This is a genomic window from Verrucomicrobiota bacterium (assembly GCA_027622555.1).
In the GTDB taxonomy this organism is placed as follows: domain Bacteria; phylum Verrucomicrobiota; class Verrucomicrobiia; order Opitutales; family UBA2995; genus UBA2995.
In genome coordinates this window covers 1-52001 of the sequence record JAQBYJ010000031.1, presented here as the reverse complement: position 1 = coordinate 52001, position 52001 = coordinate 1, and the positions used below count along the sequence as shown (strand labels likewise).

Below are 52001 nucleotides of genomic sequence, written 5' to 3'. Positions count from 1 at the left end.
AATCCCAGCATGATCCAGGCATCCCGTTCCAAATGATCGTCAATCACCGGGCCAAATAAAAATACCGTGTTCAAATGGTGCTTGAAGTCAGAAAAAGCTGGCTATGATCTCCGACTCCTTTATTTCGGAAGGTTCAATTTTTTAAACCAATCAGCACAATGCTTAAAAAAACCATCTATTTTTCAGTTAGCTTACTCTTGGCTATAACCTTGAATCTTTCCTCAACCTTGTTTGGCCAAGAAAAGGAAGCTGCCCCGAAAATCTCAATTTCATTTGGTGACGAAGAAGAAAAAGTACCGACAACACAAGCTACTCCAGCTTCAGCTCCTACAGCAACGACCGGCACGAACCAGGCTAGCCCGGAAGCAGATGCAGCAAAAGAGGCTCCAACGAAATTTGCTGAGATAGAGGAGCTTTTTGCCATATATGGATGGTTAATGGTGAGAAACAACCAAGTCCATTTGCTCGAGCTATCCGAAAGAGAAAAACTGGCTTTTCGAACGGGTATTCACGCTTCAATTAACAATCGAATCATCGAAGGTTGGGAGGAGAAACGACCAGCGGTTGCAAAACTTATAGACGAACGTTGGGCTCCCGTACAAGAGCGTATGGATCGAGAAAGAAAGGAACAGACTATTGAGTTTTTTGCGGAATTGGCGAAAAAAGAAAACGTTACAAAAACCAGCACAGGTCTGTTCTATGAGCTCATCAGTGAAGGAACTGGAAAGTTTCCACCCAATGGCGATTCCGTCGTAAGTGCTGAATACACTGCCTACCTAATTGATGGGACTATTATTGATTCCACAGCAAATAAAGGAGACGGAGGCCCTGTCCCCGTAATCTTGCCCAATATGGTACCGGGTGTTCGTGAAGGTCTCCAATACGTGCGCGAAGGTGGAATCATTCACCTTTGGGTCCCTGCTTCCCTCGGCTTCAGCAGCGAGTCTGGAAACGGAATACCGCCTGATTCAGCCTTGATGTTCGAGTTTACGGTCCACGAAATTCTGGCAACCGAAACAACTCTGACCACCGACCAACCTTAGTTCAGCCCCTAAAGATTTCTAAAAGCCGTCCAAAAGGGCGGCTTTTTTTGTATATTGCTTCAATCCAAAATCTTTTAAACCCTTTGTCCATGTGTGGCCGATTTAGCCTGACCGTTCCAGAAAGGTTCTTTTCAAGGGCTTTTGTCTTTAAAGACATTCCCGAAATGCAACCCAATTTTAACATTCCACCTGGGGTCGACATCTGGGCGGTGCGAAATTCGGACGCTTCAAACAACAAGGAGATTGTTAAGTTAAGATGGGGGCTGGTCCCTTTTTGGGCAAAAGACCCCACCATTGGAAACCGATTGATCAACGCCAGATCTGAAACCTTAACGGAGAAGCCAGCCTTTAGATCAGCCTTTAAGAGCCGCCGTTGTCTGATCCCTGCGGACGGGTTTTTTGAATGGAAACGAGATGGCAAAAATAGGATCCCTTACTTTATTCAAAGAAAAGAACGCGAACCTTTCGCCATGGCTGGGCTTTGGGAGAAATGGGAAAGCTCGACTGGAGATCGCTTAGAGTCCTGCACAATACTGACAACAGCCCCCAACGAACTTATGAAGGGCTTGCACGACAGGATGCCAGTCATGCTGGACCATGATAAAATGGATATCTGGCTAAACCTGGATAGCACAATAGACCATCTACTGTGGCTTACTACACCCTACCCGGCGGAGGATATGGAGGCTTTCCCTGTTTCAAATTTGGTGAATAGTCCAAAGAATAAGAGTCCTGAGTGCTTGAAAAGACAGGAAATTCTACAGCAAGAAGAGCTTTTCTGACCTTAAGGCTCCAGGTTATTCTAGGAGGCTAAAGTACAAAAATTGATAAAAAAGGGCCGAAAAAGTAAATCGTGAGATCCGGCTTGCAATCCATAATGTTGCTTTTATAGTGACATTTGTTCTTTTAAATAGAGCCATGCGCTCACATATTCTTCTGTTCGTTGCCCCGAAAATAATTTTTCCAAAACGAACAATGAAAACAAAAATAATGGCCCTGGCCTTCAGCTTGGCTTTCCTCACCGGAAATGCCGTTTATAGTGAGCAGGAGAAAGACTCAAAAGGTCCCATCCACACGCTTGAAACCTATAAAGTATATCCGAATACGGTAAAGCTGCTGAATGATCAGATCCTGGAACCCGTCGATTTCGAAGAGATTATCCGCAAAGATGTTGCGGATATCACCGAAGAATCCCGACAGTTCCATATTAAAACCATAATCGCCTTCTATTTGAAGGAGATTACAGATGTCCCACTTGTTACTGCTGCCGAATAGTTATTGCAGAACAAAAGACATCATTAAGAAAGTGAAATAAGAAAATGACCCGGGGTGGAGAGCCTAGCTCTCCGCCCTTTTTTTTATGTACGAAATGCCAGGAAAAAAGGAACATTTCATCTTGGACCTCATCCACTTGCAGATCAGAATAAAAAAATGGGCACACTTTATAAAAAAATAATTCTTTCCAGCTTAGTGGCATTCGTGCCCTTGGTGTCAGAAGCCCAGGTCAAGACACAGGCACAGATCATCTTGGAGAATCTGCAAGTTAGGCAAAACCGTCTATTTGAGGCTTACGCGAAGGAGCAAAACCCCATAGACAAAAGTACAATGGAATCACGACTATACGCCATCCGTGACGAATATCAGTCTCTGTTTTCAAAAAATGAAGACAACATCGCTGTCCTGGTTACATATGGCCTTTTCCTTGCCCAGATCGATCAAAGAGAAAACTCACTAAAATTACTACTAAAGGCCGATTCCTTGGACCCGACAAATCCCCAGGTAAAGAACCAATTGGGAAACTTCATGACCGAAGAAGCGAGTTATGCCTTAGGCTTACCCTACTATCTCGGGGCAATCAAACTAGCTCCAAAAGAACCACTTTACCATTATCAACTCGGAAACCTGTTATTCTATTTTCGGAAACAATTTGTTAAGGACGGAATTTTAACAGAAACTCATCTCAACAAGCAGATGTTCGATGCATTTAAAAACGCAGCCGAACTCGGGTCAGACAATCTAGCTTACCGATACCGCTACGCAGAAGCGTTTTACGACCTGCCTGATGCCGATATGGAAGAAGCGTTAAAGGAGTGGAATGATATCGAAAATTCCACTTATTCCGAAGGCGATAAACAAATTATCCGGCTTCATCAGGCCAATGTGAATCTAATTCTTGGTCACAAGGAAATGGTCCCTTTCTTACTGGATCAAATTACAGATCCAAAGTATGAAGAGAATAAGCAAAAACTTCTGAAAGAGCTTCGTGAAGAATCAGACTAACGGTTTCTTAGAACTACCATTTTCTTCTTCATCGTCATCGTCATCATCATCATCAATATCTGAAAAATCGGGTTTCGAAGGATAAGTCTCTTCTAAAAAACTGTCATCCGACTCGTTCGCCAACGCTGGAGGAACTAACGTGGACGATCCATGGGATGCGTGTTCGGTGAATATCGAGGGACGTCCATCACTTGCCAATACGGATTGCTCGCTATCCAAAACAGAGTGCCCCTTGGGAACATGCTTGCGCGAAACCGCCCATTGCCCCCCGCCAACCAACATCAAGTAAAAGAAAAGGAGCCCATAGATTGCTTCGATGTGAAAATTGAGCTGACTCGCCTGAGGTGACCAACAATAGGCGCCGATACCCATTAAAAGTAACAGCACCAATGCAATGAATCGTGTCCAAAACCCAATCACCAGCATCGCGCCAAAAAAGAGTATCATGCAACCGGCAAAAACTTTTACGATATCGGGCACACTAATGGCGAAAAACTTCAAGGTCTCCAGAATAATATCCGAGCGGCCGGCCATTTCGCGGGCAGCAAAAAAACTTACCAAACTACCGGTCACTAGCCGGAGGATAAACAATCCTAAATTGTGAAGAAAATTAGCCACAGTTTTTTAATGTATGTAATCCTTTAAGATTTTGAAAGACCAAATCACTTACTCCTCGGCGGCTTCTAATATGGAGTCCGCCATGTCAAAGTTGGCATAGACATTCTGCACATCTTCGAGCTCCTCCAATAGGTCGATAACACGTAAAATACGTTTCGCATCCTCAACTTCTGTCACAGGAACAAGACTTTCGGGGATATAGGCTAATTCCGATGAATCCGGTTCAATCCCCGCTTCTTCCAGTGCGCGGCTCACTTTCTCATATTCGGTAATCGGGCACCGAACTTCAAAATGATCGGCTTCACTCAGAATATCTTCCGCACCAGCCTCAAGAGCACATTCCATAAGTGTCTCTTCATCTGTCTTTTCGGCAGCAATTACAAACTGCCCCATCCTGGAAAAATTATAGGCAACAGCTCCACTTCCACCAAGGTTCCCCCCATTTTTTGTGAGTGTACTCCGCACTTCACCCACGCTCCGGTTGGTATTGTCAGTCGCGACTTCAATCATCAAAGCAACACCACCAGGTCCATAACCTTCATAGAGGACCTCCTCAATGGTAACTCCCGGTAATTCGCCTGTGCCCTTTTGAATAGCGCGTTGCACATTGTCATTGGGCATATTGGCGGCCTTTGCTTTTTGAAGGACTGTGCGAAGCCGCGGATTCATATCCGCGTCCCCTCCGCCAGCACGCGCGGCCATTATCAGCTCTTTACTTAAAACACTAAAAATCTTCCCCCGCTTCGCATCGATGGCTGCTTTATGACGTTTGGTGGTTGCCCATTTACTATGTCCTGACATGAGAAATATTACTGGTTCTTCAGTTTACGTTTGGGTTTCTTGCGGATGAGTGGATTTTCCAGTTTCTTGTTGGGGTCATTTGAGTCCAGTTCGGCCGCAATTTCTTCCTTGTCTTTGCGTTTGTTCGTAATCGTTTGCTGCAATATGGTCATCAAATTCTGAATCGTCCAGTAAAGACATAATCCGGAGCCAAAATTGTACAACATCACCACCATCATGATCGGCATGAATTTGAAAATCGCCTGTTGCTCCGCTGAGGCAGCAGTCGGAGTCATCCGCATCTGATAAAACATGGTTAGCCCCATCGTAAAGGGAAGCAGATTGAAATATTGACCCAAAATAGGAAGGTTAACCCCCCAAGAGAAAATCTTCTCTGGCTGAGACAAATCGGAGATCCACAAGAATTCTGCAAAACGCAGCTCCGAAGAGGTTCGCAGCATGTAGAAAAAGCCGATGAAAATAGGGATCTGAACGATCATCGGTAAGCATCCTCCAACCGGGTTTACCTTATGCTTGCGGTAGAGCTTCATCATCTCCTCGTTTTTCCGCTTCGGATCTTCCTTATACTTCTCGGTGAGCTCCTTCATCGGGCCCTGGATCTTCTGCATCTTTTTAGCCGAACGAGCAGAGATCTGAGTCAGAGGCCAGAAGACCAACTTAAGGATGATGGTAATAATGATAATCGCGATTCCCCAGTTGGGGATAACAGCGTGAATTTGCTTCATCCCCAGCAAAAGGACCTTGCTAACTGCGCCAAACCAACCGAATTCCATAACCGCTTCCTGATTACGATCCATGGCTTGCAGACGAAAGATCTCCTTGGGGCCCACATAAAAATCCATATTCGCAATCACCTTTTCGCTGGCACCGAGACCGGATAATTCGAACTGAGCATTGCTGCTGAGAGCTACCATCGGATCGCCCTTATCGTTCACGCGATCTAAAGGCTGAGGCCGAACGGTGATTCCCTTGCCAGGTAAGTCTGGAGTCAGGATGGAAACAAAAAACTGGTTTTTGAGACTAGCCCAACTAAATCGACTGGATTCTGTGATGTAGGGTGGTGGATTTTTATTCGCACCAATTCCAAGAAACCCGTTGGAAGCAATAAATTTACTCGAGGTGATAAACTCTTCATCACCGTCTTCGTAGTAGCCCGCATTCAAATAGCCTCCCAATAAGGCTCCCCCCCCCATCAATGCTGGCTCGATCGTTCCCAAATGGAGACTATAATCTTTAAGAAGTAGATTTTCGGCCCCCGTATTTACGAACTCTATGTTGTGACGTATAGAGTAAGGTTCTCCTTCACTTTCGTTCCGGTGGATCCAGAAATTTTTTCGAATCAACAAGCCATTGGCTTCCTGACGTTCAAACCGAATCTCACCGCCATCCTGAAAAGTTTTGGTAAATGGTTTGTCGAATGCACCATCACCCACCGAAACGCCAAGCATCGGGGCATAGCCAAAATGATTAAAAAGATACGGATCTTCAGAGTTTTTCACCGCCTCATACTCCTTCATCGCGACCTTTTTGATCGCCCCACCCTGGTTGGTAAAAATAACTTCTATCAAATCGTTTTCCAAATAGGAAAGCTCTTCAATTGCTGCTTCAGTTACCTCAATAGTCTCAGCGATTGCTGCCGCGGTTGCATTCGCTTGTTTGGCAATTGGCTCTGGTGATGGTGAGTTCGCCCTGGCGGATGGACTAGTCTCTGAGCCCGGGGAATCGGTGACGGAACGCGGTTCGGGTTGAGGTGCATTGTTCGCATTTTTATTCATCAGCGCCATTACGGCGAAGGCTGCGAGCAAAAATAAGACTCCTAAAAGTGTGTTCTTTTTATCCATTTAAATGTTTAAGTTTTACTTCGGAGATCCAGAAGAGATTCCGGTTGAGGCAATGGTTGAAAACGGGATGTCACTGGTTTGACCGGGTCATAGCCACCTCCGTGAAAGGGCTGACACTTACTCAGTCGGATGATAGAAAAATATAAGCCTTTTATTGTCCCATGAGCTTTTACACTCTCGAGAGTGTACTCAGAACAAGTAGGATGAAATCGACAACAACCTCCCGGACCTAACAACGCATTCTTGATCGGGCTCAGAACGTGTTGATAGATGAAAACCAATCCGACGACTATATACCGTGGAAAACGGAGGATCGAATGGAAGTTGATGGGGTTCATTGCGCGGGTCGATTCGGAGGGGTCAAATATTGATAGGCCTGAACAAACTTTTTCTCCAAATCTTCGAAAGTAAAGTTGGTAAACTTTTTTCGTACGAGGAAAACACAATCACAGTGGGCAGGGAGCGAGTGTTGGTGTATGCGAAAGAGTTCACGACAGATCCGTTTGCATCGGTTGCGAACCACCGCGTTACCCACGCGCCTTGATGCGATAACACCCATTCTACAAACAGGGACACTACCTTCTTCCAACTCAGGACTATAAAGGGTAAAGAGAAAGGGCGCACTCTGAAAGGCCCGGCCATGTCGGCGTACTGTTTCAAAATCTCGGGCATTTCGCAGGCGCTGCCGGGCCGTCAGTCTAAATCGCATGCGGCACGGGAGCAGTTAACGACTAGGCTGACAAACGTTGTCTACCTTTACGACGACGCGCAGTTATTACCTTACGGCCACCTTTGGTGGACATACGTTTGCGAAACCCGAATTTACGGGCTCTACGAAGTTTGGATGGTCGAAATGTCGGTTGCATTGTATTGTAAAAAAAGGAGTCATACGCTAGGTCTGATGTCCTCCTTGTCAAGTATCCAAAGTGCCTACTCGCAGCCGGGGAGACTTTTTTCAAAAAAATGCTTGATCCAACCCTTAAAAACGCCAGTTTTCCGAATTCCTTAGTTAGACGTCCCGTTCGTCTAGCCCGGTCAGGACACAGGGTTTTCATCCCTGCAACAGGGGTTCGAATCCCCTACGGGACGCCATTTTAAAAACCATCGATGCAAATCGGTGGTTTTTTATTTATGGGGGTCTGGATGAGATTTGAACTCCTGTTGCCCTATAAATCCTATTGGGGGTTTGACGAAAGGAGCAAAGCGACTGGAGATGGGACAACGCTTGTCGTTGGTCGCGAAGCGATTCGGCTCTGCCGAACCAATCCCCTACGGGACGCTATTTTAGGTTCCGCTTTGCTAAATCAATCCAACACATGCGGACTTACAAGCCGAGTAATGTTATACGCTGCCATAGAAATCCGGAGTCCTGCGTGACAATGATTCGATCAAAAGAAGATATACTATTGGCCACCCACTCAAAACCCCAGCGAGGTTTCCGATCTGAAAAAGAATCCACACGAAATCACTAACCTATGAGATTCGCTCGAGTAACAACGTGAGTAATGCGACCTCTTATTCACCATGAGCCAGCGCAATGCAGCGTCTATTGACTCGATGCAAAATCCCATTGCTCTCCGGCAGCCTGTAATCTTCGCCTACAAAACCGTGGAGTGAATTTTCGTTTCCTCACTATAAAGACTCAGCTTTAGCAAAGTCAGGTCAAAATCTGACCATTAAAGGACCATATATGCTGAGACCGCTGGAAAGAAATAGCGGATATCCAACTTCGATTTCGCCGAAGATGCAGAATGCAGCGTTGAAATAGATCCCAGGGTATTAACCAAACAAAAGGTGGAGGCATTTCGTCGACTGGGTGTTAACCGGGCCTCGATCGGGGTGCAGGATGTAAACCCAAAGGTACAGATTGCCATTCACCGCATCCAACCGTCCGAAACCAACATACAAGCTATCAAGTGGTTGAGAGATGTTGGAATCACGAATCTGAACGTGGACCTGATTTATGGCCTGCCCATGCAGACCGTAGAAAGCTTTTCCCGGACCTTGGAAGAAGTCTTGCAATACGATGCCGATCGATTCGCCGTTTTCAGCTATGCCCACGTCCCCTGGAGTAAACCTGCCCAGAAGATTCTCGAAAACTCAGGGATCCCCACCGCCGATGAGAAAATGGATATGCTGAAAACGTCCCTGAATCAGTTTGTTGAAGCAGGCTATTCCCATATCGGCATGGACCATTTCACGAAGCCGACCGATACGCTCGCTAGAGCCCAAAAATCAAAAACGCTGCAACGCAACTTCCAGGGATATAGTTTACACAAGGACGCGCAGATCTGCGGATTTGGAATATCGGCCATCAGCCAATCCAGAAAACGCTATCGGCAAAATTTTAAAGACCTGGAGACCTACTACGAATTCCTCGACGCTGGAAAGTGTCCAGTTGAACGCGGTTACCTCATGTCCAAAGAGGACAGAACACGAAGAACGGTCATCATGCGCCTCATGTGCGACATGGGCCTCGACTTCGAACAACTCAGTCAAGAACTCGGTTTCGATTTTAAAAAGCATTTCCATAAAGAACTTCAAAAACTTCAACCCCTGGAAAAAGACGGTCTCGTTTCACTTACAGAAACGACACTCAAAGTATCAACTCTGGGCAGGTTGCTGATCCGCAATATCGCCACCGTTTTCGACGCCTATTTTGACAAAACAGGTGGTGGATTCTCGAAGGCGGTTTGAAGTGACGCAGTTAAGTAAACCTAAACATTTCCCATTCAATCAGGTAATTTTGGGTTAAGGACCACCTTCCGCATCGACACCTGCATTGCCCGCCTGTTTTCATCAGGTTGTGAAGATGTTTATCTGGTTCCTTGTTTTTCTGCTACCGCTCATTGGGTTTGCGGAGGGTCCGCGGGACGAGCGATACTGGGCTCAATGGCGGGGTCCACTCGATACTGGAGTGGCAACAAAAGCCGAACCTCCGGTGGAATGGAGTGAGACCAAGAATATCAAGTGGAAGATCCCTTTGTTTGGAGAAGCAACCTCATCGCCTGTAGTTTGGGACGACCGCATTTTCCTGACTACAGCTGTTTCCCATGGCGAAGAGATTGACCCGAGTGCAGGTATCCGTCCGGGAGCGCACGACAACACCTTCAAAGTGCAAAAAACGGAGTTCATTGTTTTCGCTGTTAACAGGGAGAATGGAAATATTCTTTGGCAAACCACAGTACTCGACGATGTTCCACATGAAAGCAGACACGATACGGGAAGTTACGCATCGGCTTCTCCTATCACCGACGGAGAACATATCTACGCCTTCTTCGGCTCGAATGGCTTGTATTGTCTCGATTGGGATGGAAAAGTGATTTGGGAAAAAGATCTGGGAGACATGCACACCAAGCACGGTCACGGTGAGGGTAGCTCCCCTACCCTTTATGAAGAAACGCTGGTCGTCAACTGGGACCATGAAGGCCCGTCTTTTGTGGTGGCCCTGGACAAGTTTACCGGGAAGGAACTTTGGAGAAATGAACGCGACGAACCGACGTCCTGGTCAACACCGCACGTAGTAGTGCACAATGACAACCCGCAGGTTGTGATCTCCGCCGCAAATCGCATCCGTAGTTACGATTTCGGTACCGGAAGACTGATTTGGGAATGCGGAGGTCTCTCCCATAACGTCGTGGCCGGCCCCGTCTCGGAGGACGGTTTCGTTGTTTGCGGTTCAAGCTATGAGAAACAGGCCATCCTGGGCATCTCACTCGAAGGTGCCGTAGGCGACATAACTGATACGGACAATGTTACCTGGTTCAAACGCCACGACACACCCTACGTGCCTTCTCTCCTTCTTTACCAGGGGCACGTCTACTATCTGCGTCACTATCAGGGGATCCTAACGTGCCTATATGCAAAGACGGGAGAAGAAGTTTATTCCCGCGCACGACTGCCCGGAATCGGAAGTGTCTACGCTTCACCCGTTGCGGCAGATGGCCGCATCTATCTCACCTCTCTGGAAGGAAATACCATCGTCTTCACTTCCGGTCCGAATCCGGAAGTCCTTTCCGTCAACACCCTGGACGACAGTTTCAGTGCTTCCGCCGCGCTGGTGGGAAAAGAACTGTTTCTGCGGGGCGACAATTTTCTCTACTGTATAGGGGAGGAGTAAGCTGGCTCGCAATCCAAAGGGAAATCCAAATGGATATTGGAGGGTAGAAGTAGCTGCGAAAATCCTGGGAACGCCAAGCCCCAGCTTGGCATTTTTTCAATCGATTCGCAGCTACAGCAGCTCCTTCATTTTGCAAGGTCGGTTCGAAAGTAACACGCGATACACCCTTGGCTCTAGCAGACTTCGGAGCCGGATCTAGAAACTTTCGGGAAAGCCAACTCCTGCCGCTCGGCAAACGTGAAATCGTAAATCAATCGGATACTCGAAGAAAAATCGCTGACTTATCCTCATAGTTTCAAAAAATCTAGATGTGATGAAGAACAAGACGCAGTTTGCAAGTAAGCACGGGAGCGTAGTACTCTACGTAACCAAGCGGGTTGCGAGCTGGTTCCGAGGCGAAAGCCGACAAGACCGGATCCGAAGGAGACCGGAACATCGCAGTTCTTCGTGCATGTTGATTTTAGGCTTCGATAGGGCAATTTTGTAATGTAACTTGTTGTGAGGCTATAAAGTTTAATACTAATATCCATAACACACTGATTTTAAATGAGATAAAGCCTGCTCTATCGAAGGCGTTTGAAACATTAGGGTTATCATCCGGTGGACTGATTAAATAGACACATCATGAGCAAAAGTATAACGGGCGAAAGATCGGGAGAGACAGTGAAGCGCTTTCCCCAAGCTGTTGGATCCGACTTGCCATTGGCCCTGACGGCGTTGCTCTTGATTTACCCGGTGCTCACATTCCCTCTGATTCATTTTGGTATTCACGGAAAAACGCACGCCTTCATCTTGTGGGCGGGCGCAGGCACCCAAGATCTGGGATGGATGGCCCTACTCGTTTGGTGCGCCGTCGGCGCGACCTTGTTCATGAGCGTTTGTCTGGCTGGCAGGGCACTCCTTCCACCCCAGCAAAATGCGATCCACCCGACGCGTCCTCAATTACTCCGCTTTGTATCCATGTGGGAAGCCCCCACAGTCCCGCTCCTGGCTGTGGCAGTGGGAGCATTAAGCCTGACTGATCTCGGGACGGCCAGGCTTGGATCCGGTTTCTACTCATTACTGGGGCTTAGCCTAGTTATCGCAATTAGCAGAAAATCCAAACTGACCAAATCCACTCCAGGGATTGCCAATCAGGAGATTATCCCCAATCAAACCGCCCACTATCAAAACCTGTCGGTGGTGTGGGTTTTGATTTTAACCAGTCTGCTTCTTTACCTTCCCGCCATGCTTTGCCCCATCGCCACTTTTACTTTCTATGGTGGTTCTGAAACACGGACAATTCTGGGTGGCGTGGCGAGTTTGTTCGAAGAAGGCAAACCGCTGCTGGCGATGATTGTTTTTATCGCCAGCGTAGCCATCCCGCTTCTGAAACTGGCGGGGCTCGCTTCACTGCTTCTAATCGTTCGTTATAATTGGAAAAGCCGGCAACAAACACGAATCAGGATCTACCGCATTTTAGAAAAAGCCGGCCGTTGGGCCTGGCTCGACTTATTTGTTCTGGCCATTTTAATAAGCGTTGTTGATTTCGGATCCCTCGCTTCGGTAAAAGCTGAGCCAGCCGGCGTCTACTCGTTCTGCGGAATGGTGATAGCATCCCTCTTGGCCGTAGAGTATTTTAATCACAAGTTGCTTCTAAACCCAGCCAAGGAACCACAATGAGCCATTCCGCAAACCAAGCCTCAAAGAAAAATCTTTGGATTTCATTCGGCATCTGGCTGTTGCCAGCAGCAGCTCTGGCGCTCGTCTTGTGGATGGCTTACCAATCCACAACAGGTAATGGAGAGACCATTGAAATCACCTTTGAAAACGGCCAGGGAATTATAGACGGGAGAACCGAGCTTCAGTACCGAGGCGTAAAAATCGGGCAGGTAGTCGAGGCACATCTCAACGAAGACCTTTCCCAAGTAGTCGTAGCGGTTCAATTGAATAAGGCCGCCAATCCAATCGCGGTCGAAGGGAGTAAGTTCTGGATTGCCAGGCCTGAGATCGACCTAACAGGTATTCGGGGCCTTGATACCATTCTTTCGGGAGTTTACATTCAAGTTCTACCCGGGGATGGGCCATCCTCCAGAACATTCAATGGCTTGGCAAAGCCACCAGTAATTCCCGGGGCCGAAGAGTTGTCGATTGTGTTAAAGGCCAAGCGGGCCTACTCCATACAACCCGGATCTCCGGTTTTTTTCCGCGATGTGCAGGTAGGTCAAATCAACGCCGTAGCAATTTCAGAAGACGGTGACCTGGTACAAATTGAGGCAGGGATCCAAGCGCACCACTCCCACCTGGTAAGGAGTAACTCCAGGTTCTGGAATGCGGGAGGCATTGATGTGAAAGGGAATCTACTCGGCCTGAAGATTCAAGCCGACTCACTCGAAACCATCGTTCGCGGAGGAGTGGCCTTTGCCGCACCCGAATCTGACAAAGCAGGTCCCATAGCCGAACCCGCATCTAACTTTATACTGCACGAACGAGCTGAAAAATCCTGGTTAGAATGGGGTGGTGACTTGTCACTGGAGGAAAATTAGAATGTTTCTCCACACCTTCCTCAATCTTTTGAAATTTATAACAGAAGCTTACCAGTCCTCACCCTTGGTAGCAGGTTCAAGAAACTCAGCGTCACCAAAACGCCAGGGTTCGACCGTGACCTTCATTGGATCAGTTTGACTAACTAACCAGTCATCCAACTCGGCGCGAAGTTGGAGAAGCTTGTCGGCCATTTGCGGTAACGCGGCCAGGTTGTTCAGTTCCCAAGGATCGCTGTCGAGGTCGTAGAGTTCTTCTTCGGGGCGGGTGTGATACTTGGCCACAATAGCCCCAGCGACCGGATCTTTCTCGGCGGCCCGGTCCCAGCTCCACCAATAGGCACCGGCGTCGTCTTTGCGAAAGCGGTAGGAATGGGTGCTGTGAATCCAGGTGGGCTGGAGGTTGCGGATGTATTTCCAGCGGTCTGTGCGGACGGAGCGGATAGGATATACGTTGGCGCGACCGTCGTTGTCGTGGATGGTGAAGATACGGTCGCGATGTGAGGCTTCTGGATTGCTCAAAACCTTGGCGAAGGAACGGCCGTCGATTCCGGGATCGGTTTTGCCACCAGCAATATCAATAAGGGTGGGAAGAATATCGATCCAGGAGACCATGGCATCCGTTTGCGTTCCCGCCTTGATGTGTCCCGGCCAGGATACAAGAAACGGCACCTGGATTCCCGCATCATAAAGATTCCATTTAGCAAACGGCCATTGCGATCCGTGATCGGATGACATAATGGTAAGCAGGTTTTTGTTGAGGTACTTCGCCGCGAGCTCTCTTACATAACCATACTCTGTATCCGAAATCTCGATATCGGTGTAGTATCGAGCCCTAAACTCTCTGGTCTGGGGAGTATCGATGTGGTTGGGTGGTAGGCGGAGTTTATCCGGATCGTAACCGTCATTCGCCGGCCAAGGAACATGAGGCGACCGTGATCCAAAGAAGAGGCAAAGCGGTTTGCTTGAATCCCGCTGCTTCAGCCAGGTCTCTATTGTCTCCCGATCATATTTGGCATTGATGTAATCAAATCCGTGACGGTCGGAATCCTTACCGTGAGCGACCTTTCCGAAAGCAGCAATTTCATACCCCAATGCGTGCAGCAGGGGAGGCAGCGATGGGATGTTCTCTCTTTTGTAAGTGTGGTTTGCCATAGCGCCATTCCGTGCTGGCATCAGTCCGGTAAGCATCGCTGCCCGACTTGGTGCACACGCTGGAGACGCAGTAAAGGCACGATTAAACCGCATCCCCTCATCAGCCAGTTTTTGAAAGTTGGGAGTCCGGACATCTTCCGCGCCGTAAGGGGTGATGTCGAACTGGCTCAAGTCATCGTCAGTGAAAATAAGAAAATCGGGCTGGTCCGCTAATAACGACCAAGAAAACAAACCAAGAGCTATTACCGGGATCTTGAAATATAACATCGTATGAAAAGAATAATTTAATTCAGAACTACGAAAAGCGCGAAAGGCCGCGAAACACGTAAACGAACCAGAATCCGCTACAACAACCTTTTCGCGTACTTTCGCGCTTTTCGTAGTTTAATTTCTACTTATAGCAATCCGCCTTTATCTATCGATCTTTTTAAGCTTCAATTTTATCAGGCAATGTTTAGAACTATAAATCTTTCCCAAGATACCCTATGATAGATAATACCCTAAATCGTCGTCAGTTTTTGCGGGCAGTAGGCGTTTCACTCGCCCTACCTTCCCTCGCTTCATTGCCTAAGCTGTCTGCGGCGAGTGGCATCGCCAACCAAGCAGCCAAGGCCAAGCGCCTGGTTTGCATTGGGGCAAACCTAGGACTACATGCCCCCGCTTTATTCCCCAAAGAAACCGGGAGCGAGTATACGGTTACTCCGCTGCTCAAGGATCTCGTTCGCCATAAAGATAAGCTCTCGATTTTTTCAGGTCTCGATCACCGTGCACCCAATGGGCACAAGAACTGGGACAACTATTTGAGCGGACGAAACGCGGGAGATGTGACTCTCGATCAGATTGCCGCCAAAAAGATAGGTGCTCACACCCGTTTCGAATCGCTCCAAATAAGTGCTGGAAGAGGGAGTAATCAGCAAAAGATGGTCTTTAATGAGCAGGGCATCCCTTTGCCCATGATGGAACGACCCAGTGTTGTTTATCAAACGCTGTTCGGACTTCCAGCAGATGTGGACCGCACCGAATACTTGTTGAAGACTGGAAACAGCTCGCTCGATAAAGTGACCAGTGAAGCAAAGCAGTTGCAGAATCGAGTAAGTAACGAAGACAAAAGTAAACTGGAGGAGTACTTTTCCTCTGTACGCGATCTTGAAAAACGGATGGCTCGTCAGCTCAAGGGATTACACGAACCGAGACCCGAAGTTGATTACCAACTACCTGCCTTCGACCCGATAGCTCCCACCCTGATGCTGGAAAACCAGGCGCTCATGTATGATCTGATAGCGCTCGCTCTGGAGACAGATTCGACACGTGTCATTACCATGATGCTGCCAGGCTTGGGACAGGTTTTCACCATCAATGGAGAAATGTTGTCCGCTGGCTATCACGCGCTTTCCCACCACAGAAATGACTCCAACATGATCAAGGACCTGATTAAGATTGAGGAACAGCATATGAAGCTGCTGGCCGGTTTCATTGGTCAACTGAAGACCAAGACGGATACTGAAGGAAATCCCCTCATCGATTCCACGCTTGTTATTTGGGGCGCAGGCATGGGTGATGCGAGCCGCCACTCTAACGCCAACCTGCCTATCCTCCTGGCCGGCGGCGGCCTCAAGCATGGAAGTCATCATGCCTTTGACAGGGATGCTCCCAACGCTCCCTTGCTCGGCGATCTTTACATTACTATGTTGCAGCAGCTTGGCCTTGAAACGGACCGTTTCTCGAATGCCAAACACAACATGAACCAGTACTTGGTCTAGCCTGCAATTCTCACCGGATTGGCTCAAACAAAGTTAAAACAAGGGAAAAAGGATTTATGGGAAATGTATGCAAATTGAAGTCTGTTGATATGTTTCAGTCTCCTTCGCATCTGACCTTGTCATCGATTCTTTTTTCGGAACGAATTGAGCCCATCCTTGGACCGACATGCCGGTTGTTTCTTCTTCCTGGCTCGGTTACGCACCGATGTGCGCGCCCTCACCAATCAGTCGTCAAGCCCGACATCTCAATTCCATGAGAAATGCAGGCAAAGAGACAAAGACATGGCGTCATTAAAAATGAGAAGTGTCGCATTTTGTACGACTGGATGCTTTCTGATCTTTGGGCCGTTAGTGGCAAAGACAGAGCCCATCCCCGAACGCCCGTTTCAGATCCTGGATAATTACTGTCTCGGTTGCCACGATGAGGTAGAGTTTAAGGGAGAAATTAATCTGGATACTCAAACCATCGATTGGAACGATTCAGAAGAGATCCACCTCTGGGAGCGCGTCATCAAAATGGTCGAGAAGGGTGAAATGCCGCCCAAGAAAAAGAAACAGCCCACACAGGCTGAACGCAATGATCTGGCGGCATGGTTGGATACAAACCTGTCCCAGCATCAACCCATAGGCGGCTCCGAGATTCGCCGTCTGAATCGACGAGAATACCAACACACCATCAGCCAATTGTTTGGAATCCATTTTGAACTCCCGAATGGCTTTCCTCAGGATAACGAGGCCCATGGATTCGATAATCAGGCAGAAGCCCTAACCCTGTCAGGGGCATTGATGGAAAGTTACTCAACGGTTGCCACCGACTTGGCTGAAAAGCTGTTCCCGCCTTTGAAAAAAGAAGTCCCCGCCAACACCTTTGATATCCCGGCTCAAGATTTTACTTACGCTTACTCCTCAGGCCTGCTGGTCGATGGAGCCATGCGCTTGGTCAGCAGCACCGAAACTTTGGGCCACGGCTCGACATGGCCCACTCATTACGAAGCTCCAGCAACAGGGACATACAAAATAACACTGAACCTATCCTCCCTGAACCCTTGGGACGGAGTTCCGGTAGTGGCCGATATCTATGCGGTAGTCGCAACTGAGGCATCTCAAGAAAACATCAACCAACTCCGGAAACTTGCGAGCTACGAAATAACTGAGAGTAGCGGACAGGCTTTTGAAACGGAAGTGGTTCTCGAAAAAGGAGAGACCATCGCGTTCCACTATCCGACGGCGGTGATCAAGGAGGATTCTGAAAAATTAAAGTCGTTTCTCTACCCTCTTTTTGAACGAGAGCCAGCCTTAGCGGCGGCCTATAGAAAAGTGGGTGGTCCAGTGTCGCGCGGTCGGTCAGGCCTGGATCATTTGTACGAGCTGATAAAGTTAGGCGAGTTGCCAACACCTCCCGAAGGAGAGGAACTGGACGCGTTGATAGAGAAAATTGTTAAAGACCAACGCATGATCGCTGAAACCTTCTCCTATAAATTGTTTGAGGAAGGCCCGGCACTGGAGATCAGGCATGCGACCATTACCGGTCCATTGACTTTAACCGACACCGAGGAGGAATTGTACTGGCAAGAGCGAGCGGCTCATTTAATGGGCAATGCATTCGTGAAAGACGAGGAATCTGATATCCGCGCATTCCTGAAACAATTTCTCACCGCAGCCTTTCGCCGCCCTGCAAGTAATCAAATCGTGGAGGAATACCTGAGCCTGGTGCTTAATGAAAAGAATACGAGCGGACGCATGGAAGATGGCTATCACCTCGCAATCCGAACTGCGCTAACCTCCCCTTACTTCCTCTACCGAGGTTTCGATGACGGGCAATTGGATGGGTTCGATCTGGCTACACGGTTGTCCTACTTCCTCACTTCTCGACCGCCGGACAAAGCATTGATTAAAGCAGCCGAGGATGGTTCGTTGTCGGAGACAGATGTGCTTACGGAGCAGACCAGGCGACTTATGGCTTCCTCCCAATCCAATACGTTTGTTGATAGCTTTCTCGGCCAATGGCTGGATTTGGACGAATTGGAAAACCTGGTGCCCGATGCCAACCTTTTCGAAAGCCCCAAAGACTTCAAATACACCGACACCGAAAAGGAAGCTTACATTCAGGAAGCTCATATGGTCTTTAAAGAGATTCTGGAAGAGAACCGACCTCTCGAGGATTTTATTGATCCGGATTTCACCTACACCACAGGAGCCGTTGCTCGCTATATTTATGGACTTCCGGAATTCAATAAAAGTAAGAAGAACGACAATAAGAAGATGGTGCGTGTCGCTCTGGAGCAAGGAGGACGATTTGGCGGACTTCTCGGAATGGCTGGCGTAATGACCGCAACAGCCAATGGCGTTGATACTCAGCCTGTACTTCGCGGTGTATGGGTATTGGAAAATATCCTGGGCGACCCGCCCCCTCCACCCCCTAATGCTGTTCCGGCTCTGACCCCGGGCAGCGGCGATGCAGTTTCACCTCGCGACATATTAGCGGCTCATATGGCTGAAGAATCTTGCGCAGGTTGCCATAAGAAGATCGATCCCGTAGGTTTTGTTTTGGAATCATTCGACCCTGTTGGCCGATGGCGAACGGAATACCCTTCCCAAAGAACATCCAATAAAAAGGAGAAGGCAATCGGACTACCCGTTGAAACAGACGGCAGGTTAACCGACGGAACCGTCCTAAACGATATCACCGATCTGAAGGCCTATCTGAGGAATGACATCACTCCCTTCGCGGAATGTATCTCGGAGAAACTGCTGACCTATGCCACGGGCCGAGAAATGAATTACAGCGACCGGAAACTGATTCGCGAATTGGTTAGGGAGAACCTGGATAGACAAGGTGGCTTTCAGGATCTGTTTGTGGCCCTGGTGAATTCCGAAAGTTTTAGGACCAAGTAGGTTCGTTTTTTTCGATCTATTTTAAATTTTGTAGGAGCGGGTTTATCCCGCGATCACTTTGTAGCTCTTCGAACAATCGGGGCGTAAAGCCCCTCCTACAGCTAGAAGCCTGCTATACCGGTTTATCGGTTCCCTCGATCTCCTGCTTCAATTGAAGGACGGAAATCCCCTTTTCTGAGGCAACCTTTTGCAGGTCATCGTACTCCACTTTTGTACGAGTCTTTCCAGATGGAGTCGTTGCTTGCTTGGCCTTGATTGTTCCATATTTGGTTTCTAAAGACACCGCCTCTCGATCGAGTTCTTTCCGTTCAACCGAGTAGAAGCGAACTCCGATGGTTGTCGTGTTCTCCAGAATGAAATCACAAACCGACTCACGGTTCTCGTCCGAAGTCAAAGCGGAGAGTTTGAGCCCCGGACGGCCTTTTTTCATGGTCACGGGGGAAAGCGTAAAGTCTACAGCTCCGGCTTTCAATAAACCGGTTTGGAAAAAATCGCCCAGCAATTCGGGTGAACAGTCATCCAAATTGGTCTCCACTACGCAGAGCGTCTTTTTCGATTGAGTCACCTCGGACACTAAAGACACACGAACCACGTTGGGACCGATAAAGTTTTTCTGACCCGGTCCATAGGCGATTTTGGAAACATTGAGGGTCGGAGTTGAAAATTCGGGTTTCAAGTAGCGGAGGATGGCGGCACCGGTTGGCGTCACGCGCTCGCCTTCTTCGGTGCCTTTGTAAGTTGGCATACCTGCTAGAAGCAAGGCCGTGGCCGGGGCCGGAACTGGAAGCAGGCCATGTTGCGTCTTCACCATTCCGAATCCCACGCAAATCGGATCGGCGAATGTTTTTTCAACACCGAGCTTATCGAGAAGCACCGCGCAACCGACAATGTCGATAATCGAGTCAACGCCACTGATCTCGTGAAAGTGAATTTTTTCGATCGGAATATCGTGCACACTCGACTCAGCCTCGCCGATCAGTTGGAAAATGCCTTTGGCTATCTCTTTCGCTCCATCGGAAATGTGTCCGTGGTCAATCAGGTGCAGAATATCACTCAAGTGTCGGCCATGGCTGTGATTGTGAGAGTGTCCGTGATCATGGTCGTGCGAGTGGTCGTGACTATGCCCATGGTCGTGATCGTGAGAATGATCATGCCCGTGACTGTGCTCGTCGTCGTGCGAATGGTGGTGTGTTTCCTTCCCCTCATTCAAGTCGATTACTTTGACATGCTTGCAAACGATTCCATTCTTCTCGACTTCGTTGATCTCGATCTTGCCATCGTGCAAATGGAGCTTATCGGGCAAAGCCTTGATTTCGTCATACCCGTCGGTCAATCCACACAGGGCACCGAGTAACATGTCGCCAGCCAAGCCGGAAAATGGTTCTACATAAAGAGTACTCATGAACGGGAACGTAACAGTTGAATGATGCGGTAGGCCGCCATGGCTGCACCATAACCGTTGTCGATGTTGGTGACTGTGATTCCATTCGCGCAACTGGAAAGCATCGCATGTAGCGCAGAATGCCCTCCTTGGGCCACACCATAACCGATACTCGTTGGAACGGCGATAATGGGCTGTTTCAACAAACCTCCCACCACACTAGGTAACGCTCCCTCAAATCCAGCAACCACAATAAGGACTTTGAATTTTTTGAGATCATCCAGGCGATTGAGCAGGCGGTGAAGACCCGCCACACCGACGTCGTTGATACAGACCGCAGACTCCTCCAGAAGATTTAGCGTATAGAGCGCTTCATTCACCGCATAGAGATCAGAGCTGCCTGCACAAAGAATTCCTACCTTGGCGTTGGCTTCGTCGAGCTGGTTTTTCTTCAAAAGAAAGGAGCCGGAAAGCGGATCGAAGAAAGCGTTGGGAAATGTTTTTAGAAGCGCTATGCCCTTCTCCGGTTGCAAACGAGAAGCCAGAGCATTTTTGCCCGCCTGCTCGTAGTCCCCCAAAATCTTCGTCAGCAGCTCAACCGATTTGGTTTGACCGTAAACGACTTCCGGGAAACCGAGGCGGCTTTCCCGGTCCATATCCAGATTGTATTCATCCATGAGTTGCGATCGCGCGATTCAATTTTCCACTAACCAATCCTTCGGTATCGATGGTCGCGGTTTCAAAGCCAATTTCATTGAAGGCTTGTTGAATCTGAGTTTTGAAAGGAAGCAGTTGATTGAGAAGATCGGAAGGCACTTCGATACGTGCCTCTGACCCAAAGTGTCGGACGCGGACTTCGTCGAAACCCAATTGATTGAGCATCGTCTCAGCGGCTTCGATCTGGCGAAGTTTTTCTTCCGTTACTTCCTGTCCATAAGGGATACGGGAGCTGAGGCAGGGACTGGCAGGTTTGTCCCACACAGGAAGCTCAAAGTACTTGGCCAGGAGCCGGACGTCTTTCTTGGTGATTCCACAATCGGACAAGGGAGAATAGACACCGTGATTGTTAGCGGCCTGCAACCCGGGACGGTAGTCGCCATGGTCATCTAAATTGGTGCCGTTTAGCACATAGTACTCCGGATATTCCGGACGTATATCCTCCAAGGTCCGATACAGGGTATCTTTGCAAAAGAAACAACGGTTGCTGGGATTGCTCGCGTAGTTGGGATTATTCAACTCGCCGGTGTTTATAATCCGGAGCTGGATACCAAACTGGTCGCAAAAATCGGTGGCCACTTTCAGGTCTCTTCGCTTCAGGCTGGGAGAATCTGCAATGACGCCGATTCCCTTTTCACCAAGAAACTTGTGGGAGAGAAACAGGACCAATGCGGAGTCGACGCCTCCGGAAAAGGCGGTAAGTGTTCCTTCAACTGGGTTAAACCAGGCTTTTAACCTGCCCAGCAACTCCTCAATGTGGGGCATAAAACTATTTCAGGCAAATACGCTGAATCAGGTATCGTCCGCCAAAGGCCAAACCAATTGCGGCGGCTATCATCCAAGTAGTCAGAAAGCCGTTTTCACCATGCGGATGCATGTGAACTATGTTAGCGGAATGACCCATTGCAGTATGAGCGAGGGAAAGAAAAAGGAAGATGCCGGTGCTGATAGTTTTTTTCATAAAAATAGGTGGAAATGAATGAACTGGGGATAAAGTCGATTTCTAGCCAAAGAGCCTAAAGAAAGCTTGGAAAAGATTTGAACCATAGGAGCTTCACTTGGCAACGATAGATTAATCGGTAAATTAATCAAAATCGTCACGATGCGAGATTGTAGAACGTAATCTAAGCTGTTAGGTCATCAGGCTTATTTAATCATCAGTTCTATGAAAAAATCTACCCTTCTCTTTTTTGCTCTTTGGTCACTGGCGGGTGTCGCCTCTCAAATCATAGCTCAGAACCGTCCGAATTTTGTGTTTTTCATCACGGATGATATCTCGGCAGAAGATATTGGTGCCTACGGAAACACTTTCGTCAAGACACCGAATCTCGACCGCATCGCTTCCGAAGGCCTGGTATTTGATAACGCTTACCTGACAACAAGCAGCTGTAGTCCGAGCCGTTGCAGCATCATTACGGGACGCTACCCCCACAACACCGGCGCGCCGGAACTTCACCTCGTCTTGCCGGAAGATCAGGTAACAGTGGCACAAAAATTGAGAGACGCTGGTTACTACACTTTGATTTCCGGGAAAAACCACATGAATGACCCCGAGAAAATTGGGTTCGTCAAGGACAGCGATGGCGGACACCCGTCTGGAAGCGAAGACTGGGTCCAGCTGCTCAGCGAACGCCCCAAGGATAAACCGTTTTTTGCCTGGTTCGGCTCTCACGACGCGCACCGGGATTGGCAATTGGATGAATTTTCGCCCGCCTACGATCCGGATGACATCGTGGTACCTCCCTATCTGTATGACGGTCCGGAAACCCGAAAGGATCTGGCCGAGTATTTCAGTGAAGTCAGCCGGTCCGATTATTATGCAGGTAAGCTGGTCGAGGAGTTGAAACGTCAGGGGGTAGCGGACAACACTTACTTCGTCTATACCGCAGACAACGGCAGGCCATTTCCTCGCTGCAAAACACGCCTGTATGACAGCGGTGTTAAAACGCCTCTCATTATCTGGAGTCCGGGTAACATCAACCCGGGTCGCACAGAAGCGCTGGTAAGCTCCATTGATTTTTCCTCTACCTTCATGGATCTGGCCGGCGTAAAGGCAGGTCCGACTTTTCTGGGCGTGAGCCTTGCCCCCATCCTGAAGAACCCCAAAACCAAGGTGCGAGATTATGTGTTTTCCGAGCACAACTGGCATGTCTACGCCGCCCACGAAAGGGCCGTGCGTTTCGGTGATTGGCTCTACATTCGCAATGCTTTCAATAACAAAGCCGCTCTGAGCACAGAGAGTGACGACTCCAAATTCCCAGCCGCTCTTGAACTCTGGGAAAAATACCGGGCCGGAGAAACCTTACCCTGGCAAGAGGACGTGCCATTGGCGCCGCGTCCGCAAGTTGAACTCTACAACGTGAAAGCGGATAAGCACCAAATGATCAATTTGGCAGGAAACCGGGAATTCAAAGCCATTGAAAGAAAGCTGGCAGAAGCGCTGAGCCAATGGTCCCGGGAAACCGGCGACACCATTCCGGAAAACCCGTCACCCGACCGCGGTCCAAAACGCCCCCAAGGCGGTGACAAGCGCGGAGAACTTCCCGGCGAAGCTACCGGGGCTGCCAAGATCAATAACCCCGGACCGGTTCTGGATGATTTTTCCAATAAGCCGCAGGGGTAAAAACGCTGCTTGTAATCCGATCTATTTCGAAGGTTAAGTCAGACGGACCGCTCGGCGATCGGTCTCTACCCTGATTCAGCCACCAGGGTTGCAATACAACTTGTGCAGCAGCCCAATGATTTCCAGGACGTCTTCCTTGGCGATACGGTAATAAACGTTCAAGCCATCCTTCCGACTTTCGACGTAACCTTGGTCCTTTAGCTTTTTCAAATGTTGGGACAAGGCGGACTGACTCAGGTCCAGTTGCTCATTCAATTGGCCTACTGACATTTCTTCTTCTTGAGAAAGCATGCAAAGGATGAATAGGCGTTGCTCGTTAGCTAAGGCACTAAGTGTCTGAAGCGCTTTCCCCATGTCTTCAGGATTTGGCAGCGTGCCGGTTTGATTGGCGGAACTTTCGGGCATAAATATATTAGATAACTCTAATTTAGCGTTGACTATATTAGAGTTATCTAATTTGTTTACTCCAAAATCAACCCAAAAATATTATGAATATAGATCGCGCTGTTTTAGTATGGGCCGGATTTGTGGTCCTGGTTAGTTTAGCTCTTGGAATCTGGGTCCATCCCTACTGGCATTTCCTGACTGCATTTGCCGGGTTTAATATGATCCAATCGGCATTCACAGGTTTCTGTCCCGCCGCAATGGCCTTCCGGGCGATGGGCTTCAAAGGCGGATGTGCCTTTGAGAACAAAAAGGGAGAGTAATCATGGCCTCAATCGCTGAAACAGGATTAAAACATCCACGAATGGTTGTATGGCTGAGCGCCGGCCTAACGGTGCTCATGCTCCTGCTTGCAGCATTGCCCACCATCTGGCCGGAAGTATTTGCCCCGTTACCAGGTGTAAAAGTCGATACGGATCCGGAAAACATGCTGGCCTCCGATAATCCCCATCGAATGCTCCATCGGGAGAAAAAGGCGGAATTCGCTCTCTATGACCAAATCGTCCTGGGAGTCGTCAACGAACAACATGAAGCCGGAGTGTTTAACATAAATACCCTGGCGAATGTGTTCGAGTTAACAGAGTTCGCCAAGACTCTGGACGGGGTCATCGCTTATGAGATTCTTTCTCCCTCGACACTCGACAATATCGAACAAGGTGGAATCGGCACGGTGTCGTTTGATTGGTTAATGGAGAAACCTCCCGAAACGGAAGAGGAAGCCCATCAACTAAGAGATGCCATGCTCAACCTTCCTTTGATGAAAGGATCGTTAATTGATGAGGCGGGAAAATCGCTATTGCTATTCATCCCGCTCGAATCGAAAGACAGGAGTCACGAAGTGTCTGCAGCCCTTTTGGATAAGATTGAGAGCCTCGAGTCCGCCGGTGAAGTCTACCACATAACAGGTCTTCCCGTAGCGAACGATACGTTCGGCGTTCAAATGTTTATCCAGATGGGTATATCCGCACCCATGGCGATGGCGCTTATTTTTGTGTTAATGTGGTTCTTCTTTAAACGTCTGACTCTGATCATCTCACCTATGATCGTGGCGATGATGTCGGTGATCGTTACCATGGCCGCCCTAGTGTTGAGTGGGAATACGATTCACATCATGAGTTCGATGATCCCGATCTTCATAATGCCTATCGCGGTGTTGGATGCGGTGCATATCCTGTCGGAGTTCTACGACCGGTACCCGGAATTCAAAGACAAAAAGAAAACCGCAAGTGCCGTTATTAAAACGTTGTGGCGACCCATGCTGTTTACCTCCTTGACAACCACCGCGGGATTTGGATCTCTAGCGTTGGCCCCGATTCCTCCAGTGCAGGTGTTTGGCATTTTTGTGGCGTTAGGAGTGATGCTGGCCTGGCTTTTCACGATCGTCTTTATTCCGGCTTACATTGCTTTACTTCCTGAGAAGTCGTTACAAAATTTTGGGTACGCACCAACATCAGGTGTTGAGGGAAAGCCTCACACAGGAGGTATCCTTTCGAACATCGCGAAATTTACAGGATCCAAACCCAAGCTAATCGTGTCAGCTACTCTCGTACTATTGGCGATCTCCGGTTATGGAATCAGCCAAATAGTTATTAACGACAACCCGGTTAAATGGTTCGAGCCAAACCATCGGATACGCATCGCCGACTCCGTCCTCAATGAACGGTTTGCTGGCACCTATCCTGCATACATCTCCCTGGAATCTTCCACGGAGGAGGCATTCAAGGATCCGGAAGTTCTGCGCCACATAGATCAATTACAAGTCCACCTGGAAACCCTTTCGAACGTGGGTAAAACCAGCTCTATAACCGGAGTCGTCAAAACGGTTTACCGCGAGCTTCTGGAAGGGAATCCCGAATATTACAGAATACCGGACTCAAGTCGCGGGGTAGCACAAACGTTGCTGACCTACGAAGGCAGTCACCGGCCGGACGACCTCTGGCATTTTATAACTCCCGACTATCAAAAGGCAGTCATATGGGTTCAGCTGAACAGTGGAGATAATAGAGAAATGAATGCCGTAGTCGACGAAGTCGAAGCTTACCTGGCTGAAAACCCTTTCCCGGGAACAGTGAAAGCAGACTGGTTTGGATTAACCTATATCAACGTGATCTGGCAGGATGAAATGGTGGCAGGGATGTTGAGTGCCCTACTTTCCAGCTTTGTCATCGTCCTCATTTTGATGTCCGTCCTATTTCGGTCCATTTCATGGGGATTGTTGTCCATGATCCCTCTGACAATTACGATCAGCCTAATCTACGGCATGATTGGCATCGTTGGAAAACCGTACGACATGCCGGTCGCTGTATTGTCCTCGTTAAGCCTCGGACTGGCGGTGGATTACGCGATTCACTTTCTGGCACGGAGTCAGGAACTGCGGAAAAAATACTCCACCTGGGCTGAAACGTTGCAGATCATGTTTGGAGAACCCGCCAGAGCAATTGTGCGCAACCTGATTGTGATTGGTGTAGGATTTTCGCCTCTCTTACTTGCACCCCTGGTTCCGTATAAAACGGTTGGTGTACTCATCTCCGCGATTCTGATCATAGCGGGAGTGGCCACCCTTCTGATCCTCCCAGCCTTACAAACGCTATTTCAAAAGCATCTTTTCAAGAAATCACTTTAACTCCTGTAAAATAATGAAAGCGCTAACACTCATTTTAACCACACTGTTGCTCGGCGCATTCACGCTAAGCGGTGAGGAAACTCCCAGTGCTCAAGACATCGCTAACAAAGCGGCAACCGCTGCCTATTATCAGGGTAAGGATGGAGGGGCTCTGGTATCCATGACCATCACTGACGCTCGCGGTCGGGAAAGAAGCCGGGAATTGGTTATCCTCCGTCGCGATGTCGGTGAGGACCTCGGCGACCAGCAGTTCTATGTTTACTTCAAGGCTCCGGCAGATGTAAGCGAAACGGCATTCCTCGTTTGGAAACATCCACAAGCAAGTGATGACCGTTGGCTATATCTACCGGCGTTGGATCTGGTCAGGAGAATTGCAGCGAGTGACGAACGAACCAGCTTCGTCGGATCTCATTTCTTTTATGAAGATGTTTCGGGGCGATCACCTGTGGAAGACAATCATGAGCTGGTTGCGGTGACCGAACACTATTTCGAATTGAAGAGCACTCCCAAAGACTCGAGTTCCGTTGAGTTCACCTACTTCAAAAGCTGGATTCACAAGCCAACCGGAATCGCGGTGAAAACGGAGTTCTATAATTCCAAGAACGAAGTGTACCGCATGTATGAAGCGCTGGGCGTTGAAACCATCGATGGTCATCCCACCGTAATCCAGGCCAAAATGACGGACAATGATCGTGGAGGATCGACCGTGCTAAAATATTCGAATATCGCCTACGACAGAGGGCTTGAAGAGAGCATGTTTGCAGAACGGTATTTACGGAATCCGCCGATGGAATTCCTGGAGTTTTAGTTTACACAAATGAAATGCGGTCAGATAGAAATGACGGCACTACGAGGACGCACTTGCCCTACCTTATCACTCAATAGAGGTAGGGCCATAGCATCCCTGCTATGCCGCCTGAGTATTCCAAAGACACGATCCACTCACATACAAACGATATTGATGCGCTACCTGAAATATTGTGCCACGATCCTGTTGCCAGGGAGTATTCTGTTCGCCCAGCCAGCTTTGCCTCCCGGATTGGGAGATCCACCCTTACCTTCTGGCTTAAAGGAAGAAGCCTCAGAATCGCCTGAACTACCTCCGGGGTTGAGGTTACCGTCGAAACCTGAAAACGATGATTCAATTGGGAAGACAAAACCTTCAATAAACATAAGCGGATCGCTAGAAATGAGGGCAGGAGCTCGCCTTCAAAAAGATCCAGTCTCGGATATTGGAACCTTGGGTGAAGTAAGATTGCAGCTTCAGAATCGAGGTAGCATGGGCGATTGGAATTATCGACTGACCAGCGATCTTCTCTACGACTCCGAGGCTGAAAGCCAGAGTATCGATTTCCGCAGCGGGACAGGCTGGTTGGACCTGCGTGAAGCAACTCTCGGTGGACAGTTAAATGATCATCTCGATTTGAAGCTGGGCCGCCAAACCGTTACATGGGGAACCGGGGACCTGCTCTTTATAAATGACCTGTTCCCAAAAGACTGGCAGTCTTTCCTGCTAGGCCGAGATGAGGAATACTTGAAGGCACCTGGCAACTCCGCCCGCATCAATTTCTTTTCCGATGTGATCAATCTGGATGCGGTCGTGTCGCCGCGCTTTGATCCCGACCGTTTCATTACCGGTGAAAGACTTTCTTATTTTGATTCAGGTTCTGGTGAGCTGGTTGGACAGAATGCTATAGTGAATCCAACATTTGCGACGGGTAGTGAATTTGCCTTACGTGCCCATCGATTGATCGGAAACGCAGAAGTCGCGCTATACTTCTACGACGGCTACTGGAAAAGCCCGGCTGGTCAAACCATGGATGGGATCCCCACCTTTCCAAAACTTCAAGTGACCGGAGCCAGCTGGCGCCAACCAAGCCTGGGCGGAATCGCGTATTCAGAAATAGGGCACTACACAAGTAAGGAGGATCACAACGGAACGAATTCGCTAATCCGGAATTCTGAAACACGCTGGCTACTTGGCTACGAGCGCGAGCTCGGGCAGGATCTGACCGGGTCCTTTCAATACTATGCCGAACAACGATCTGGTCACAGTGCATTTGTTTCTCAACTGCCGGATGGAGCGACCGCCCCGGACCGCACGCGCCATTTGTTGACCATGCGTCTGACAAAATTTGCGATGATGCAAAATCTCCAGCTATCCCTCTTTACCTTTTGGTCTCCCAGCGATCGAGACGGTTACCTCCGTCCTAACATACTCTATAAAATCGACGACAACTGGTCAATAGGTGGTGGAGCGAATTTGTTTTTTGGTAAAGAGCAATCCACCTTCTTTGGTCAGTTTGAGAACAACACCAACGGGTATTTGTTCGGCAGATATGGGTTTTAAGGATGAACCCACAGAAAGCGCAAAAGGCTCTCTTTCGCGTAAAGTCCATGCTCTCACGAGGCATGGCTACCATATTCAGTTCTGGCCGGAAGGCAGTTCTCCTCCTTCGATCACCTCGATGTCGCCCATTTCCACTTTGGAATCATCAGTGGCGCGTTTGGAAATGAGGCCCTTCATATTCTTGCCGAAGTAATCACCGGCCACGTGATTCAATTCCTGTATCGCTTGGTCAAACGGTTGGCCGATGGTACGGATGCTGTAACGGGTGCTCCAGTGAATTTTCTTTTCTCCCTGTCTGAGGAGCGGAAGGTCAAAGGCCGTTAAGATTATAAAGTAGCGGCCCTCACGGGCTAGCTCTCTTTGCACATAGGCTTCATAATCCGTTACCTTGGAACTGAAAATATCGTCCATCCCTACTAACTTGGCCCTGGCGTAACGTTCCTTTAACATTCGGCGCTGTTCAGGAAGAACGGAACGTAAGAAGTCGGGCGTAGGTACCTTTGAAAGGTCAGAATCGAAGATTCCGCCCTCAGGTTCACCATAAGCGGAGGAGAAGTCATCGATTGCGTAGACACCGGAGTCGATGCCGTCCTCCACATAGTTGGTAGCCCCGTAGCGAACCATTATTAGCAAATCGCCCTTATCCGAATCGTCTTCCGAATAGAAATTTTGCCGCTTTAGGTTTTGGGCCAGGTGCTCGGCAAGAAACAGGAAATCCATGTTTTCCATACTCTCATCTGCCACATTTCCGCCAAAGTACCGACCTTTAAGCAGGTGATAGCTCTGAAATTTTTTGGCATCATTACGCGAGCGATCCAGCAGGAATTCCTCTTTTGCTTCTGCCCTGACAGCCACACGGTTTGCCTTTCCGTGAACACAGCCACAAAGCATAAGAATGCATCCAACGGCCAAAATGACGGAGGTTGAAAGTAATCGCTTATTTACGTTTCGCCTGAGCATCAGCATTGCTTCCATCAAGAAATCGGAGAAAACCTAGCTTTTCAGGCTTGAAGGGTCAAATGGGAAAGATGCGCCCATTCCCCGCGTTTAGTTCGCCGGTTCAGGGTCATCATCTGAAATGACTTCGATGTCGCCCATCTGCACTTCGAATTCATCTGAAGCACGTCTGTTCTGCATCCCCTTCATATTCATACCGAAAAAGTGGCTGGCCACCGTGTTCAGCTCGGCAATGGCTTCATCAAACGGTTGTCCGATGGCCCGCATGCTGTAACGCGTAGTCCACATCACCTTCTTCTCACCCTTTCGGTAGGAAGGAAGATCGAAGGCAATTAAGTAGATAAAATAGCGTTCCTCATTCACCATGTCCTCGAACTCGAAAACCTGTTGGGTGGTAGCGCTGTCGTTGAACAACTCTTCCATTCCAAGCAATTTCGCTTTGTAGATCTTATCCATTTGTCCAGCTTCGTTCATGGCCTGAATGTTTTCAAAATCGGCAGCAAAGGCGTCTGCGGCTTCAAACTCATCTAGGCCTTCTTCGCTGGAGACACCAAATCCCAGGTCATCCAGAGAATCGATCCCCATCAGTTCCTGATAATCTGCGTCGTAATCAGTAGCTCCATAGTTGATAACAATCAACAAATCACCCTTATCGTCATCGGGCTCGGAATAAAAACCCTGACGCTTTAAATTTGCGGCGAGGTTTTCGGCAATATCCATAAAGGTGACACCATCCATGCTTTTGTCAGCCGTGTTTCCGCCGAAGTACTTCCCTTGTGTGACATGATAGGTCTGAATCTTTTTGGATCCGCTACCAGCCCTAGTTTTAGAAAATTCAGGAGTGGCGATGGACTTAACTGCAACGCGGTTTTCTTTTGCCGAAGCCCACACAGCGCTGACAATCAGTAAGCAGGCTCCCACGATGAAAGTTTTCTTAAAATGAGCTATCATGACGTTCTTTATGGATTTAAAGCGTTTGGGCGATAACGTGAAAACGGCTGAATAGGTTACGACCAGGGGAAAGGACAACGGGGTTTAAATTGACTATTTTTTTGAAGCAATACTCGATTCGGCCGCAATTTTGGAGGAATTTAAATTCGAGAGCTATGCGGGATTTAATTAGTTGAAATATTTATTACTTCAACCTCTCCAAGCTTCACATCTGAATCGTCGGTTGAGCGCTTTAGATTCACTCCTTTACGATTTTGACCAAAATATTCACCAGCCACAAAATTCATCTCGGCGATGGACTGACCAAAGTTCTTGCCCTTGGCACTCATGCTGTAACGAGTTGACCACAATAGCTTTTTCTCTCCCTTTCGGTAGGCGGGTAAATCGAATGCCTGCATAACAATAAAAAAGCGCTCCTGCTCGAGAATCTGCCGCATTTCATGGACTTGCATGTCCGTCGCGGACGAAGAGAAGAGCTCTTCCATCCCTAGCAAACGGGCCTTGTGACCCAACGCTTGGGCTGCGCCATCATTGACCGACTGCATATCGAACAGCTGGCTCTGAAATGCTTCCCGAAAAGAAGCTTCAAACAATGGATCATTGCTTTCAACCGCTCCGTAACCGAAATCATCTATGGAATCTATGGAATTTAGCTCCATATAGTCCGCATCGTAATCTGTGACACCGTAATGAACCAAAATCAGCAAATCTCCTTTTTCCTGATTGGTTTCAGAGAAGAAACTATTCTTTTTCAGGTTATGGGCCAGGTCTTGAGCGATATCCATGAAACTGATCTCTTCCATACTGGGGCGGGCCGTATTCCCGGGGAAATACTTACCTTCCATTATGTGATAGGTTTGCACTTTTGACTCTCCTCGAGCTCGATCTAGAGTGTATTCTTCCGTTGCAACTGCTTTAACTGCCACTCGATCGTTTTTCGCTTGAATCAGACTGGTAGATAGGAAAATCGCCAAAAAGAAAAGAAGGGCTGAAATTCGGGAGTATGCTTTCATGATGATTCTTCGGTATCAAAGGGTTTTGGATGACAACGTAATTAGATGTATCAAAGTTAAAAGGAAATGGGAATCCCCAATTTCCTCAGTTAGTGCGGTCCTAGACATCAGGATGTAATGTATGCTGATAGACATTACATCTGCAGACCATGGATGGATTAGTTGGTTTCCTCCTAAATGACCGCGATACCATCAACTCACACAATTGAGTTTAGCCAATTCTACAAGTGGGCGACTAGCGCAAAAATCCCAGGAAATAATAAATTCCCGGTCGTCGTTTCCCGTTCCGAATGCTTCAGACATTCAGATAGGGGCTAACCAACCGGACTCATCACTAAACATCTTTCAGAATGAGTTAAGGCTCCAATTGGTGAGGCCTGAGAAGGATAAATGTCTATTCACAAAACAAACGCACCACCCCGGGAGAGGTGGTGCGAAGTTTTGAATAAACTCTAACAAACCACTAAGTGATCCAAGAACTAGAAGTCATAGGTAACGGTGAATCGATACTCACGTGGTGTTTGTAAGTCAAAGCGGGCATAGGCAGGACCTCCGCTACTATGACCTCCAGGGACTATATAGTCTAAATTACCATCAATCGCCAGACGACTTGGAATGATTTTTCTATCATTCAAGGCGTTTTGAACGTTTAACTGAAAAGTCCAACGACCATCGCCACCGAAGAAAGCACCTCTGGCGGTACGGTAACGCAATCCTAAGTCGGCAATGCTGAAAGGCTCGCCTTCAAACTCGACGCCATTTTCTTCACCGATGATGTTCGCACTCTGCCAGCGGTAACCACTAATAAAGGACCAACCTTTTAGGAACCCTTCCTTAAAATCGTAGGTAGAAAAGATATTCACACGATAAGGACGAAGCCCCCAGCGTTTCTCAGCGGTTTCGATGTTATCGTTGACGTTATCAACCAGGTTAAAAAGCTCCTCTGCGATACTATCCGTAACCTCGGGAGTATTACTGATGGTCTGGCCCTCAGGTAATTGGGATTCCAAAGCCAGGAATTCGGAAATAACCTTCCCGGACTCGTAAGCGCCAGGATTGTCAACAATGTAAGAGACAATAGTGTCTCCTGGTTCAGCATCTGGGTCTGGGTCCTGAATCTCGGCTTCCCTAACTCCCTGAACCAAACGACCATCGGCATCTTTAGTAAGTCCAAGAAAGTCAATGGCTTTACTAAACGAATTGGATACAATCCGGTCGGTTTTGGAAGCGTTGAGCTGCAAGCGCCAATTATCTGTGATGTTGGCAGTGATCCGTAACTCGTAACCATCGGACACATTGTCCCGGAATCGACCATTCACCTCAGGTCTTAACTCCGCTCTACGAGCCAGCAATGCATCTGCCGCGGCCGTACCCTCAAAAGCGTCCAGGTAGGCTCCATAGATGGCTTCCATTGGGGCAGAAGCTTGACTACCGCCAACAACCTCCTGAATAGCCTCGGTTTCATAGTAGACGAGACGACCACTTATGCGGTTATTCAACATGGAAAAATCTATTCCAAAATCGCTACCATCTCCACTCGGAGGAGGTGAGGTTGAACCGTCCGGAAAAACCGTCCGACGAAAGTCGGGAATACCAATGTTACTTCCTGTGTTAGCAACCAGGGAAAAATTGTCGGTCAAATGAAATACGGCTCCAGAGGTACGGACAGTTCCACTAAAGTCAGTTTGTGGTGCCCCTGGGATAGTATTATCATCTGAGGGAGTATCCACTCCTATGTCTAGGTCAGGAATCCATCCAATTACAGGGTCCCTAAAATGACCCGCACGGTCAATCGTTACGTCGTCTTTCCGGTAGCCAAAGGTAAAAACCAAACGATCATCCCAAAAGTGACTCTGAGATACGGCCATCTTTGATTCCGTCACCTGGTTAATCAAAAAGTTGATGTTTCCGGGCTGATCTTCAGCCCAGATCACCGGGTAGGATGTTTGCACCCCCGGTGTAAAACGGTCGGTAGTAATCGTCGAGGGAACATTCCTCCAACTACCAGCTTTCCAAGTAGACCGGTCATCCCAATCAAAATAATTCCGCACCGTTACGCGATTATCAGCATGCAGGTACTGGGAATTTGAGTAGGTGTTACCCTGTGTATCCAAAAAGTTTCCTCGTCCAGCAGGATTACCTCCCAAGGCCAACCAGGTATTACCTCGACGTTGGTTTTCATCCACTTCCGAAGCGGCGACGGCAATGCGATGACGTCCAAAAATGTTGCTACCCGTATCAATATTATAGGAAGTCGACGCACGAATCTCTTCATAGTCGGAGATGTTTTTATCACGACGATAATCCCCGTCAAAATACGGGCGTCCCACATAGGGATTAGGAGTTGCGTAGGGATCAACCACATCCTGAACCACATTAGGATCCCAACGCAGCTTCGGCCGGCTACCCTGAATCTGAGGCACATCGATGTCGGCTGCCTGTTTGCCAAACTGTATGTTGAAAAACCAGTTATCTGTGATCTGAACATCCAGAAACGCGGAATACATATCAAAATCCGTTTCACGATAAAAATCAGGGCCACCAGGATTGTAATGATATGGCAAAATGCTTTGATCGTTTATCCGATGGGCGCGGTCTCCCAATCCCGGGGAACCGTCCGGGTGACGCACTCTTTCTTCATCGTAACCAACCGTATTATAACTACCTGACAGATTGTGAAACGATCCGTCATTTTCGATAAAGGTAAAACGGTTTTGGCCGTTAGCAGCTGTAAACCCACGAGGATTTCCATCTCTGGCACCTACACCAACAGCTCGCTTGGCATTGTTGATTGCTGCACCCTGGCCATTGCCCCTGTAGGGACTACCGATAATATCGAGGATGCCGTCTAATCCGATAGCGTTCAGGTTATCCAAGAAAGGCAATCCTCTGTCTACGATCGGACTTTGCTGAATCGAGGTGCGGTGTTCGAAACCGTCTTCGTAATTGGCGCGGAATGTAATTTTTTCAGTAGGTCGCCAGGTGATCGCAGCATAGTAACGTTCCTTGTCCTGGGAAATCCAATCTCTCCAGTGGCCGTTGTCCTGATTGAGCGCTGCTACTACAATAGCCAATTTATCTTCTATGAGAACTTTGTTATAGCGAAAAGAGGCTCGATCCCTACTGGAAGTACCGAAGCTGTATTGGATCCGTCCGCAGGCTTGAGTTAAAGCGTGTCCCAGAGAGGGTGTTGGTGGCTAAGTAGCCCAAATCCGTAGACTCGTCGACTTCGAACGGGTTAAGGTCGTATACCTCCTTGTCATCTGTGCGACTGGACGTGGTTTCTTGAGCGAATCCACCTAAGGCGAAGGTAAACAGCGGGCACAGCAGTGCATAGATAAAGCGTCTTTTCATAGTAGTAGTAATTATAGTGATGTTCCGGGCTAACGATTTAGTAACCCTGGAACTGGTTTGTGTGGGGTTGTAGAAGAAATTTTAATATACAATCGAAGGTAAAAGTACGGCAAGCATCTTTTGCCCAGAATGTCCATTCCCCCCATTTTTAGGGAGAAATCTGGTAGATATAACTTAAACGAACGGTTAGAAGAACTTTTTTTATTCGGCAATTAATTACCCGTTTGCGACTACCCTCACACTGAAATCAAACAGCATAATTTCTTAAACCTCATACTCAGGATACACCGTTCTGATGATTGAAGACCTAGAACTCGTAAGATACGGTAAACCGATACTCGCGAGGTTCTGGTAAATCAAACCGGGCATAAGCGGGGCCTCCACGACCACCCGGGACTTCGTAGTCCAAATTACCATCAATGGCCAAACGACCTGGAATGATATTCCTGTTATCAAACAGATTGCTAATGTTCATCTGGAAGGTCCAACGGCCATCACCCAAAAATCCTCCTTTATTCCTGGCCGTCCGGTAGCGAAGAAACATATCACCGTATGAAATCGGCTCGCCTTCGAACTCCACACCATTTTCTTCACCAATAATGTTGGCACTTGACCAGCGATACCCTCCTCCAACGGTCCAGCCCTTCAACTTTCCATCCTTGAAATCGTAGGCGGTGAAGACATTTACCCGGTACGGCCGAAGGCCCCAACGCTTTTCATCCGTCTCACGGCGGTCATTGAGCGAATCGACCAGGCCCCAAATCTCACCGGCAATGCTGTTTTCAACGCTAGGAAAAGTGCTAATGGTCTGTCCTTCAGGAAGCTGACTCCCGAGTTCAAGAAACTTAGAAATGACTCCGCCCGATGCATAAGCACCCGCATCCGAAACAACGTATCCGACAAGGGTTTCCCCTTCGTTTTCAGGATCGGGAAAACTGGTTTCTGTGGCACCTTGAATAAATCGAAGGTCCGCTCCTTCCGTTAATCCCAAGAAATCAGCAGCTACGCTGTAAGATTGCGTTACTGTGCGGTCGGTTTTGGAGGCATTGAATGTCAAACGCCAATTATCCGTGAAATTGGCTGTGAGGCTTAATTCAAATCCGTCCGAAACATTGTCCCGGAAATACCCGTTCACCTCCGGTCTGAGCTCTTGTCTTCTACTCAACAATGAACTCAAGGCGGTAGGATTATTCACAAACCCCAACTCATAGGCCGAATAAATGGCCTCCATCGGACCCGAAGCCTGGCTGCCTCCGACTACTTCCTGTTTGGAATTCGTTTCGTAGTAAACAAACCTACCATTGATCATGCCCTCAAAAAGATTGAATGAAATTCCGAAATCCTTACCATCTCCATCCGGTGGCGGTGAGGTGGCACCAACCGGGAATACCGTGCGCCTAAAGTCCGGGATTCCGATATTCGTTGCCTCATTAGCCACCAGGGAAAAGTTATTTGTAATATGAAAAACTGCTCCGGTGGTTCGTACGTCGGCATCGAATTCAGTCTGCGGTGAACCCGGAATGACATCAGCAGTGGAAGGAGTATCAGGCTTGATTGCCAAATCAGGAATCCAACCGATAACCGGATCCCTTCTGTGACCAGCACGATCGATAAGCACCTTGTCTTTCCGGAAACCCAAGGTTAGGACAAAACGGTCATCCCAAAAGTGACTTTGAGAAACAGCCATTTGCGATTCTGTTTTTTGACCAATCTTATAATTGATATTTCCCGGGGTGTCCTCTGCCCAAATGACAGGATATTCGGTAGGTGAGCCTGTAAAACGATCTGTAGTGATCGTTGCAGGAAGGTTTTTCCAGGTTCCGGCCTTCCAGGTACTGAAATCATCGGGGTCAAAATAATTCCGAACAGTCACCCGATTGTCAGCATGAAGGTAACTAGAGTTGGCATATTGATTACCAAACTGGTCCGTAAAGGTGCCTCGCGCAGCAGGATTACCACCGAGGGCCAGCCAAGTATTTCCCCTATGGGAGGTTTCATCAACCTCCGAGGCGGCTATAGCGACGCGGTGACGCCCAAACATTCTACCCAAATCGAGGGTGTAGGAGGTCGATACACGAATTTCGTCATACTCGGAAATATTTTTGTCCCTACGATAATCTCCATCAAAGAAGAAACGTCCGACATAGGGATTAGGGACATCCGCCTTACCGGAAACACCACTGATACCTTGGGTTGTGTTCGGGTCCGCACGGTATTCCGGTCTGGTTCCTTGGAGCTGGGGCACATCAATGTCGGCAAACTGATGGCCATATTGGATATTGAAAAACCAATTATCCGTTATCTGGATATCCGCGAATAATGAATAACTGTCAAAATCCGTTTCACGGTAAAAATCCGGACCACCGGGATTGAGGTGGTAAGGCAAGAAACTCTTGTCGTTGATACGGTGGGGACGATCTCCCAAGCCAGGGGAGCCATCCGGATGCCGTACCCGTTCATCATCATAACCTCCAGTGGTGTAGGTGCCAACGGCGTTGAAAAAAGTGCCATCGTTTTCAATATACGTGAACCGGTTCGCACCCTGTGGCCTGAATCCCGAAGGATTCCCATCCGCGCCAGTTACTCCAACCAATCGCTGGGCGGCAGTAACCTGGGTCGCCTTATTGCCCCTAAGGGTTGGCTTGAAAGTAACGGCAGACAACCCAGACGCCAAAAAGTTGTCATACCAGGGTAACACCATGTCAGTAACGGTACTTGGTTGCAGGGATGTCCGGTGGTCCCACCCGTCCTCAAAATTGGCTCGTAAAGTAATCTTCTCAGTGGGTCGCCAGGTCAAAGCCCCGTAAACTCGTTCCTTGTCCTGCGAAACCCAATCACGCCAGTGTCCGTTATCCTGATATACTCCCGCCACGAGGATGGCCAACTTGTCCTCAATGATGACCTTGTTATAATTGAATTCAGCCCGGTCACGGCTGAATGAACCGAAACGATACTGAAACTCTCCACTGTCCTGGTAAGTGTTCGCGACGCGGGAAGTTTGGTTGATAATACCTCCCGCAGCACTCACCCCGAATAGCACCCCGTTGGGACCACGGGAATCATCGTAACGTCCAATCTTATAAGAATCATCGGGTGTAATAGCCTTGAAATAATCGATGCCACGAGTGGATTCCACACCGCGGGTGCGGATTCTTTGCGTAACGGCCGTTGCATTGGTGAATACATTAAACCCGCCACCAGCCCCATCCTGATCGTTGGTATCGAGCACCGTATTCAAGGAGTAATCAATCAGCTCGTCGATTTCAGTGAGACCGGTATCTTCAATGAACTCCTTCGTCCAAACGGAGACCGAAGCTGAAGTATCCCGAAGACTGGAATTGAAGCGAGTCCCTGACAGGGTATTGGTCGCGGTGTAACCTAAATCACTCGATTCATCGACATTGAAAGGGTTAAGTTCGAAAACCTCCTTGTCCTGCTCGTCGTCATCCTGGGCTTGAGCGAGTGGAATTAACAAACCGAGGGAAATTGGGCACAATAGTATAAGAAGTCGTTTAATCATTTGTTTAAGCTTTGGGTTATAGATGTAATTGATTGAATTGCTACAGTGTTCAGTATATTCGTCATCCAATGGGAAGCGCCTATAGGTTATAAACTATAAACTAACAGTTGGTGTCAGAAACCGTTAGCAATCTCGTTCCAATCTCTGTCAGTTCTGTCCGAGGAGCTGGAATTCAATCTGCTGAATTTGTTGATGAGATACCGATAAAAAAGCAACCTTTTTTGTGTCCCCATTTTTACATTTTTTGATGATAATTAGGAGTCAGTCCGACGGACTTTCCCACTTTAGGGTTGAACCCATCGAAAACTGTCCGCGAACGATGTTGTTGCCTCGACAATCAGGTAGGCTTGGACAGTATAAATTAACGCGTCCGAAACGACTCACTGAGCACCACTTCAACCAGCAAGTCCTGAAACCCGAGTCCCTTGTCCGAAGCTTTGAAAACGATCTTGGCGACCTCTCACGGTCGCCAAAACCCAACGATCGACCTGTTCCATGACCTAGTAGCTTTTAAGTCAGACAATGAGCTAAAATGTCAATGTTTCCGAGGATGTAACAATAATTTTTCTATCAACCGGCGGATAAGTGGTTAATTTATTGTCACCAACTTGGTTCATCCCACGTTCCTATGTTTGAACAGTTTTCCGTTTCACTCAAAATGAAATCCACCTTCGCTCTCAGCCTGGTTTTGTTAATTACTCTTTCTGCCACCATCCCAAGCTCCTTGCCAGGTCAGGCGTCAAATTCAAAGGATACAGATTGGCCTGGCCACATCTCCTTAATAAACCAGACTTTGCCTGATTTTTTTGGCCCCCAAAGTCTTCCCATGAGGCCTGTGCCTATCGAAAGAGCCATTGCAGAATGGGAAACGACCCGCGCAGTATTGGTAAGCATGCCCTTGGCAGCTACCTTGAGTAATCCTCCATTTTTTGACTATTATCTGGCCCTGATCAAAGCAGCCGTGAGCTACGTGGATGTTGGTATCTTGCACGGCGTATCCGATGCAAAAACGGTCGATCGCTTTATAAAACGATTGGAGGATGAAGGGTTCACGGGGGATGAACTTGCAAACATTCATTTCATAGAGAGCCAGGCGTCTGATTTTTGGATCAGGGACTATGGTCCTGTATTCGGACTTGGCCCTGGTGGTGGTCTGGTGGTTTTCGACAATATGTACCGCCCCCTGGAACCGGAGCTGGAAACGTGGAATCAGGCTCCGATGTCCATCGATTCACCCTCTTTGACCCAGGATCACAAAGGATTTGAGAACTATAAAAACGAAAAGCGACGATTGGAGACATCACCGCTGTATATTTCCAAATTCATCCGACAAACTTACAATTATTCAAGTGTGCTGGTGCGACCTCCACTTCACTTACAGGGAGGAGACTACATAACCGACGGAAACGGCAGATTTTATATTTCAGAGGATACGATTCTAGCCAATGCCGACGACAGGGAAACCGTCGAAAAGGTGTTTAGGGATTATTACGGTGCAGACGAGTTGTTTGTCCTCAAATCGTTTCCAGGCATAGCTGCAAAACATTTGGATTTGCTGATGAAACTTGTAGACGAAAACACGATAATTTTCGCTGCCCCTCCCGTTACCACAAACGGAACGAGCAGGCATAACCGCCGTTTATATGCGGAGATCGCGGCTATCCAAAAGTCCAACGAAGCATACCTCAGAAAATATCATCCAAATTGCAAAATTCTACATGCGCCGATACTGCCTCTGTTATCAGAAGATTTTGATACCATACTGAATAAAATTCGGGCGCAAATATTTGCCTATGTTTGCGATGAACTCGGCATTAGTTACCTAACCTATCACCAATTGAGCAGGAATCATCCAGACAGGTTAGAGATCAAAAAAATAGTGGCAGATTATTTGGACAAGCAGTTTCAAAAGCCCATCGATTTGATAAAACATGCTGACCTCGATCTTGTGACTCGTACCTACATGAACGCAGATCTGAATACGCTGATGGATACCAATACAGATCTGAAAACCATTTTTCGGTCCTATTTGAACAGCCTTTTCATTAAAAACAAAGAAGGCGAAACCGCGTGGTTGTTGCCGCGCTACCGAGCTCGAAATGGAGAATCAGCCGAGGACATTGAAAGCCATGAGAAAACGGTCGAGAAACTGTATCGATCTTTAAATCCAGAGGCTAAAATTCATTGGTTGGATTCCGATGTGATGGCTGAAACACTGGGTGCAATCCATTGCACCACTATTTCAATTCCTCATGTGAATTCTGAAAATAGCGCTGCCAAAAAGTTGAGGATTACGAATTAGACCTGTGGTCAACGTATATTAAAATCGTTGCCAGTAGTTTAACTAAAAAACACGTAGCTACAGCACCATTTCAACGGTGGAACCCTTCTGAAAGTTTGGCAGCTCGTGCCCATGATTCCGGAAAACGGCTTTGGCCAACTTCTCGAAATTTCCCTCTACTCGCACCAGCACCACTTCCTTTTTTTGCATTACTACGACGAAAAACTCTCGTGTGAGTTTATCACCTCCCAATGGGGCGTAAACCCCCACGCATTCGTTCTTTTCATGGACCAGAACTATAGGTTCAAATCCATGCGGTTCCATACCCAGACGAACGCGTTTACTAATTTCTTTGAATCGTCCTTTCAGAGAATCTTGAAGCTCATAGACACCAATATCGATTTTGCTTAGGTGGTCGATGTATTCACTCGCTTCTTTTGCTTCGGGTTCATTCAAAAATCCGGCAATGGTTCCCACCAGCCAAATGGGAGCGGCTCCCAGACTTAGCTCGAAATTCGTATTGAGTGTTTCGTTCCCGGAGAACAAAGCTGATTTAACGTCCTTAAATTGCGCGTCTGTCGGACCGCAACCCACGAAAAGGGCGGTGAGGACGGAGATCGCCCCCACTATTGAAAGAGTGCGTTTCATTCTAGCTCTTCTCCTTCAGCATTTTGCCGACCTCATCGAGCTCAGGTATGTTGAGCTGCTTTCCCAGATCTGCCAGAGCTTCAATGGCAACGTTGCCGACGACGTTGATAAATACCGCCTCGTCGCCGGAAGAGACACTTACGACGATTCCTGCAATCGCATCGTCCGAGGGCATGTTGGCGAACACAGCCACATTTTCATCTCCATCTTTAACGGTGACCAACTGTTCCCAATTTTTTTCAGTCAGGTTTTTAGCGATAGCGGAAACACTTTTGGCAAACTGCTCCCGATTCTCCTCGTTCACATCGTATACATGAACACGGACTAATTGGACGCTGCCAATAAGACCGGAGAGGTCCTCGTTTTGCGCTTCGATGATGGATGCGGCCAACTTGAGAAGCGGCCCTTTTAATTGGACCTCGACTTTGGAATCCTCAGCATGCACGCCGATATATTTTGAGAAGTCGATATAGCCAGGATTCGAATCAAACGACTCGATAGCTTGAGCGGGTACTGCCCACAGAAGGGCTGCGGCGCCGAATAGTGATATAAGTTTTTTCATGTTAGTTATTTTTAAGTGTTAAAATCCTTAAGATAACTAAGATACCCACCAATGGTCCGGGCAGTTGCAGGTTTTTTACTGAATCTTCGACTACCCTTTACTTAGCGCGGCCCAACACAAGGAAACTATAAGAGTAATCTGCATTTGAACTATCCCGTCTTTCCAGTTCGACTGTGAAATTGGAACGCCAGTCAGGGAAGTAGGCGACACCTTCTGCTTCGGTATGAACCTGAGTCAGGTATAATCGCTCGGCGTACTCCATTCCTTCCTGGTAGACGGTCGGGCCGCCACAAAGCCAAATCGGGCCCTCACCACCGAGGCCTTGAGCAAGCTCGATTGCCAGGGGCAGAGAAACTGCGGAGAGAACTGCGCCGGGCGAAAAATTGGGATCGCGGCTTAGGACAATGGTATCAGTGTCTGGAAATGCTCCACCCAGCTCTTCGAAACAGCGACGACCTTCGATCATGACGCCTCCTGTGACCTTTTCCTTCCAATAAGCGGTGTCCTCTGGAATCGACCACGGAAGTCCGCCTCCTTCTTTCCCAATGACCCGGTTCTCGGCGCAAGCCACTATCATATAGATCGGTTTCATAAGCAGCGACTAGAGCAGAGCCGGAGATACAAATGAAGGTTAATAATACCTCTTTTAAGAAAGTGCGGATTTTATTGAATAATACGCCCAGCTTGAGGTTTAAATGATAGCGCTATCTTAGCATGAACGAGTCAAAGGCCATTGAAATGTGTTTAAAGGATAAGGACCCCATTGGGTTCGAGTTCCTGGTTGAGCAGTATAAACGCGAAGCTTACTACCACGCACTTTCTTTCACGAACAGCAAAGAGGATGCGGCTGATGCCTGTCAGGATGCTTTCAGAAAAGCATTTGCTGCGATGCCCCGGCTCGCCTCGCTGGACAATTTTTACCCTTGGTTTTACCGCATCTTGAAAAACCATTGTATCAATATGTCGGCCAGAAAGCGCACGGCCAACAAATATCGACAAGCCACCATAGATGGCGAAATTCCGCAGGCTGATTCGGAAAATCCCTCCGAAGAACTTGTAAATAAAGAGACGCGTGAATCCATTCACGAGGTCCTCGAAACCCTAAACCCAACTTTTAAAGAAATACTCACCTTGAAATATTTTGGTGATAAAAGTTATGAGGAGATCGCTGAGTTACTGGAAATTCCACGCGGCACCGTTATGAGCCGCCTGTTTCACGCACGAAGTGCGTTTCGAGATGCCTTCAACGCAGCAGAAAAATCTTTTCCTAACTAGAGAGGTACATGTTATGCAAAAATCAGACGACGAAATCCAAGGCCTTTTGATGGGCCTGTTGGACGGAGAGCTGAACGCCGAAGAAGCCAATTACATTAGCGACTTGCTCCGTAAAAACGAACGTTGGAGGCATGAATATGACTCCCTTCTTGAAGCGCACACTACACTTCAAGGCCTGTCCTTTGAAGAACCGGGAGACAAAGTCTTGAGAGAACTTTGGAGAAGCCCCTACTCAAGATTTGCAAAAGAAGCAGCGATCTGGATGATTATAGGTGGTTATTCGATCCTGTTTTTTATTGGCCTTTATTCATTTTTCTTCAGCAATTCCGGAGGTTGGCAATTCAAGCTGCCCCTGGCGGCGATTGTGATTGGAGGCTTAACTTATTTAACGCTTATGATCCGCGAACGAATCGCGACCCACAAAGTTGATCCCTACAAGGAAGTTAAACGATGATTGCAGCTACAACAAATGACATACCGGGCAAAAAAATTGTCAGGGTTATAGGCATAGCCAGGGGCAATGCCATACGTGCCCGGCACCTGGGCAAAGACATTGGAGCATTTTTCAAAAACATGGTCGGAGGGGAAATTCACGAATACACAAAGCTGATGGCAGAGGTGCGCGAACAATCGATCGACCGTATGAAAGATGATGCGGAGCGCATGGGAGCCAACGCTGTCCTGGGTGTTCGCATGGCCACTTCCATGGTGATGGAAGGGGCAGCCGAAATGGTCGCATACGGCACCGCGGTTGTTATTGAAAACGAGGATTGACTGAAAGTCCCGGAATTAGGGCCAGGATTGGTGAATACAACCAAGGGCAATCCTTCTGCCTTCATTTAAAGAAATCACACAATCGTAAGTGAAGGCGGAAATTTTGACTACATTCATCCCTCAGGATAGGAAACGTCGATTGAAATCTTGATTAATCCCGGCGTTTACCTTCACTATGCTCATTTAAAAATCTGTCTTGGTGCCTAAGACCTGATTCAATGGAGATCATTATACAAGATACAATAGAATGTCTCAAGCAGGGTATTCAGCTCATGTCTTCTTTGAATGCTGAACTCTATACAAAGACTCAGGCCTGCCGTTACAACTCAACCATCGGTGGACATGTAAGGCACAACCTTGATCACTTTATCTGTTTGGAAGAAGGAGTCAAAACAGGCCGGGTAGACTACGATGCCAGACCCAGAAATGAGTTTCTCGAAACTAATCCTGACTACGCCGCAAACAAAATGGCGGAGCTGGTAGAATTTTTAAATTCACTGGCCACAAGCAATTTAGACCTACCATTAAAGGTTAAAATGGATAGCAACGCCAACCATGATGAAATTCAAAAATGGAGCGACTCCAGTTTACGCCGTGAATTGCAGTTTCTAATTAGCCACACCATACATCATTACGCACTGATAGTGACTTTGTGCTCAGCAGACAAGGTCGAGCCTCCGAACGATTTCGGTGTAGCCCCATCCACCTTGCGTTTTAGAAAATCTCTCGACGCTCAATGTGCACAGTAAGTTGGTGTATTCAAGATAACGGATACACATTGTTTTTTAACCGGGACGAAAGCCGGCAACGCGAACTGGCTCAGCCACCCAAGGAGGGAGAGTCGAAAGAAACAAAGTTTCTAAGTCCCAAAGATCCCCAGGGCGGTGGAACCTGGCTTCTGGTTAATGAACACGGAATCTCGATGGGGCTGCTCAACTACTACGATGCGGAAGTTTTCTACAAGCCTACTCATCCCCAATCGAGAGGGTATTTGCCCTTAAAGTTTTCAAACTGCAGCTCCTTGGCTGAGATTGAAATGGCATTAAATAAAGAGGATTTCTCTCCCTACCCTCCCTTGCACTTTCTCAGCATCGAAGCATCAGGCAAAGCCATGCTGCTAACCTGGGATGGTAAGGAAACATATTCGTCCTACCTTAAGGCAAGCGATCTGCCAATTTCGACTTCATCATTTAAAACGGATGAAGTCATTGCAGCCAGGAGAAGTCATTTCGCCAAAACCGTTGCCGAAGCTGAAGACCAAATTGGTGCTCTGGAAACGTTTCACATGAGCGCTCAACCGGAACCCTCGACACACTCGGCATTAATGACAAGGCCTGATGCCAGGACCATCAGCGTCTGTAGGATTGATGTGAGTGAATCGACGGTAAGCATGGACTATCGCGCAAGGCCAGACGATACGGTTCAGTTGAATCCTTCAATTATTGTGACCCTCCCACGTTCCTAAGTATGGGCGCTCAACAAAAACGCCGAAGGATCTTTTCACCCAAGTATCTAATCCTTGTATATGTCGTCGTTTTACTTGCTTCACACACGACACGACTATTTCAACCTGACCAGTTTCCCTATATCGAAGGGCAATCGTTTATTGAGATGCTCGAAATGGATGGCTCCAGGCCGCTCGGGAATAAGATAAGCCTTGCCTATCTCGATATCCCTGCCGATGAACCAAACTCACCCACGTTGGTGATCCTTCATGGAAGCCCGGTGGCATCGTCTTCCCTCCGATCAATCATTCGAAATCTGCGAGGGCAATTCAGGTTGATCGTTCCCGATCTTCCGGGTTTTGGCGGATCAAATAGAACCATTGAAGATTACTCGATATTGGCTCACGCATATTATTTGGATCAGTTGATGGTGGAGTTAGGCATCGAACAATTTCACCTGTCCGGCTACAGTATGGGTGGTGGTGTTTCGATCGAGTATATCCATGCATTTCCAGAAAAAGTTAAGTCATTGCAATTGGTATCTTCAATTGGGGTACAGGAACTTGAGCTACTCGGTGATTACTTTATCAACCACGCAATCCATGGAGCTCAACTGGCCGGGCTCTGGCTTCTGCAGGAATGCGTACCGCACTTTGGTTGGATGGATAATGCTATCCTCAATGTTCCCTATGGACGAAACTTCTTTGACACCGACCAGCGGAATCTACGGGATTACCTTGAAGAGGTAACCGTGCCAACGCTCATCCTGCATGCGGAGGATGACCCTTTGGTTCCCATCGAGGCAGCAGTGGAACATCACCGCATCATTCCGCAAAGTGAGTTAGCTCTGCTTCCTGGAAGCCATATGTTTATTATTTCAAAACCGGAACTAACGGGTCCACCTATGGCAGATTTCATTCGCCGTACAGAAGCTGGAACTGCTCTGAACAAAAGCCAAGCATCCTCAGTCAGAATAGCCGAAACAACACAGGTCTTTGAATACCGCCCACGATCCGCTGACGGGATTGGTCTGGTAGTTCTTTGGTTATTGCTAGCCGTGGCTACCTTCGTCAGTGAAGACCTAACTTCCATTAGTGCAGGGCTCATGGTGGCCAAGGGAGTCATTGGGTTTATTTCCGCTACTTCAGCATGCTTGGTGGGAATTTTTGTCGGCGACATGCTACTCTACCTGGCTGGCCGTTGGCTTGGAAAAGATTTCGTAAGACGTGCCCCTTTGAAATGGTTCGTGTCAGAAGCGGAAATGGTACGCAGCTCCCAGTGGTTTGAAAAACGAGGATTTTTTTTGATCTTCATAACGCGTTTTTTTCCCGGCACACGCTTGGCTACCTATTTTACCGCCGGCATTCTCGGGGTAAGTTTTCTGCGTTTCACAATCTACTTTCTCTTTGCCGCTATAATTTGGACACCCCTTCTTGTTGGAGTCAGTACGGTACTCGGTGGACACATGCTGGAATGGTTTGAAGTGTACCAACACTTCGCGCTCCCTGGGCTGCTCGGCGTTGTATTCTTATTGCTGACGCTGCTCAAGATTGTGGTGCCACTGTTTAGCCATCGCGGACGTAGATTGCTTAAAGGTAAATGGCTGCGTTTTTCACGCTGGGAATACTGGCCGCTTTGGAAATTTTATCCGCCCATCGTTATTTACGTAGCTTGGCTCGGCATAAAGCACCGTTGTTTTACTTGGTTTACGGCAACGAATCCAGGTATGCCGATGAGTGGATTAGTGTTAGAGTCCAAGCATGAAATTCTTACTGCCTTAACACCTGCCGGCTCGGTGATTCCCCGTTTCGCCTTGATTACTCAGTCGACTGAAATCGAAGTACGGTGCGCACGATTCAGGGAACAATTGCGCAAGCTAAATCTTCAGTTTCCAGTGGTTTTAAAACCTGACATAGGCGAACGAGGACTAGGCGTTGCAATCATTCATTCAGAGGAGGAAGCCGAAGCATACTTCGAAAAAAGTCAGGAGGACATAATCGTGCAGGAGTTCGTCGACGGACTTGAGTATGGGATTTTTTATTACAGGCTGCCCAATGAAGAAGCAGGTCATATTTTCTCAATAACAGACAAACGATTGAAAGCTGTTACCGGAGACGGGAAACAATCTTTGGAAGAACTGATACTGAACAACGAGCGTGCGTTGGCCATGGCTCCTTTTTTTACCAGGAAATATGTTAAGCGCCTATTTGAAATCCCGCCAAAGGGTGAGGAGATAAAATTAACCGAAATTGGTACGCACTCAAGAGGAAGCATCTTTCTTGATGGCACCCATTTACTAACTCCAAATCTGGAAGCCGAGATTGACCGGATATCAAAAACTTTTGATGGATTTTACTTTGGTCGATTCGATGTCAAAGTCCCGACTGTCGAGGACTTAAAAAAGGGTGAAAATATTCGCGTCCTCGAACTCAATGGAATCTCATCGGAAGCAACCTCGATTTATGATCCAAAGAATGGACTTTTCACCGCCTACAGGATTTTGTTCCAACAATGGAGAATTGCATCGGAGATCGTGAGGCTACACCGTGAGAATGGAATTCGACCAGCGACTTTTGCCCAGGTTTTCAGGCAATACCTTGATTATAGAAACAGAGAAAAAATAGAAATTTAAAATGATGCATACCGCCAGAGTAACCCCAGAAACAGAACCCATGATCACACCGACAGGGGAGATCATTCACGAACTTATCGGCCTTTATTCGGAGCCGAAAAATCCGCGCCACGGAGTTGCGCAAATCACGCTTCCGCCGGGAAAAGGTGCCGCCAAACATTATCACCCAAAGGCAGAGGAATCTTATTACATGATCTCAGGCACGGCTCAAATGATTTTAGGAGAAGAGCAATCGACCTTGGTCGCGGGAGACGCTGTTTTGATACCTACGGGCGTTCCTCACAAAATCTGGAATGAGTCGGACGAGGACGTACTTTTCCTGGCAATCTGTTTACCTTCGTGGGACCCTGAATGCTCGGTTTATCTCGAATGAGACTTCCGATTTTTGATATAGAAGAGGCGTTAATTTCCTCTGCTGGCCATAAGCGACAGATAATTCTTCAGGCACCTACTGGTTCGGGAAAATCAACTCAGATTCCCCAGATGCTTCTGGACAACGACTGTCTTGGAACCGGCCAATGCGTGGTTCTTCAGCCAAGACGTCTTGCCACAAGGTTACTCTCCAAACGCATTGCGGAAGAGAGAAATACCGAACTTGGGGGAGAAGTCGGTTACCAAATTCGTTTTGAAAATCGGACGTCGAAGAGCACGAGGATACGTCTGGTCACGGAAGGGGTTCTCGTTCGTCAGCTGTTGGGTGAGCCGGATTTGAATGGAATCTCCGCGTTGGTGTTTGATGAATTTCATGAAAGGCATATTGAGGGCGACATCGCCCTGGCATTGGCAAAACAACTACAGGCGACAAAACGGCCAGATTTACTTATTGTTGTCATGTCGGCTACGTTGGAAACGGGCATATTGAAAAATTACTTACCAGACAGTGATATCATCACGACAAAAGGACGTACTTTCCCGGTTGAGATATCCTACCAGCCACTGGGAACCGGCAACCAGAGACCCGTATGGGAAGCGGCTACCGAAGCCTTTAGAAAATGGAGCCAGGAATCGAAGTCAGGGGATGCGCTTATATTCATGCCGGGCGCATTTGAGATTCGTAAGACTATCGATCAATTGAAAAATGACCGCAGCACGCGAGGCTGGAAAGTCCTGCCCCTTTATGGAGATCTGTCGCCCGAACAGCAGGACGCCGCAGTAAATAAATATACCGAACGAAAGGTCATTGTGGCAACGAATGTTGCGGAAACTTCGATCACTATTGATGGCGTAACGGCTGTCATTGACTCCGGTTTGGTTCGTGCGGCGAATTTCGATCCACACCGAGGAATCAATACCCTGTTAATTGAAAAGATCAGTCGGGCTTCAGCCGATCAAAGGGCTGGTCGTGCCGGGCGAACAGAACCGGGGATTTGCATGCGACTCTGGTCAAAAACCGACCACGAAGTTCGCCAGGATCAGGAAGCGGCGGAAATTCATCGTATTGATCTCGCAGAGACCTTGCTGATGCTAACTGCAGCAGGAACTAAGGATTTAGAGCAATTCGATTGGATAGAAGCACCGACCGAAAAAAGCTACATCCGTGCACTTGAGCTGCTGAAAGATTTGGGCGCCTTGGAGCGCGAACATTTAAGGATCACACCTCTCGGGAAGCAAATGGTCTCCTTTCCTGCGCATCCACGTCACGCGCGGATGCTGATTACGGCCGATCAATATCATTGCGTTCCAGAAGTTTGCCTGGCGGTTGCATTAAGCCAGGGAAAGAGTCTCCTTTTACAATCCAAAGATAAACGAATAGATACCGAAAGGGAAAAGATTTGGGGCGAAGAAATCACCTCGGATTTGCAAGTGGAGATCCAAGCCTACCACTATGCGGAAGGCTACCGTTTCCAGACCGATGCTTGCAGGGCCATCGCAATCCACGCAGGTTCGGCCCGCCAGGCAGGACAAATAGGCCAACAACTCCTAAAGCTGGCAGAAAGGCAGGGACTGTCACTTGAGCAAAAGAACACCGATGGGACCGGACTCCGAAAATCCATATTAGCAGGGTTCAGCGATCAATTGGCAAAGCGTTTGGACAAAGGCACTCGTCTATGTGCTCTCGTCCACAATCGTCGAGGTGAACTTCACAGGAGCACAGTTGTTATCGAATCGCCTTTGATTGTGGCAATGGAGATTAACGAAATTCAAGGTAAGGATGTTTCGGTTCTTCTTGGACAAGTTTCCGCCGTGGAAGAGAGTTGGCTAGAAGAACTCTTTCCAGGTGATTTGAAAGAATCGGCAGAAGTCATATTCAACCCTGCAATTCGACGAGTCGAAGGACTAAGAACGAAAACGTTTCGAGATCTCGTACTCACCACTTCTCCGGACAAAGAACCACCTGAAGAAAAAGCGGCAGAGCTTCTGGCCCAAAAAGTTTATGACGGCACACTCACCTTAAAAAAGTGGGATAGTTCGGTCGAAAATTGGATCATGCGTCTCAACTTTCTTGCGAAGGCCATGCCGGAATTAGAGATGCCATCTATAAAGGACGAAGATCGTTTGACCTTGTTGGAACACATCTGCCTCGGCGGTCTCGGTTACAAGGATATAAAGGATCGCGATCCCTGGCCCACACTAAAAGCCTGGCTATCCACCGAACAAAAAGCAGCACTTGATTACTTCGCTCCAGAGCGCATCCAAATTTCCGAGAAGCGCAGCTGCAAAGTACGGTATTTGGAAGAAGGTTCACCGGTTATTGCGGCCAGAATACAGGAGCTCTATGATGTAAAAACTACCCCCTCGTTGGCCGATGGGAAAATCCCGTTAAGGCTGGAGATTCTTGCACCGAATCAGCGTCCCGTACAAATCACGGACAACCTAGAGACCTTCTGGACCTCCGCCTATCCGGCAATTAAGAAGGAGCTGGCAGGTCGGTATCCCAAACATGAGTGGCGATAAAAAAAGCCGCCAGAACATCCGACGGCTTGAATAAAACCAATGGTTTTAATTATTCGGTCGGTCCGGTCGTGTATTGAGCAAGACCGGTTACTGCTCCAGTTGGGTCAGCAATGACAGCAATACTGCCTGCCTCTCCAATAGATGTAACTGGTTGAACAACAGATCCACCCAATTCCTGAGCTTTGGCAACTGATGCTTCGATGTCGTTGACTGTTATAAACGGAACCCAGGCAGGGCCCGGTTGACCTTTTTCAAGAGCCATAATGCCGCCGAAGTTTTCGCCACCGCTCCCGAATACATGATAGCCGGGCATCGGTTCACCATTATTACTCCACCCTACCAGATCACTGTAAAACTGAAGTGCTGAGGTTGGTTCTGACGTTCCGAGCTGCATCCAGCCGATATCTCCGTGATTGTATCCATGCTTTCCCATAATGTTTTTTTATTTGAGGTTTAGGGCACTTTGAATAATCAGTTTTTCTTTAGTTGAGACAAATAAAAGTTCTTGGTGGATTCGGACA

At 48.0% G+C, this 52001-nt stretch carries 46 protein-coding genes and 1 tRNA gene; 26 read left to right on the top strand and 21 right to left on the bottom strand.

Features of this window, described 5'->3' with window-relative positions; translation table 11 throughout:
* Positions 1-158 precede the first annotated feature (158 nt).
* The 4 genes from O3C43_10420 to O3C43_10405 all read left to right on the top strand — a co-directional run bounded on the left by O3C43_10420 (position 159) and on the right by O3C43_10405 (position 3323).
* Positions 159-1043 (top strand): FKBP-type peptidyl-prolyl cis-trans isomerase, encoded by an 885-nt coding sequence (locus O3C43_10420; protein MDA1066907.1) that lies wholly within the window; start codon positions 159-161, stop codon positions 1041-1043.
* Between the two features lie 89 nt (positions 1044-1132).
* Positions 1133-1825 carry an SOS response-associated peptidase gene (locus O3C43_10415; protein ID MDA1066906.1) on the top strand — a complete coding sequence of 231 codons (693 nt, stop codon included), beginning with the start codon at positions 1133-1135 and terminating at the stop codon, positions 1823-1825.
* Positions 1826-2018: 193 nt separating this feature from the next.
* On the top strand, positions 2019-2318 hold the full coding sequence (locus O3C43_10410; protein MDA1066905.1) for a hypothetical protein: 300 nt from the start codon (positions 2019-2021) through the stop codon (positions 2316-2318).
* Positions 2319-2648: 330 nt separating this feature from the next.
* Complete coding sequence (locus tag O3C43_10405; GenBank protein MDA1066904.1) at positions 2649-3323, top strand: hypothetical protein; 675 nt, start codon at positions 2649-2651, stop codon at positions 3321-3323.
* Here O3C43_10405 and O3C43_10400 read toward each other — a convergent pair.
* The 5 genes from O3C43_10400 to rpmH form a co-directional block, all read right to left on the bottom strand.
* On the bottom strand, positions 3315-3941 hold the full coding sequence (locus O3C43_10400; protein MDA1066903.1) for a DoxX family protein: 627 nt from the start codon (positions 3939-3941) through the stop codon (positions 3315-3317). The two genes, O3C43_10405 and O3C43_10400, sit on opposite strands and share 9 nt — an antisense overlap.
* A gap of 48 nt (positions 3942-3989) precedes the next feature.
* Positions 3990-4742 (bottom strand): YebC/PmpR family DNA-binding transcriptional regulator, encoded by a 753-nt coding sequence (locus O3C43_10395; GenBank protein ID MDA1066902.1) that lies wholly within the window; start codon positions 4740-4742, stop codon positions 3990-3992.
* An 8-nt stretch (positions 4743-4750) separates the two neighbouring features.
* A complete protein-coding gene (yidC, locus tag O3C43_10390; GenBank protein MDA1066901.1) occupies positions 4751-6583 on the bottom strand; it encodes a membrane protein insertase YidC in 1833 nt (610 codons plus the stop codon).
* Between the two features lie 8 nt (positions 6584-6591).
* Complete coding sequence (gene yidD, locus O3C43_10385) at positions 6592-6921, bottom strand: membrane protein insertion efficiency factor YidD (protein ID MDA1066900.1); 330 nt, start codon at positions 6919-6921, stop codon at positions 6592-6594.
* Positions 6922-7314: 393 nt separating this feature from the next.
* Entirely contained in the window at positions 7315-7449 is a 135-nt protein-coding gene (gene rpmH, locus O3C43_10380) for a 50S ribosomal protein L34 (protein ID MDA1066899.1), read from the bottom strand.
* 149 nt (positions 7450-7598) lie between these two features.
* Between rpmH and O3C43_10375 the strand changes: the two genes are divergently transcribed.
* The 6 genes from O3C43_10375 (at position 7599) to O3C43_10350 (ending at position 13228) form a co-directional block, all read left to right on the top strand.
* Positions 7599-7675: transfer RNA gene (locus tag O3C43_10375), tRNA-Glu, on the top strand.
* Between the two features lie 51 nt (positions 7676-7726).
* On the top strand, positions 7727-7960 hold the full coding sequence (locus tag O3C43_10370; protein MDA1066898.1) for a hypothetical protein: 234 nt from the start codon (positions 7727-7729) through the stop codon (positions 7958-7960).
* A gap of 342 nt (positions 7961-8302) precedes the next feature.
* Positions 8303-9280 carry an oxygen-independent coproporphyrinogen III oxidase gene (hemN, locus tag O3C43_10365; protein MDA1066897.1) on the top strand — a complete coding sequence of 326 codons (978 nt, stop codon included), beginning with the start codon at positions 8303-8305 and terminating at the stop codon, positions 9278-9280.
* Between the two features lie 115 nt (positions 9281-9395).
* Positions 9396-10703 carry a PQQ-binding-like beta-propeller repeat protein gene (locus tag O3C43_10360; GenBank protein MDA1066896.1) on the top strand — a complete coding sequence of 436 codons (1308 nt, stop codon included), beginning with the start codon at positions 9396-9398 and terminating at the stop codon, positions 10701-10703.
* Between the two features lie 624 nt (positions 10704-11327).
* A complete protein-coding gene (locus tag O3C43_10355) occupies positions 11328-12365 on the top strand; it encodes a paraquat-inducible protein A (protein ID MDA1066895.1) in 1038 nt (345 codons plus the stop codon).
* The gene (locus O3C43_10350) at positions 12362-13228 is read left to right on the top strand and encodes an MlaD family protein (protein ID MDA1066894.1); all 867 of its coding nucleotides are present in this window, start codon (positions 12362-12364) and stop codon (positions 13226-13228) included. The genes O3C43_10355 and O3C43_10350 overlap by 4 nt, the downstream gene beginning before the upstream one ends.
* Before the next feature lie 48 nt (positions 13229-13276).
* Here O3C43_10350 and O3C43_10345 read toward each other — a convergent pair whose 3' ends face one another.
* Positions 13277-14647: a sulfatase gene (locus O3C43_10345; GenBank protein MDA1066893.1), complete on the bottom strand. Its 1371-nt coding sequence runs from the start codon at positions 14645-14647 to the stop codon at positions 13277-13279.
* Between the two features lie 218 nt (positions 14648-14865).
* Between O3C43_10345 and O3C43_10340 the strand changes: the two genes are divergently transcribed.
* Positions 14866-16140: a DUF1552 domain-containing protein gene (locus O3C43_10340; protein MDA1066892.1), complete on the top strand. Its 1275-nt coding sequence runs from the start codon at positions 14866-14868 to the stop codon at positions 16138-16140.
* 351 nt (positions 16141-16491) lie between these two features.
* On the top strand, positions 16492-19035 hold the full coding sequence (locus O3C43_10335) for a DUF1592 domain-containing protein (GenBank protein ID MDA1066891.1): 2544 nt from the start codon (positions 16492-16494) through the stop codon (positions 19033-19035).
* 112 nt (positions 19036-19147) lie between these two features.
* Here the strand turns inward: O3C43_10335 and larC are convergent, their stop codons facing one another.
* From larC to O3C43_10315, 4 genes are read right to left on the bottom strand one after another with little or no spacing between them, the layout of a single operon-like run.
* Positions 19148-20437 (bottom strand): nickel pincer cofactor biosynthesis protein LarC, encoded by a 1290-nt coding sequence (larC, locus tag O3C43_10330; GenBank protein MDA1066890.1) that lies wholly within the window; start codon positions 20435-20437, stop codon positions 19148-19150.
* Positions 20434-21093: a nickel pincer cofactor biosynthesis protein LarB gene (gene larB / locus O3C43_10325; protein MDA1066889.1), complete on the bottom strand. Its 660-nt coding sequence runs from the start codon at positions 21091-21093 to the stop codon at positions 20434-20436. The genes larC and larB overlap by 4 nt, the downstream gene beginning before the upstream one ends.
* On the bottom strand, positions 21086-21898 hold the full coding sequence (gene larE, locus O3C43_10320; protein ID MDA1066888.1) for an ATP-dependent sacrificial sulfur transferase LarE: 813 nt from the start codon (positions 21896-21898) through the stop codon (positions 21086-21088). The genes larB and larE overlap by 8 nt, the downstream gene beginning before the upstream one ends.
* A gap of 4 nt (positions 21899-21902) precedes the next feature.
* Positions 21903-22094 (bottom strand): hypothetical protein, encoded by a 192-nt coding sequence (locus tag O3C43_10315; GenBank protein MDA1066887.1) that lies wholly within the window; start codon positions 22092-22094, stop codon positions 21903-21905.
* A gap of 204 nt (positions 22095-22298) precedes the next feature.
* On the opposite strand from O3C43_10315, the gene O3C43_10310 reads away from it, so the two are divergent.
* Entirely contained in the window at positions 22299-23756 is a 1458-nt protein-coding gene (locus tag O3C43_10310; GenBank protein ID MDA1066886.1) for a sulfatase, read from the top strand.
* A gap of 75 nt (positions 23757-23831) precedes the next feature.
* Here the strand turns inward: O3C43_10310 and O3C43_10305 are convergent, their stop codons facing one another.
* Complete coding sequence (locus O3C43_10305) at positions 23832-24161, bottom strand: metalloregulator ArsR/SmtB family transcription factor (GenBank protein ID MDA1066885.1); 330 nt, start codon at positions 24159-24161, stop codon at positions 23832-23834.
* An 83-nt stretch (positions 24162-24244) separates the two neighbouring features.
* Between O3C43_10305 and O3C43_10300 the strand changes: the two genes are divergently transcribed.
* Genes O3C43_10300 through O3C43_10285 form a run of 4 tightly spaced genes read left to right on the top strand, consistent with a single transcriptional unit; the run spans position 24245 to position 29173 of the window.
* Complete coding sequence (locus O3C43_10300; GenBank protein MDA1066884.1) at positions 24245-24463, top strand: DUF2892 domain-containing protein; 219 nt, start codon at positions 24245-24247, stop codon at positions 24461-24463.
* 2 nt (positions 24464-24465) lie between these two features.
* Positions 24466-26823, top strand: coding sequence for an MMPL family transporter (locus O3C43_10295; GenBank protein MDA1066883.1), 2358 nt, complete (start codon positions 24466-24468; stop codon positions 26821-26823).
* Between the two features lie 13 nt (positions 26824-26836).
* Positions 26837-27631 carry an outer membrane lipoprotein-sorting protein gene (locus O3C43_10290; protein MDA1066882.1) on the top strand — a complete coding sequence of 265 codons (795 nt, stop codon included), beginning with the start codon at positions 26837-26839 and terminating at the stop codon, positions 27629-27631.
* Between the two features lie 9 nt (positions 27632-27640).
* The gene (locus tag O3C43_10285; protein MDA1066881.1) at positions 27641-29173 is read left to right on the top strand and encodes a hypothetical protein; all 1533 of its coding nucleotides are present in this window, start codon (positions 27641-27643) and stop codon (positions 29171-29173) included.
* 75 nt (positions 29174-29248) lie between these two features.
* Here the strand turns inward: O3C43_10285 and O3C43_10280 are convergent, their stop codons facing one another.
* The 6 genes from O3C43_10280 to O3C43_10255 form a co-directional block, all read right to left on the bottom strand.
* On the bottom strand, positions 29249-30133 hold the full coding sequence (locus O3C43_10280) for a hypothetical protein (GenBank protein ID MDA1066880.1): 885 nt from the start codon (positions 30131-30133) through the stop codon (positions 29249-29251).
* A gap of 87 nt (positions 30134-30220) precedes the next feature.
* Positions 30221-31159 (bottom strand): hypothetical protein, encoded by a 939-nt coding sequence (locus tag O3C43_10275; GenBank protein ID MDA1066879.1) that lies wholly within the window; start codon positions 31157-31159, stop codon positions 30221-30223.
* 86 nt (positions 31160-31245) lie between these two features.
* Positions 31246-32094: a hypothetical protein gene (locus O3C43_10270; protein ID MDA1066878.1), complete on the bottom strand. Its 849-nt coding sequence runs from the start codon at positions 32092-32094 to the stop codon at positions 31246-31248.
* Positions 32095-32573: 479 nt separating this feature from the next.
* Positions 32574-35168: a hypothetical protein gene (locus O3C43_10265; protein ID MDA1066877.1), complete on the bottom strand. Its 2595-nt coding sequence runs from the start codon at positions 35166-35168 to the stop codon at positions 32574-32576.
* 46 nt (positions 35169-35214) lie between these two features.
* Complete coding sequence (locus O3C43_10260; protein ID MDA1066876.1) at positions 35215-35448, bottom strand: hypothetical protein; 234 nt, start codon at positions 35446-35448, stop codon at positions 35215-35217.
* Between the two features lie 307 nt (positions 35449-35755).
* Entirely contained in the window at positions 35756-38968 is a 3213-nt protein-coding gene (locus O3C43_10255; GenBank protein MDA1066875.1) for a hypothetical protein, read from the bottom strand.
* A 658-nt stretch (positions 38969-39626) separates the two neighbouring features.
* On the opposite strand from O3C43_10255, the gene O3C43_10250 reads away from it, so the two are divergent.
* Positions 39627-41270 (top strand): agmatine deiminase family protein, encoded by a 1644-nt coding sequence (locus tag O3C43_10250; protein MDA1066874.1) that lies wholly within the window; start codon positions 39627-39629, stop codon positions 41268-41270.
* Between the two features lie 57 nt (positions 41271-41327).
* Here O3C43_10250 and O3C43_10245 read toward each other — a convergent pair whose 3' ends face one another.
* The 3 genes from O3C43_10245 to O3C43_10235 form a co-directional block, all read right to left on the bottom strand.
* Entirely contained in the window at positions 41328-41897 is a 570-nt protein-coding gene (locus O3C43_10245) for a DUF4252 domain-containing protein (GenBank protein ID MDA1066873.1), read from the bottom strand.
* A 1-nt stretch (position 41898) separates the two neighbouring features.
* Positions 41899-42459, bottom strand: coding sequence for a DUF4252 domain-containing protein (locus tag O3C43_10240; GenBank protein MDA1066872.1), 561 nt, complete (start codon positions 42457-42459; stop codon positions 41899-41901).
* A 97-nt stretch (positions 42460-42556) separates the two neighbouring features.
* Positions 42557-43051 carry a dihydrofolate reductase gene (locus tag O3C43_10235; protein ID MDA1066871.1) on the bottom strand — a complete coding sequence of 165 codons (495 nt, stop codon included), beginning with the start codon at positions 43049-43051 and terminating at the stop codon, positions 42557-42559.
* Positions 43052-43173: 122 nt separating this feature from the next.
* On the opposite strand from O3C43_10235, the gene O3C43_10230 reads away from it, so the two are divergent.
* From O3C43_10230 to hrpB, 8 genes are all read left to right on the top strand, one after another.
* Positions 43174-43734, top strand: coding sequence for an RNA polymerase sigma factor (locus tag O3C43_10230; protein ID MDA1066870.1), 561 nt, complete (start codon positions 43174-43176; stop codon positions 43732-43734).
* Between the two features lie 13 nt (positions 43735-43747).
* Positions 43748-44188 (top strand): hypothetical protein, encoded by a 441-nt coding sequence (locus O3C43_10225; GenBank protein ID MDA1066869.1) that lies wholly within the window; start codon positions 43748-43750, stop codon positions 44186-44188.
* Positions 44185-44508 (top strand): YbjQ family protein, encoded by a 324-nt coding sequence (locus tag O3C43_10220; protein MDA1066868.1) that lies wholly within the window; start codon positions 44185-44187, stop codon positions 44506-44508. Before O3C43_10225 ends, O3C43_10220 begins: the two co-directional genes overlap by 4 nt.
* Positions 44509-44726: 218 nt before the next feature.
* Positions 44727-45257 carry a DinB family protein gene (locus O3C43_10215; GenBank protein MDA1066867.1) on the top strand — a complete coding sequence of 177 codons (531 nt, stop codon included), beginning with the start codon at positions 44727-44729 and terminating at the stop codon, positions 45255-45257.
* Entirely contained in the window at positions 45245-45973 is a 729-nt protein-coding gene (locus tag O3C43_10210) for an NRDE family protein (protein ID MDA1066866.1), read from the top strand. Before O3C43_10215 ends, O3C43_10210 begins: the two co-directional genes overlap by 13 nt.
* A gap of 2 nt (positions 45974-45975) precedes the next feature.
* Positions 45976-48585 carry an alpha/beta fold hydrolase gene (locus O3C43_10205; protein MDA1066865.1) on the top strand — a complete coding sequence of 870 codons (2610 nt, stop codon included), beginning with the start codon at positions 45976-45978 and terminating at the stop codon, positions 48583-48585.
* Positions 48586-48625: 40 nt separating this feature from the next.
* On the top strand, positions 48626-48958 hold the full coding sequence (locus O3C43_10200) for a cupin domain-containing protein (protein ID MDA1066864.1): 333 nt from the start codon (positions 48626-48628) through the stop codon (positions 48956-48958).
* Entirely contained in the window at positions 48955-51480 is a 2526-nt protein-coding gene (gene hrpB, locus O3C43_10195) for an ATP-dependent helicase HrpB (protein ID MDA1066863.1), read from the top strand. The genes O3C43_10200 and hrpB overlap by 4 nt, the downstream gene beginning before the upstream one ends.
* A 49-nt stretch (positions 51481-51529) precedes the next feature.
* Here the strand turns inward: hrpB and O3C43_10190 are convergent, their stop codons facing one another.
* Positions 51530-51913 carry a VOC family protein gene (locus tag O3C43_10190; GenBank protein ID MDA1066862.1) on the bottom strand — a complete coding sequence of 128 codons (384 nt, stop codon included), beginning with the start codon at positions 51911-51913 and terminating at the stop codon, positions 51530-51532.
* Between the last annotated feature and the right edge of the window lie 88 nt (positions 51914-52001).

Bases quoted from the DNA above. Each gene is read 5' to 3' on its own strand.
- O3C43_10200 (MDA1066864.1), top strand. From the start codon at position 48,626: ATGATCACACCGACAGGGGAGATCATTCACGAACTTATCGGCCTTTAT.
- O3C43_10215 (MDA1066867.1), top strand. From the start codon at position 44,727: ATGGAGATCATTATACAAGATACAATAGAATGTCTCAAGCAGGGTATT.
- O3C43_10345 (MDA1066893.1), bottom strand. From the start codon at position 14,647: ATGTTATATTTCAAGATCCCGGTAATAGCTCTTGGTTTGTTTTCTTGG.
- O3C43_10310 (MDA1066886.1), top strand. From the start codon at position 22,299: ATGAAAAAATCTACCCTTCTCTTTTTTGCTCTTTGGTCACTGGCGGGT.
- O3C43_10260 (MDA1066876.1), bottom strand. From the start codon at position 35,448: ATGAAAAGACGCTTTATCTATGCACTGCTGTGCCCGCTGTTTACCTTC.
- O3C43_10295 (MDA1066883.1), top strand. From the start codon at position 24,466: ATGGCCTCAATCGCTGAAACAGGATTAAAACATCCACGAATGGTTGTA.
- O3C43_10235 (MDA1066871.1), bottom strand. From the start codon at position 43,051: ATGAAACCGATCTATATGATAGTGGCTTGCGCCGAGAACCGGGTCATT.
- larE (MDA1066888.1), bottom strand. From the start codon at position 21,898: ATGCCCCACATTGAGGAGTTGCTGGGCAGGTTAAAAGCCTGGTTTAAC.
- O3C43_10250 (MDA1066874.1), top strand. From the start codon at position 39,627: ATGAAATCCACCTTCGCTCTCAGCCTGGTTTTGTTAATTACTCTTTCT.
- O3C43_10225 (MDA1066869.1), top strand. From the start codon at position 43,748: ATGCAAAAATCAGACGACGAAATCCAAGGCCTTTTGATGGGCCTGTTG.
- yidD (MDA1066900.1), bottom strand. From the start codon at position 6,921: ATGAACCCCATCAACTTCCATTCGATCCTCCGTTTTCCACGGTATATA.
- O3C43_10315 (MDA1066887.1), bottom strand. From the start codon at position 22,094: ATGAAAAAAACTATCAGCACCGGCATCTTCCTTTTTCTTTCCCTCGCT.
- rpmH (MDA1066899.1), bottom strand. From the start codon at position 7,449: ATGCAACCGACATTTCGACCATCCAAACTTCGTAGAGCCCGTAAATTC.
- yidC (MDA1066901.1), bottom strand. From the start codon at position 6,583: ATGGATAAAAAGAACACACTTTTAGGAGTCTTATTTTTGCTCGCAGCC.
- O3C43_10350 (MDA1066894.1), top strand. From the start codon at position 12,362: ATGAGCCATTCCGCAAACCAAGCCTCAAAGAAAAATCTTTGGATTTCA.
- O3C43_10355 (MDA1066895.1), top strand. From the start codon at position 11,328: ATGAGCAAAAGTATAACGGGCGAAAGATCGGGAGAGACAGTGAAGCGC.
- O3C43_10410 (MDA1066905.1), top strand. From the start codon at position 2,019: ATGAAAACAAAAATAATGGCCCTGGCCTTCAGCTTGGCTTTCCTCACC.
- O3C43_10270 (MDA1066878.1), bottom strand. From the start codon at position 32,094: ATGAAAGCATACTCCCGAATTTCAGCCCTTCTTTTCTTTTTGGCGATT.
- O3C43_10255 (MDA1066875.1), bottom strand. From the start codon at position 38,968: ATGATTAAACGACTTCTTATACTATTGTGCCCAATTTCCCTCGGTTTG.
- larB (MDA1066889.1), bottom strand. From the start codon at position 21,093: ATGGATGAATACAATCTGGATATGGACCGGGAAAGCCGCCTCGGTTTC.
- O3C43_10360 (MDA1066896.1), top strand. From the start codon at position 9,396: ATGTTTATCTGGTTCCTTGTTTTTCTGCTACCGCTCATTGGGTTTGCG.
- O3C43_10290 (MDA1066882.1), top strand. From the start codon at position 26,837: ATGAAAGCGCTAACACTCATTTTAACCACACTGTTGCTCGGCGCATTC.
- O3C43_10205 (MDA1066865.1), top strand. From the start codon at position 45,976: ATGGGCGCTCAACAAAAACGCCGAAGGATCTTTTCACCCAAGTATCTA.
- O3C43_10300 (MDA1066884.1), top strand. From the start codon at position 24,245: ATGAATATAGATCGCGCTGTTTTAGTATGGGCCGGATTTGTGGTCCTG.
- O3C43_10245 (MDA1066873.1), bottom strand. From the start codon at position 41,897: ATGAAACGCACTCTTTCAATAGTGGGGGCGATCTCCGTCCTCACCGCC.
- O3C43_10190 (MDA1066862.1), bottom strand. From the start codon at position 51,913: ATGGGAAAGCATGGATACAATCACGGAGATATCGGCTGGATGCAGCTC.
- O3C43_10395 (MDA1066902.1), bottom strand. From the start codon at position 4,742: ATGTCAGGACATAGTAAATGGGCAACCACCAAACGTCATAAAGCAGCC.
- O3C43_10370 (MDA1066898.1), top strand. From the start codon at position 7,727: ATGAGATTTGAACTCCTGTTGCCCTATAAATCCTATTGGGGGTTTGAC.
- hrpB (MDA1066863.1), top strand. From the start codon at position 48,955: ATGAGACTTCCGATTTTTGATATAGAAGAGGCGTTAATTTCCTCTGCT.
- O3C43_10220 (MDA1066868.1), top strand. From the start codon at position 44,185: ATGATTGCAGCTACAACAAATGACATACCGGGCAAAAAAATTGTCAGG.
- O3C43_10280 (MDA1066880.1), bottom strand. From the start codon at position 30,133: ATGCTCAGGCGAAACGTAAATAAGCGATTACTTTCAACCTCCGTCATT.
- O3C43_10405 (MDA1066904.1), top strand. From the start codon at position 2,649: ATGGAATCACGACTATACGCCATCCGTGACGAATATCAGTCTCTGTTT.
- larC (MDA1066890.1), bottom strand. From the start codon at position 20,437: ATGAGTACTCTTTATGTAGAACCATTTTCCGGCTTGGCTGGCGACATG.
- O3C43_10420 (MDA1066907.1), top strand. From the start codon at position 159: ATGCTTAAAAAAACCATCTATTTTTCAGTTAGCTTACTCTTGGCTATA.
- O3C43_10240 (MDA1066872.1), bottom strand. From the start codon at position 42,459: ATGAAAAAACTTATATCACTATTCGGCGCCGCAGCCCTTCTGTGGGCA.
- O3C43_10415 (MDA1066906.1), top strand. From the start codon at position 1,133: ATGTGTGGCCGATTTAGCCTGACCGTTCCAGAAAGGTTCTTTTCAAGG.
- O3C43_10230 (MDA1066870.1), top strand. From the start codon at position 43,174: ATGAACGAGTCAAAGGCCATTGAAATGTGTTTAAAGGATAAGGACCCC.
- O3C43_10340 (MDA1066892.1), top strand. From the start codon at position 14,866: ATGATAGATAATACCCTAAATCGTCGTCAGTTTTTGCGGGCAGTAGGC.
- O3C43_10285 (MDA1066881.1), top strand. From the start codon at position 27,641: ATGAAATGCGGTCAGATAGAAATGACGGCACTACGAGGACGCACTTGC.
- O3C43_10210 (MDA1066866.1), top strand. From the start codon at position 45,245: ATGTGCACAGTAAGTTGGTGTATTCAAGATAACGGATACACATTGTTT.
- O3C43_10305 (MDA1066885.1), bottom strand. From the start codon at position 24,161: ATGCCCGAAAGTTCCGCCAATCAAACCGGCACGCTGCCAAATCCTGAA.